This window comes from Shewanella schlegeliana (assembly GCF_016765635.1).
GTDB classification, from domain to species: domain Bacteria; phylum Pseudomonadota; class Gammaproteobacteria; order Enterobacterales; family Shewanellaceae; genus Shewanella; species Shewanella schlegeliana.
In genome coordinates this window covers 115,343-173,013 of record NZ_JAESVD010000011.1, presented here as the reverse complement: position 1 = coordinate 173,013, position 57,671 = coordinate 115,343, and the positions used below count along the sequence as shown (strand labels likewise).

Annotated in this window: 54 protein-coding genes and 2 tRNA genes (2 of these 56 running past the window's edge); 17 read left to right on the top strand and 39 right to left on the bottom strand. The window is 47.0% G+C overall.

What is annotated here, in order from left to right:
* Together JMA39_RS17660 and JMA39_RS17655 are read left to right on the top strand one after the other, a co-directional pair.
* Positions 1-3,537, top strand: part of the annotated coding region (locus JMA39_RS17660) for a VCBS domain-containing protein (RefSeq protein ID WP_202723199.1) (this coding region is incomplete at its 5' end). Its footprint begins 8,352 nt before the window's first position; 3,537 of its 11,889 annotated nt are in view.
* A 265-nt stretch (positions 3,538-3,802) separates the two neighbouring features.
* Positions 3,803-4,951, top strand: coding sequence for a putative sulfate/molybdate transporter (locus JMA39_RS17655; protein WP_202723198.1), 1,149 nt, complete (start codon positions 3,803-3,805; stop codon positions 4,949-4,951).
* Positions 4,952-5,196: 245 nt separating this feature from the next.
* Here JMA39_RS17655 and JMA39_RS17650 read toward each other — a convergent pair whose 3' ends face one another.
* The 5 genes from JMA39_RS17650 to JMA39_RS17635 form a co-directional block, all read right to left on the bottom strand.
* Positions 5,197-5,952: a sensor domain-containing diguanylate cyclase gene (locus JMA39_RS17650; protein ID WP_244999886.1), complete on the bottom strand. Its 756-nt coding sequence runs from the start codon at positions 5,950-5,952 to the stop codon at positions 5,197-5,199.
* 7 nt (positions 5,953-5,959) lie between these two features.
* Positions 5,960-6,178 carry a hypothetical protein gene (locus tag JMA39_RS21240; RefSeq protein WP_237732890.1) on the bottom strand — a complete coding sequence of 73 codons (219 nt, stop codon included), beginning with the start codon at positions 6,176-6,178 and terminating at the stop codon, positions 5,960-5,962.
* Positions 6,179-6,314: 136 nt separating this feature from the next.
* A complete protein-coding gene (locus tag JMA39_RS17645) occupies positions 6,315-6,860 on the bottom strand; it encodes a response regulator transcription factor (RefSeq protein ID WP_202723197.1) in 546 nt (181 codons plus the stop codon).
* Complete coding sequence (locus JMA39_RS17640; protein WP_202723196.1) at positions 6,853-8,157, bottom strand: ATP-binding protein; 1,305 nt, start codon at positions 8,155-8,157, stop codon at positions 6,853-6,855. Before JMA39_RS17640 ends, JMA39_RS17645 begins: the two co-directional genes overlap by 8 nt.
* Positions 8,158-8,209: 52 nt before the next feature.
* Positions 8,210-9,136 (bottom strand): dTDP-4-dehydrorhamnose reductase family protein, encoded by a 927-nt coding sequence (locus JMA39_RS17635; protein WP_202723195.1) that lies wholly within the window; start codon positions 9,134-9,136, stop codon positions 8,210-8,212.
* A gap of 111 nt (positions 9,137-9,247) precedes the next feature.
* On the opposite strand from JMA39_RS17635, the gene JMA39_RS17630 reads away from it, so the two are divergent.
* Positions 9,248-11,134, top strand: coding sequence for a metallophosphoesterase family protein (locus JMA39_RS17630; RefSeq protein ID WP_202723194.1), 1,887 nt, complete (start codon positions 9,248-9,250; stop codon positions 11,132-11,134).
* 298 nt (positions 11,135-11,432) lie between these two features.
* Here JMA39_RS17630 and JMA39_RS17625 read toward each other — a convergent pair whose 3' ends face one another.
* From JMA39_RS17625 to JMA39_RS17615, 3 genes are all read right to left on the bottom strand, one after another.
* Positions 11,433-12,371: a pseudouridine synthase gene (locus JMA39_RS17625; protein WP_202723193.1), complete on the bottom strand. Its 939-nt coding sequence runs from the start codon at positions 12,369-12,371 to the stop codon at positions 11,433-11,435.
* Positions 12,372-12,429: 58 nt separating this feature from the next.
* On the bottom strand, positions 12,430-13,023 hold the full coding sequence (locus JMA39_RS17620) for an LON peptidase substrate-binding domain-containing protein (RefSeq protein WP_202723192.1): 594 nt from the start codon (positions 13,021-13,023) through the stop codon (positions 12,430-12,432).
* A 162-nt stretch (positions 13,024-13,185) separates the two neighbouring features.
* Complete coding sequence (locus JMA39_RS17615) at positions 13,186-14,241, bottom strand: patatin-like phospholipase family protein (protein WP_202723191.1); 1,056 nt, start codon at positions 14,239-14,241, stop codon at positions 13,186-13,188.
* A gap of 272 nt (positions 14,242-14,513) precedes the next feature.
* On the opposite strand from JMA39_RS17615, the gene JMA39_RS17610 reads away from it, so the two are divergent.
* The gene (locus tag JMA39_RS17610; RefSeq protein WP_202723190.1) at positions 14,514-14,975 is read left to right on the top strand and encodes a YhcH/YjgK/YiaL family protein; all 462 of its coding nucleotides are present in this window, start codon (positions 14,514-14,516) and stop codon (positions 14,973-14,975) included.
* A gap of 190 nt (positions 14,976-15,165) precedes the next feature.
* On the opposite strand, the gene mepA is transcribed toward JMA39_RS17610, so the two are convergent.
* From mepA to JMA39_RS17575, 7 genes are all read right to left on the bottom strand, one after another.
* Entirely contained in the window at positions 15,166-16,062 is an 897-nt protein-coding gene (mepA, locus tag JMA39_RS17605) for a penicillin-insensitive murein endopeptidase (RefSeq protein ID WP_202723189.1), read from the bottom strand.
* Between the two features lie 388 nt (positions 16,063-16,450).
* The gene (locus JMA39_RS17600; RefSeq protein ID WP_202723188.1) at positions 16,451-19,675 is read right to left on the bottom strand and encodes an efflux RND transporter permease subunit; all 3,225 of its coding nucleotides are present in this window, start codon (positions 19,673-19,675) and stop codon (positions 16,451-16,453) included.
* 12 nt (positions 19,676-19,687) lie between these two features.
* Positions 19,688-21,100: an efflux RND transporter periplasmic adaptor subunit gene (locus JMA39_RS17595; protein ID WP_202723187.1), complete on the bottom strand. Its 1,413-nt coding sequence runs from the start codon at positions 21,098-21,100 to the stop codon at positions 19,688-19,690.
* A gap of 10 nt (positions 21,101-21,110) precedes the next feature.
* Entirely contained in the window at positions 21,111-22,478 is a 1,368-nt protein-coding gene (locus tag JMA39_RS17590) for a TolC family protein (protein ID WP_202723186.1), read from the bottom strand.
* A 286-nt stretch (positions 22,479-22,764) separates the two neighbouring features.
* Positions 22,765-23,169: a hypothetical protein gene (locus tag JMA39_RS17585; protein WP_202723204.1), complete on the bottom strand. Its 405-nt coding sequence runs from the start codon at positions 23,167-23,169 to the stop codon at positions 22,765-22,767.
* Positions 23,170-23,357: 188 nt separating this feature from the next.
* Positions 23,358-23,534: a DUF3012 domain-containing protein gene (locus JMA39_RS17580; protein WP_202723185.1), complete on the bottom strand. Its 177-nt coding sequence runs from the start codon at positions 23,532-23,534 to the stop codon at positions 23,358-23,360.
* Between the two features lie 73 nt (positions 23,535-23,607).
* The gene (locus tag JMA39_RS17575; RefSeq protein ID WP_202723184.1) at positions 23,608-23,979 is read right to left on the bottom strand and encodes a SpoIIAA family protein; all 372 of its coding nucleotides are present in this window, start codon (positions 23,977-23,979) and stop codon (positions 23,608-23,610) included.
* Between the two features lie 194 nt (positions 23,980-24,173).
* Here JMA39_RS17575 and arfB point away from each other — a divergent pair, with 194 nt between their 5' ends.
* From arfB to JMA39_RS17550, 5 genes are all read left to right on the top strand, one after another.
* Positions 24,174-24,596 (top strand): alternative ribosome rescue aminoacyl-tRNA hydrolase ArfB, encoded by a 423-nt coding sequence (arfB, locus tag JMA39_RS17570; RefSeq protein WP_202723183.1) that lies wholly within the window; start codon positions 24,174-24,176, stop codon positions 24,594-24,596.
* 150 nt (positions 24,597-24,746) lie between these two features.
* Positions 24,747-25,202, top strand: a complete 456-nt coding sequence (gene aroQ / locus JMA39_RS17565; RefSeq protein ID WP_202723182.1) for a type II 3-dehydroquinate dehydratase — start codon at positions 24,747-24,749, stop codon at positions 25,200-25,202.
* A gap of 9 nt (positions 25,203-25,211) precedes the next feature.
* Positions 25,212-25,673: an acetyl-CoA carboxylase biotin carboxyl carrier protein gene (gene accB, locus JMA39_RS17560; protein ID WP_202723181.1), complete on the top strand. Its 462-nt coding sequence runs from the start codon at positions 25,212-25,214 to the stop codon at positions 25,671-25,673.
* Between the two features lie 55 nt (positions 25,674-25,728).
* Positions 25,729-26,391: an SDR family NAD(P)-dependent oxidoreductase gene (locus tag JMA39_RS17555; protein WP_202723180.1), complete on the top strand. Its 663-nt coding sequence runs from the start codon at positions 25,729-25,731 to the stop codon at positions 26,389-26,391.
* A 142-nt stretch (positions 26,392-26,533) separates the two neighbouring features.
* On the top strand, positions 26,534-26,887 hold the full coding sequence (locus JMA39_RS17550) for a hypothetical protein (protein WP_202723179.1): 354 nt from the start codon (positions 26,534-26,536) through the stop codon (positions 26,885-26,887).
* A 7-nt stretch (positions 26,888-26,894) separates the two neighbouring features.
* On the opposite strand, the gene JMA39_RS17545 is transcribed toward JMA39_RS17550, so the two are convergent.
* On the bottom strand, positions 26,895-27,521 hold the full coding sequence (locus JMA39_RS17545; RefSeq protein WP_202723178.1) for a DsbA family protein: 627 nt from the start codon (positions 27,519-27,521) through the stop codon (positions 26,895-26,897).
* Positions 27,522-27,793: 272 nt separating this feature from the next.
* On the opposite strand from JMA39_RS17545, the gene JMA39_RS17540 reads away from it, so the two are divergent.
* Entirely contained in the window at positions 27,794-28,228 is a 435-nt protein-coding gene (locus JMA39_RS17540; RefSeq protein WP_202723177.1) for a DUF3859 domain-containing protein, read from the top strand.
* 124 nt (positions 28,229-28,352) lie between these two features.
* On the opposite strand, the gene JMA39_RS17535 is transcribed toward JMA39_RS17540, so the two are convergent.
* The 3 genes from JMA39_RS17535 to JMA39_RS17525 all read right to left on the bottom strand — a co-directional run bounded on the left by JMA39_RS17535 (position 28,353) and on the right by JMA39_RS17525 (position 31,627).
* Positions 28,353-29,444 carry a linear amide C-N hydrolase gene (locus tag JMA39_RS17535; RefSeq protein WP_202723176.1) on the bottom strand — a complete coding sequence of 364 codons (1,092 nt, stop codon included), beginning with the start codon at positions 29,442-29,444 and terminating at the stop codon, positions 28,353-28,355.
* A gap of 276 nt (positions 29,445-29,720) precedes the next feature.
* Positions 29,721-31,064 carry an NADP-specific glutamate dehydrogenase gene (gene gdhA / locus JMA39_RS17530; RefSeq protein ID WP_202723175.1) on the bottom strand — a complete coding sequence of 448 codons (1,344 nt, stop codon included), beginning with the start codon at positions 31,062-31,064 and terminating at the stop codon, positions 29,721-29,723.
* A gap of 472 nt (positions 31,065-31,536) precedes the next feature.
* Positions 31,537-31,627: transfer RNA gene (locus JMA39_RS17525), tRNA-Ser, on the bottom strand.
* Between the two features lie 511 nt (positions 31,628-32,138).
* Between JMA39_RS17525 and JMA39_RS17520 the strand changes: the two genes are divergently transcribed.
* The 3 genes from JMA39_RS17520 to JMA39_RS17510 are packed head-to-tail and all read left to right on the top strand — an operon-like array spanning position 32,139 to position 34,741.
* Positions 32,139-32,633: a permease gene (locus tag JMA39_RS17520; protein WP_202723174.1), complete on the top strand. Its 495-nt coding sequence runs from the start codon at positions 32,139-32,141 to the stop codon at positions 32,631-32,633.
* 19 nt (positions 32,634-32,652) lie between these two features.
* On the top strand, positions 32,653-33,759 hold the full coding sequence (locus tag JMA39_RS17515; protein ID WP_202723173.1) for an HlyD family secretion protein: 1,107 nt from the start codon (positions 32,653-32,655) through the stop codon (positions 33,757-33,759).
* Complete coding sequence (locus tag JMA39_RS17510) at positions 33,749-34,741, top strand: DUF2955 domain-containing protein (protein ID WP_202723172.1); 993 nt, start codon at positions 33,749-33,751, stop codon at positions 34,739-34,741. The genes JMA39_RS17515 and JMA39_RS17510 overlap by 11 nt, the downstream gene beginning before the upstream one ends.
* 484 nt (positions 34,742-35,225) lie before the next feature.
* On the opposite strand, the gene JMA39_RS17505 is transcribed toward JMA39_RS17510, so the two are convergent.
* Together JMA39_RS17505 and tyrP are read right to left on the bottom strand one after the other, a co-directional pair.
* A tRNA-Ser gene (locus tag JMA39_RS17505) sits at positions 35,226-35,316 on the bottom strand.
* A 147-nt stretch (positions 35,317-35,463) separates the two neighbouring features.
* On the bottom strand, positions 35,464-36,666 hold the full coding sequence (gene tyrP / locus JMA39_RS17500; RefSeq protein WP_202723171.1) for a tyrosine transporter TyrP: 1,203 nt from the start codon (positions 36,664-36,666) through the stop codon (positions 35,464-35,466).
* A 437-nt stretch (positions 36,667-37,103) separates the two neighbouring features.
* Between tyrP and JMA39_RS17495 the strand changes: the two genes are divergently transcribed.
* A complete protein-coding gene (locus JMA39_RS17495; protein WP_202723170.1) occupies positions 37,104-37,649 on the top strand; it encodes a TlpA family protein disulfide reductase in 546 nt (181 codons plus the stop codon).
* Positions 37,650-37,659: 10 nt separating this feature from the next.
* Complete coding sequence (locus JMA39_RS17490; protein ID WP_202723169.1) at positions 37,660-38,184, top strand: GNAT family N-acetyltransferase; 525 nt, start codon at positions 37,660-37,662, stop codon at positions 38,182-38,184.
* Between the two features lie 41 nt (positions 38,185-38,225).
* Here JMA39_RS17490 and JMA39_RS17485 read toward each other — a convergent pair whose 3' ends face one another.
* Both JMA39_RS17485 and JMA39_RS17480 read right to left on the bottom strand, forming a co-directional pair.
* The gene (locus JMA39_RS17485) at positions 38,226-38,816 is read right to left on the bottom strand and encodes a hypothetical protein (RefSeq protein WP_202723168.1); all 591 of its coding nucleotides are present in this window, start codon (positions 38,814-38,816) and stop codon (positions 38,226-38,228) included.
* A gap of 129 nt (positions 38,817-38,945) precedes the next feature.
* A complete protein-coding gene (locus JMA39_RS17480; protein ID WP_202723167.1) occupies positions 38,946-39,461 on the bottom strand; it encodes a hypothetical protein in 516 nt (171 codons plus the stop codon).
* A 217-nt stretch (positions 39,462-39,678) separates the two neighbouring features.
* Between JMA39_RS17480 and ubiD the strand changes: the two genes are divergently transcribed.
* Complete coding sequence (gene ubiD / locus JMA39_RS17475) at positions 39,679-41,160, top strand: 4-hydroxy-3-polyprenylbenzoate decarboxylase (protein ID WP_202723166.1); 1,482 nt, start codon at positions 39,679-39,681, stop codon at positions 41,158-41,160.
* A gap of 104 nt (positions 41,161-41,264) precedes the next feature.
* Positions 41,265-41,975 carry an NAD(P)H-flavin reductase gene (gene fre, locus JMA39_RS17470; RefSeq protein WP_202723165.1) on the top strand — a complete coding sequence of 237 codons (711 nt, stop codon included), beginning with the start codon at positions 41,265-41,267 and terminating at the stop codon, positions 41,973-41,975.
* A gap of 69 nt (positions 41,976-42,044) precedes the next feature.
* Here the strand turns inward: fre and JMA39_RS17465 are convergent, their stop codons facing one another.
* The 16 genes from JMA39_RS17465 to JMA39_RS17390 all read right to left on the bottom strand — a co-directional run.
* Complete coding sequence (locus JMA39_RS17465; protein ID WP_202723164.1) at positions 42,045-43,049, bottom strand: substrate-binding domain-containing protein; 1,005 nt, start codon at positions 43,047-43,049, stop codon at positions 42,045-42,047.
* A 58-nt stretch (positions 43,050-43,107) separates the two neighbouring features.
* Positions 43,108-44,025: a ribokinase gene (rbsK, locus tag JMA39_RS17460; protein ID WP_202723163.1), complete on the bottom strand. Its 918-nt coding sequence runs from the start codon at positions 44,023-44,025 to the stop codon at positions 43,108-43,110.
* Positions 44,026-44,153: 128 nt separating this feature from the next.
* The gene (gene rbsB, locus JMA39_RS17455) at positions 44,154-45,053 is read right to left on the bottom strand and encodes a ribose ABC transporter substrate-binding protein RbsB (RefSeq protein ID WP_202723162.1); all 900 of its coding nucleotides are present in this window, start codon (positions 45,051-45,053) and stop codon (positions 44,154-44,156) included.
* Between the two features lie 99 nt (positions 45,054-45,152).
* Positions 45,153-46,127 (bottom strand): ribose ABC transporter permease, encoded by a 975-nt coding sequence (gene rbsC, locus JMA39_RS17450; RefSeq protein WP_202723161.1) that lies wholly within the window; start codon positions 46,125-46,127, stop codon positions 45,153-45,155.
* Entirely contained in the window at positions 46,124-47,629 is a 1,506-nt protein-coding gene (rbsA, locus tag JMA39_RS17445; protein ID WP_202723160.1) for a ribose ABC transporter ATP-binding protein RbsA, read from the bottom strand. The genes rbsC and rbsA overlap by 4 nt, the downstream gene beginning before the upstream one ends.
* Positions 47,630-47,646: 17 nt before the next feature.
* Entirely contained in the window at positions 47,647-48,066 is a 420-nt protein-coding gene (gene rbsD / locus JMA39_RS17440) for a D-ribose pyranase (RefSeq protein WP_202723159.1), read from the bottom strand.
* Positions 48,067-48,491: 425 nt separating this feature from the next.
* A complete protein-coding gene (locus JMA39_RS17435) occupies positions 48,492-49,775 on the bottom strand; it encodes a winged helix-turn-helix domain-containing protein (protein ID WP_202723158.1) in 1,284 nt (427 codons plus the stop codon).
* Between the two features lie 273 nt (positions 49,776-50,048).
* Positions 50,049-50,879, bottom strand: a complete 831-nt coding sequence (locus JMA39_RS17430; RefSeq protein WP_202723157.1) for an ABC transporter permease — start codon at positions 50,877-50,879, stop codon at positions 50,049-50,051.
* 16 nt (positions 50,880-50,895) lie between these two features.
* Positions 50,896-51,804, bottom strand: coding sequence for an ABC transporter ATP-binding protein (locus tag JMA39_RS17425; protein ID WP_202723156.1), 909 nt, complete (start codon positions 51,802-51,804; stop codon positions 50,896-50,898).
* Positions 51,805-51,888: 84 nt separating this feature from the next.
* On the bottom strand, positions 51,889-53,208 hold the full coding sequence (gene nosD, locus JMA39_RS17420) for a nitrous oxide reductase family maturation protein NosD (protein ID WP_202723155.1): 1,320 nt from the start codon (positions 53,206-53,208) through the stop codon (positions 51,889-51,891).
* A gap of 61 nt (positions 53,209-53,269) precedes the next feature.
* Positions 53,270-53,758 carry a nitrous oxide reductase accessory protein NosL gene (locus JMA39_RS17415; RefSeq protein ID WP_202723154.1) on the bottom strand — a complete coding sequence of 163 codons (489 nt, stop codon included), beginning with the start codon at positions 53,756-53,758 and terminating at the stop codon, positions 53,270-53,272.
* Positions 53,759-53,928: 170 nt separating this feature from the next.
* Positions 53,929-54,876: an NrfD/PsrC family molybdoenzyme membrane anchor subunit gene (gene nrfD, locus JMA39_RS17410; RefSeq protein WP_202723153.1), complete on the bottom strand. Its 948-nt coding sequence runs from the start codon at positions 54,874-54,876 to the stop codon at positions 53,929-53,931.
* Between the two features lie 2 nt (positions 54,877-54,878).
* A complete protein-coding gene (locus JMA39_RS17405) occupies positions 54,879-55,589 on the bottom strand; it encodes a 4Fe-4S dicluster domain-containing protein (RefSeq protein ID WP_202723152.1) in 711 nt (236 codons plus the stop codon).
* A gap of 63 nt (positions 55,590-55,652) precedes the next feature.
* Positions 55,653-56,366: a tetratricopeptide repeat protein gene (locus JMA39_RS17400; protein ID WP_202723151.1), complete on the bottom strand. Its 714-nt coding sequence runs from the start codon at positions 56,364-56,366 to the stop codon at positions 55,653-55,655.
* A gap of 45 nt (positions 56,367-56,411) precedes the next feature.
* Positions 56,412-57,197 (bottom strand): FKBP-type peptidyl-prolyl cis-trans isomerase, encoded by a 786-nt coding sequence (locus tag JMA39_RS17395; RefSeq protein ID WP_202723203.1) that lies wholly within the window; start codon positions 57,195-57,197, stop codon positions 56,412-56,414.
* 60 nt (positions 57,198-57,257) lie between these two features.
* On the bottom strand, positions 57,258-57,671 hold the 3' portion of the coding sequence (locus tag JMA39_RS17390) for a rhodanese-like domain-containing protein (RefSeq protein WP_202723150.1). 15 nt of this gene lie beyond the right edge of the window; the window shows 414 of its 429 coding nt (coding positions 16-429); its start codon lies beyond the right edge, outside the window — the gene reads right to left on this strand; it ends in the stop codon at positions 57,258-57,260.

Below are 57,671 nucleotides of genomic sequence, written 5' to 3'. Positions count from 1 at the left end.
CTCACTAACATACATAGTCCCATTGTTACAGGCGTTGCCGAAGCCAATAGCACAATTAGCATTACCGACGAGCACGGTAACATCCTTGCTTCCGGCAGCAGCAATGCCAATGGTCAGTATCAATTTACCGCCAATCAACTTAGCGAAGGCATGCATACTCTGACAGTTGAGGCAACAGATAACGCAGGTAATCAAAGCCGAGAACAGCTCGCTATTGAGGTCGACTATACTGCTCCCACTATTGCTAAAGTGAACTTAAAAACAGAATCCACCCATCAGCCCACGTTCAGTGGCACGGTTAGCTTAGATACTGCCAAGGTCGATATCATCATCAAGCAAGGCAGCCATATTTTAGAGACATTACATGCAAACTTAGACGGCAAAGGTGGCTACAGTGTTGATGCAACTAACCTACCCGATGGCGCTTATACCGCCTTTATTCAAGCCACCGATAACGCTGGCAACCAAACGCCTGCAGGATACTCAGGCAATTATGATCACTTCTCTGTTGATACTCACGCCAACCCACCTAGCATCAGCTTCGAAAGCACGGGTAGCGATAACGTTTACAATGCCGCAGAAGTTGCAGCAGGCGCAGCCAATACCATTACAGCAACAATTCACCTTCCAAATGATTCTTATTCTTCAGATACCTTAGTGATTAATGGTGTGCCGCACACGCTCACTCACGCTGAGTTCTTAGCAGGTCAGGTAAATGTTGAAATAGCTCCTAGTTCAACCTTGACGGCCAGCATTATTGACTCTGTTGGTAATCACTCAAGTCTAACTAGCTCTGTAGCTCCAAGTGCCGATATCACTGTAGCAACACTGGGTTTAAGTTTGACTAACGATAGTGGCCTATCCACTGATTTAATCACCAATGACGGCGCATTAACAATTAGCGGACAAGAGGTTGGCGCTACAGTGGAATATTCAACCGACAATGGCGTGCATTGGAGTCAAAGCTTTACTCCCGTTGCAGGCACCAACACAGTCACAGTGCGGCAGACCGATAACGCTGGCAACGTGTCTGCAAGTACATCGATGAGCTTTACCTTAGATAACCAAGTTAGTGCCCCAACGGTTAGTTTACGCCACGATACCAGTGGTGAAATCCACCCGACTGCCGATCTGATCACCAAAGACTCTAGGTTATCAATTCACTCTGAGGCGGGGGCTAAAGTTGAATACTCTAGTGACAGTGGCCACAGCTGGAGCACAGTGTTTAACCCAACTGAAGGGGTAAACAATTTACTCGTTAGACAAACAGACATTGCAGGCAATCAGTCTGCTGCGACGCACTTTAGTTTTACCTTAGACACCACTCCGGGGACAGTATCGGTCAACCCTATCTCAACTGACAACGCCCTGAGTGCAGTAGAAAATAACCAGCCCTTAGTGATCACAGGCACCACTTCTAATATCACTGCTGGAGACAGAGTCTATATTAATTTTGGCAACAATCACTTCCGCGAAGCGAGTATACACAGTGACGGCACTTGGAGCTTAACGGTCAGCGCAGGCGATCATCAAAGATACTTTAGTGCTGATGGCAACTATCCGATCAAAATCGGTTCAGTGGATCTTGCCGGCAATGCAACCCCTGAGATCTCAACCAACTTAATTGTTGATACCCAAAGGCCCATTCCACATATCAGCGTAGATAGTGTCACTGCCGACAATGTTATTAACTTGGCAGAGTCGGCACAAAATATTGATATAACGGGTACGGTAAGTGGCGATTTCAATGCTGGGGATATAGTGAGCTTAAGTATCAATGGCGCAACAATAAGTAGTTTAACTGCTGCTGTTGATGCCAGTGGTCATTACAGCATTTCTGTTCCGGCTCAAACCTTGATTAAAGCCAATATCCACAGTATCTATGCTAGTGGACAGCAACCAATTCATTCCATTGAAGCCACCGTTATCACTACAGACAATGCTGGCAATCTAGGTTCAGCCACCACAGGCACCCAAGCGTTTTCTATCGACACCCAAGCAAGTGCTGCAATCACCATTGACCCAATTACGGCCGATAATGTGATTAACGCTCACGAAAGCCAAACCAAAATTGATATCACTGGTAGCGTCACAGGCGATTACCATACTGGTGATACTGTGACACTCACTCTTAATGGCAATCAATACAGTGGCCAAGTAAATCAACAAGGACACTACAGTATCGCCGTTGCCGGCAGCGAATTAGCCTCAAACTCATCTATTTCAGCCTCTGTCACCACCACAGATAACGTAAGAAATACAGCTCATGCAACTCAAACCTTGCACTATGATACCGACACTCAAGTAGGAAGACCGAGTATCAGCTTCGAATCTCCTGGTAGCGACAATCTTTATAGCAAAACTGAAATCGCTCAAGGACATGCGGGAACCATTACCGCAACGGTGCATGCTGCTGCAGATGCCAAGGTGGGAGAACACTTAAACATTAACGGTGTTGATCACCTGCTTGATGCGAACACTCTAGCCCATGGAATTGAGATCGAAGTAGCACCAAGTAGCATAGTCAAAGCCATAATGACTGATGAACACGGCAATGTGAACTCTGCCTTAAGCATGGCTGCAAGTGCGAAACCTGAACCCATAGTTGTTACAGCCCTGCCAGGCAGTCATCACATTGGTACCTCATTAGGCGTACCAACACTCATTCCGGGGCAAACTCCGGTACCTGTCGCAGAGCAAGGCTGGAAAATTTTAGTCAATGGTCATTACCAAACATCCTATACCAGTCAATGGGGCACCCTAACGATTGACCCTAAAACCGGTCAGTTAAGTTATCAAGAACATGGAAATACCCATACTGGTCCCCATGGGAGTGCTCAGAATGTTGGCGTACACGAAGATAGATTTGAAGTCGCCCTTCAAGGCTCACATCACGACGATGTGGTCATGCATGTTCAAGTTAGCATTTTAAGCCATGGTCCCGGCAATAGCGGCAAGCTCACTTTAGGTTCTGAAGTGCTAGATATGACTGTCACTCCAGTCATAGGGCATCCAGCACCTCCCCCGCCTCCACCAGCTCCCGTAATGCATGATGAACCGCTAGGCACAGAAGTCACTGCCAATGTCGATGAGCAGGTTATTGCTGATGACAGTGTTTTAGATAAAGCCCCTGAAGAAGACAATATCGCAACTACTGCGGACTCGACTGCAAATAGCGACGTAGATAGACTGAGTCACGGTGACTTACAAGATACACCAGAGAATCAAGTGGCAGCTCCAATTGATCACTATCTCAATATGGTGGGAATGACACATCAAGATATCGCCCCGCCGAGTGACAGTACAGTAGCAGAGCTTCCCCAAATACAGGTGCTAAGCAATGATGATATTAACACCGATATGTTAGATGTAGAACAAAGCGATAGCTTTGAAAATCCCCTGCTCGATGATGAAAAACATCAGCAGCAATTAGATTTAGCTTCACTTGATGACTCAACAGAGCCAGCAGCCCATGATCCAGTCAACGATGATGATTTATTACATCAAGCGTTAAACGATATGCACAATCAAGTGTAGAAATGCATTAAACATTAGCTAGCTCATTGTAAAGTATAAAGTTTGCTCACTTTATGCTTTACAGTGAGTACACTCAAAACACTCCCTCAAGTTAAGCTATTGCGAATGTTAGACAAATTGACCACTTTCAATTTTTAATCAGGCCAACTTGTCTCAAACTAAATGGATTATCGCCTCCTTAGGGGCGTTTTGATCCCAATTTCCCCCGATAATTTTGGCACCATTCTTGCGATAGCTTTAAGGTTCTTTTCCTACGGCAAGTTATATGAGATGTAAGACCAACCGATTCGATAGTGTTAACCAATATTCAGGAGAGTTTAGCGGCGCCTTCGCCGATTTAGGTACCTTTCTGCCCTTAGTGCTCGGCCTTATTGCCCTGAACCACTTTTCCCCTCAGGGGATCTTCATGGGATTTGGCCTCTTTGCCCTGTTCACCGCTTTTTATTATCGTCGCCCTATTCCGGTACAGCCGATGAAAGTGATTGCCGCGCTGGTGATCGCCCAAGGACTCACACCCGGCATGTTGCAAGCCAGCGGCATATTGATGGGGGTAATTCTATTAGTGCTCGCCTATAGCGGTGCAATCAAGTGGATGGCCAAGCAGCTCTCCCCCGCCATTAGCATAGGTATTCAATTGGCCATTGGTATACAGCTTATTTGGATGGGCGGCCAGATGATGAGCCAGACTTGGCTTATCGGCCTCGTTGCTTTTATCGCTCTGTTCGCCAGCAAGTTCTTCCCCCTGCGCTACCTGGCGATGCCGCTAGTCTTAGCCCTAGGTATTTTATGGCAACTCAATAGCGGAACAGCCCCAAGTTTTGATCTTTCAGTCTATACGCCATGGCAGTTAAGTTGGCCAAGCTTAGATGAATGGAGTTCGGCCGTTGGTTTATTAGTATTACCTCAACTGGCGTTGACTCTGACCAATGCGGTTATCGCCACCTCTGCGATGGCTAAAGAGAAGTTTCCTGAAGACAACAAAGAGAACTTTGCCCCTCAGCGATTTGCCACCAGCTCAGGCTGGGCGAACTTACTCTTGGCTCCGTTTGGCGCTACGGCTATGTGTCACGGTGCTGGCGGCCTTGCGGTGCAGCATCATTTTGGTGCGAGAACCTGGTTAGCCCCAACGATTTTTGGTAGCAGTTGTCTGTTAATCGCAGCCTTCTGGGGTCAAGGTATTGCCACTATTTTATCGCTTATTCCATTGGCAGTATTAGGCAGTCTACTGGCGATAGCAGGGACCCAGTTAGCTTGGTCACAACGATTCATCGACGGTAAACCCTTCTGTATTTTTGTAATCCTGTCCACCGCAGCGATCTGTCTGCTAATTAACACGGCGGCGGGATTAGCCACAGGATTTATACTCGAGTTGGGGCGACGTCAGTGGCATATCTATTCAGATCTTAAGCACTGATAATTGAACGCTAGAGCGATTAAAAAGACCGTCAAGCTAAGTCCGCTTTACAGAAACTGCGACATGCTGTCGCAGTTTTGCCATCAAGCTTTGCCTACTTCAGCTAATACTGACACCATAGCTTGGCACTGAACTTACTGCTTATCCCGTATACGCTTAGGTATCGGTGACTTTTTTGGGAACTTAAAATGCAAATGCCACTGCACTCCCCGCCCCTGAGTTAACTCCTACGCTCAGGGTTTATTTTATCCAGCAATGCGCTGTTTATTTTGAAGCATATCTTGATCTGCCGAATCTAAAAGCTGACAAATATCTATTGTCTCACTTACCAAGCTATAGCCAATAGAAACGGTGAATCTCGGTAACTCTTCAGAGCAATGACAAAGCTCAATAGCATGCATAATCCGTTGTTTAAGCCCGTCTATCTCGACCATTTCTTTTACCGCAACTAGGGCTATAAATTCATCACCTCCTAGGCGGCCAACCACATCGGATTCAGCCACACTTTGACTTAAAATTCGGGCTACAGCTTTTAGAACTAAATCCCCGACTCCGTGGCCGTGCAGATCATTAATCTCCTTAAATCGATCGATGTCGAGATATAACAAGCCCTGCAAACCGTCATTACGCTTAGCAAGCTTAATACGTTGCTCCGCCAATACGTTAAAACCACGTCGATTATTAACATCGCATAAGGGATCGGTAATGGCCAACTGCTGCATTTGCGCATAGCAGCCAATTAAAGCAAGATCGGACTCTAGTAGCTCTTTAAGCTGAGTGATCAACTCGATATAGGTTCTTTGATAGTCAGTGGCTTTATAATCCATCACACAGAAAGTCCCAAATGCTGTACCACAAGGCCAAAAAACCGGCACTCCGAGGTAAGAGCGAAACCCATCATTATGGACTTCTGGGTTAGTATCCCAACAAGGATCTAACAGAGCATTGTTAACGTATAGCGACTGACCTGTCTCGACAATTTTACGACAAAAAATATTCACTTCCGGTTCAATACCCCCCCCCCCCCGAAGCGTAGGGGTTAGCTCCCTGCTCACTCGCAATCGTGACTTGAAAACCCTCTTTAGTGTATTGCACTAAAAATCCAGCAGGAGCATCGAATAGCTTTGCAAGCAAGTTAACTGTTTTCTGCCACTTGTCTAAAGAGATCAAATCATTTGGATTATCGAGTAGAAATATATCGGTCGTATAAACGGGGGAATTTTTCATAGACAGATGTGGCTCCCTGTAGTGGTACTATTCTCAGTACAATACAACTCTACAGTAATATATTACATCTCAAAAGCATAAAGCGACCGACTATCACACTAAAAACTGTTAATTCACCATATAAAATACTAACCCGTTATACCTCTCGATGATCCGCCGTTGGCTTCTTTAACAACTTACGCTGTAGAGTACGCCGATGCATCCCTAGCTGACGGGCGGTCGCAGATACATTGCCGCTGTTGGCATTAAGCACCTGCTGGATATGTTCCCACTCCAAACGTTTCGGTGACAATGGCTCCTCTGTCAATGGCTCCATCTCATTATCGACCGCAGTTGTTGATAACGCATTGAGCAAAGTTTGCGTATCGACAGGCTTGGCCAAATAGTTATCGGCACCGAGGCGAATGGCCTCTACGGCGGTGGCAATGCTGGCATAGCCCGTAAGTAATACCATCACGACATCTGGAAGTAACTGCCTGAGCGGCGAGATGAGTTTTAGGCCATTTTCTTGGGCTAACTTCATATCTAATAGCACGTGAGTTGGGCGAAACTGCCGTGCTAACAACAGTCCCTGAGTCGCATCGTGACACTGCTGACACTCAAATCCTTGTTTAGTCATGCGCCTGACAAGTACACTCGCTAAAGCGGTATCATCCTCAATAATGAGTAGTTTTTTAGTCATGACACTCTCCATTGGCGTCGTTATGCCAAACAGGGAAACACACTTCGGCAACCGTGCCGCCCTCTTTCGCAGCCCCCAGAAGTAAGCGTCCACCTAGACGTTCGACGCTAGCATTACTGAGCAGCAGCGCCATCCCCATACCACGCTCACTCTCGACAAGTTTATGTCCTAGCTGTAGTAACATCTTTTTAGGGATCCCAACGCCAAAGTCTCTCACAGAGATACACAGACGATCCTTCTCTGTTGCAGCCATAACCGATACCACCACCTTAGCCTCGCCGATATGAGCTAGGCTCGCGCTCCCCGCATTTTCAACTAAAGCCAACAGAGCCGGAAGCAGGCTGGCATCAGTCTTGATAGCACGCGGCTGTGCAGCTTCTTGCTGATTATTTTCAACATGAATGAGTTCTAAGTTAATCTCAGGCATCAAGAGTAAGACCTGTTGCTTAAGGGTTTCCAGCAGTTCATCGGCGGTTAGTAGGCTTTGCTTCTGCTCGCGAATCGACTCGGTGGCCATGCGCAAAGCGTTTAGCGTCTGTTCGCAACGCACCAGCGCCGTATTCATCTCCAACAAGATCTCACTATCACTGACGCTATCTTCGACCGCCTCATCCACCAGCAAGCGCAAGCTAGCTAAAGGCGTGGCCATCTGATGCGCCATCTGCGCCGACGCCGTACCCAGCGCCAGTAACCTTTCTTGGCGCAACTGCGCCTCACGCATATAACTGAGTTCAACCTCTTGTTTACGCATTCGCTGGGCAATATAGGCCACACTGGTAGTCAGCACTAACGCCGAGATCAAAAAGTTAAACCACATCCCCAAATAGTGGGAGCTCATATCCATACCATGGTGCTTCACCTGACTCTCAGGAACCGAAAAGATCATCAAGCTATAGGCAAGGGTCGACAGTAGCGCTAGAGCCCAAGGCGCCCACTGAGGCAGAACAACTGCGGCAATAGCAATCGGTAATAACAGCAGTGAGATAAAGGCATTGGTCGCCCCACCAGTAAAGTAGAGCCAGGAGATCCAAAATAGGGTATCGATAAGTAAGACAATGAAAAAGCCGTTCTCCAAGCGAGCAATCGAACTACGGTGCCAGAAAGTAAAGCCTAAATAGAGTGCCTCTAAGCTCATGCCCCAATAGAGCACAGGACTGGTAAGCGATAAGCCAAAGGTATCGGCGGCGAAAAAGGTGAGCCCGATCTTGAGTAACAGGGCGCCAAACCTGAGTAAGGCCAGCTGATCGGTCGCCCCTAGATTGCGTATGGGTAAATTTTTAAAACCAAGGTTTATCATCGTTTATTATTCTTATGGTATTCGTTACTTGCGATATTTGCCGCTTGTGGAATTAGCTTCTTACGGTAGCAACTTTTAAGTAAGCAGCCGCACAGGGAGAGTCCTGCAGCGCTCTTTTAAATCCAATCCTAAAAGGTACCTTGCTTTCAATCCCTAAACTGACAAGCCGCTCACAGCTTAAACTACTGTCTTTTGGGCGTTTTGCGCTATCTGTGGGAGAGGTCACAGGAATGAGGTGCCCAGTAGCGAGTCCGAGCAGCTCCCCCATCGCCAGCAACATCTGATATTTGGTCATCGTCTCTTTGGCACTGAAGTGATAATGGCCAGCTAAAGACTCGCCAGCCTGTTTAACAACAATCATTTTCACGATAGCCGCTGCCACATCTGCAGTCGAAGTAGGACTTCTAATGGCCCAATTATCGATGGACTGCTCAGTCGTATCGATCAAGTGATTAAGAAGCACCATGACAGCGGACTCTTTTAACGACTCCACTTCACCGTAAAGTATCGGCAAGCGCAAAATAGCAAAACCTTGCTGCGCATCGCAAACGACCAGCTCGCCCTGCAGCTTAGATTGACCATAAAAATTAGCTGGATTGGGCGCGGCATCTTCTCGATAAGGAGACAGGCTGCCATCGAAAACATAATCGGTTGAGATATATAACAGCCAAGCGCCCTGTTGACTGGCAACCTGAGCTAAAAACTGTGTGGCATCGGTGTTAAGCGCCAATGCAGCTTGGGGATCTTGCTCGGATATATCCGGCCTGCGCTCGGCCGCACAGTGCACGATGATATCGGGCTTATGCTTGGCGACAAAAGCGCTCACCTGCGGTGCTTGAGTTAAGTCGAGCCTCTCGATATTGGGACCACAGCGACTATATCCACAGGCGATTATCTGATGTTCGGCATTTTGTTCTAGCAGCTTTATCAACGCACGCCCTAACAGGCCTGTTGCACCTGTGACCATAATCTTCGCCATCTTTTTCATCCACTGAATTGCTCGAACAGGTCATCCATCTTAAGGGGTTTTCATCCTGTTAGCACTGGTTTACTCTTGCTACAGATAACTTTTCATTGAAAGAACATATCGATGTCATCAGCAAGCTCTATTCCGCTTATTATTGCTGGCCCCAGCCTACGTCACTGTGATCAGCAGCACTTCACCCTATGGTTTGTCTGTAAGCAACCTCTGTCGACTTTACGCTTAGCATTAGTTGGCACCGAGTTTGACCGAGAGTTAAGCTGTGATGAGGTTCACTGTATCCCCCTCGGTGAGCATGCATTTCAGTACCTGATCCGTGTCAACCAAGATCAGTTATTACCCAAAGATGTCGCATTATCGTATCGGTTATTTGATAAAGAGAAGGGTGAACTCTTTCATCAAATCGATGAGTTACATTACCCAAATGAACAGGCCTGCAGATTTATCATCAAGCCCAAAATCGATAAGCTGATGCACGGCTCTTGTCGCAATGCCCATCATCACAGCAGTGATGCCTTAGTTGCCGCCGATACTCAGTTGATGCAGAGCAGCGATATTACAGAGCGCCCCGCACTCTTGATGATGAGTGGAGATCAGGTCTATGTCGATGATATTGCAGGGCCTATGCTGTACGCGATTGGCCAAGTTATTCAGCTGCTAGGGTTACATCAAGAGCAATTCGTCGACGCCCCACTCGCCGATAGCAGTCAGATAAGCTATCAGCCTGCGGCCATGTATCGACGTCACCTACACCTGCTGCCTAAGACCCAATATAAGGCGAAAACGGCCATCAAGGCCTGGTATATCAACCACCCTATTTTTACTTCATCGCTCGCTGAAAATCATCTGGTCAGTCTCAATGAGGTAATGGCACTTTATCTACTCTACTGGTCACCCGAGCTATGGGATTTGATTGAGATCCCCAAAGAGGTCGCGGGACTTAACAAGGCGCTCAGTCAGAGATGGCAAAAGGAGTGGACAGAGCTACTGGCGTTTAAGAGCGGTCTAAAACAGGTGCGTCGATTGATGGCACATGTTCCCACCTACATGATCTTCGATGATCACGACATTACCGACGACTGGAATCTCACGGCAAGATGGGAACAAGCCGCCTACGGTCACGCCTTTTCCAAGCGCATCATAGGTAATGCCCTCATTGTCTACACCATCTTTCAAGGATTAGGTAACGCGCCAAGCCGTTTCGACGCCGAAATCACTCCGGATCTCGATGCTTTTCTTAAAAGCCCGACTTCCGTCGCCCAAGATGCACTCATCGACAAACTGCTTAGCTTCGAGCATTGGCATTACAGCCTGCAAACCTCACCTAAACTCTTGGTGCTCGATACCCGTACACGGCGCTGGCGCAGTGAGTCAAATCTCGCTAAACCTTCGGGATTGATGGACTGGGAGGCCCTGATGGAATTTCAGGCCGAACTGGTTAACCAACCCAATGTGATCATCGTGTCTCCCGCGCCTATCTATGGGGTGAAGCTGATAGAAACGGTGCAGCGTATGGCGACACTGTGTGGTGGCTCTTTGTTGGTCGATGCCGAAAACTGGATGGCACACCCCGGTACGGCTAACACCCTATTGAGTATCTTCCAACACAGAAAGACGCCGGAGCAGTTCATCATCCTATCTGGGGATGTGCACTATTCCTTTAGCTATGATGTGGGTATTCGTTTTCGTCATGGTGGACCACAGATCTATCAGATCACCTGTAGTGGTTTTAAGAACCAATTCCCAGAGAAACTGCTGCCGATTTTCGATAAGTTTAATGGCTGGCTCTATGGTCACTTCTCACCACTTAACTTTTTCACTAAGCGTAAGCATATGTCTATCCGTGGCCGCCGCCCCAATGGTGAGCGTAGCAAACGTCTAGTCAATCAAAGTGGTATCGGCATAGTGGAGATAGCTGCCGATGGTGCGCCCACCAAGATAGGCGTACTTCATGCCGATATGAGTGAAACCGAGTTTTTACCACCGAGACATTAGGTCATAGAACATAGATCCTAGGAAAAACAGGTTCGAGGTGCTAGGTAAAAGCTAAGATGTAACAGCCGATAAAGGCTAAGACGGAAAAGCCAAGGCTAAAAGATAAAAGCTAAATGCCGTCTTTGGGTTTTATAGCAGGACGCAGTCCGCTCTCACCGCGAAGCGTCCTAGAAACGAGCATGCGAGTGCTCTAGGCTGTTCTAGGTTCTAGGTTCTAGGTTCTAGGTTCTAGGTTCTAGGTTCTAGGTTCTAGGTTCTAGGTTCTAGGTTCTAGGTTCTAGGTTCTAGGTTCTAGGTCCTAGGTCCTAAGCACTTCATCCTGTAAGTTAAATCCGTCGCAACTCACATCTATGCGCTCTTGAGTCATAGGATCGGTGAAGCATAAACGCTGCGCCATTAGCTTTAACGGTGCAGCAAAATTATCGGCAGCTTTATCGAGCAACTCAGGATAGAGTCTGTCATTTAAAAGTGGCATGCCTAGGCTCATCATATGCACCCTTAATTGATGAGTTCTTCCGGTCACGGGCGTTAACTCAAACAGACCATAACCATTATGCACCTCTATTAAGCGGATTTCAGAGTGGCTATTAGCCTCACCATCGCCAATACACATCAAGAAACTGGGAACCGTTTTCTGCAGACGATTCTTAACCGTCCACGCCATAGGCAGCGTCAATGCTCCTTGGGCGATCATCGCCTTAACTTCGCTATTTAATGGCGCTATCGCTTGGTAGGTCTTGCAGATCTGGCCACTCTTAAACAGCTCATGATAATCATGGCGAGTAGCGCTATTTAGGCTAAGCAACATCACACCTGCGGTGGCTCTGTCTAACCTGTGTGCGGCAACAATCTCTTGATTGTCCGTCTTAATTCGCAACCTGTTGACCAAGCACTCATTGACGAAGTTACCGCTTGGATTCACCGCAAGAAAGTGAGGCTTAAATACCAGCATAAACTCACTAGTCTGCAGCAAGATCTGCTCCTCAAAGGGGATCATCGACTCCTGCTCAACTTCACGGTAATAGTAAACCCGCTCGCGAGGGATAAAGAGACTATCAAGGGTTATAGGCGTGCCATCGCGCCAATGCACTTTGCCATCAAGAATACGTGTTTGCCACACGCTTTTCGCTATCGCAGGAAACTTACTCACAAGAAAGCTAAACACGGTAGGTTTATCGGTTACCGTATCCGGTAATACCACATAGGAGGCTTGGCTAGCGCGAACAGAGGAACTCATAAGACTCAAACTGTCAAAGTGTACAAAACAAAGTGGCGCTACTTTAACAAAACTCAGCCTAAGAGTGTTGATTATCTCTAGCGTGGGACTTAATCAACTCTAGTACGAAGTTCATGGTTTTGTGGCAATTAGGCTGGTTGAGCAAACGTAACTTATCTTGATTATACAGGGGCAACACCTCTAACCAGCGCTGGCTCACCCATGAGGCATCCTCCAGATGTACATCGTTCTCGTAGAGGCCTAACAGCTCCGGGTTAACCTCATAAAACTGTTGTAGTGCGGCACTGATAAGCTCAAATTCACCGTAAATAGGCTCCTGCTGCCAGTTGTTGCTAGGCAGCACTCGGCAGATCCAGCTGCCATCTTTACGCTCCGCCGCAGAAAGGATCTTAACCCTCTGCTTACCTTCGAGTATGATCCCTAAGCAATTATCATCGAGCTGGTTAAAATCAATCACCTCACATTGGGTAGCCGTTTCATAGCAGGGCGGGTTACTATTGGGCTTGCTCATACCAAATACCAAGGGATAGTGCCCCTTGAGGGCTTCGGCAATCATATTCATACAGCGAGGAGCTATCACGCGGATCTCTACCCGCCCTCCAGGCAACAATAAAGCGTCGTGCGCCAGTAATGCCATCTCTTTAGTTTGCATAATAACCTCCCCCTTGAATAGGTAGGTCACATCATTTTTAAAGTCGCGAATAATGCTTAAAGTGTAGCAGCTGAGCAAATTTCAGCCAGCAAGCCTCATCCAGCGACACCTACTAAATAGACAGGAAAATAATCGATTTTATTACGCCTTCATACCAAGGAGCTATAGCCTCTCCAGTCGTTCATGGAACAAGTTTTTAGCCATAATGTCATTTAAATCATCGGCTAACACTTGGCTCATCAAAGCCGCTTTACGCCAATACTTGATTCTCGAGTCGCTATCTAAGCGCTTAAAGTCATCTCGATCTGGAAGCTTGCCATAGGGCAGATTCTGTAAGTAGTCATCGGTTGGTGCTAAAATTAGCGCATTGTCATAATTAGCCTTAGCTAGACGCCAAGACAAAGATTTATCAAACCAGCCCGGTGACATCTTAGGGTAAAAATGCGGATACAAGGTCAAGCCTTGGCTATGGCTGAGTGGCAGATCGAAGTGGTAATCGGTGATCCCACCATCGTAATAATGCCCCTTAGGTGCACCATCAATCCTCTTAACAGGTGCCAACACCCAAGGAATGGAACCCGTCGCCAATAACACTTGATGAATATTACTCTGAGAGAGGGAGTAAAACTGACTCGGTAAGTCTTTAAGTCCTGCAAAAGGAGAAGACTGCTGCTTAACACCAAAGATGCAGCGCTTAAAATGCCAAGCTAGGCTCTTACGACTGACTAAGTTTGTCATTGCCGCCGTTGCTAAACCAAGCGCCAGCGGCGCCTGTCCTCCGATGCGATTAATATGCCGAGCTTGACAGGCAATGTAGTGACTATTGATCTGGGAATGACTGACTATCTCGGCTGCCCCCCGACTGCCCAGCAAACCTTCTATAATCCCGCTCACCTGCTGTGAGACTTCTATCGCGGTAGGCTTAGTATCGTATCGCTGACCGATATAAAGCTCCTCTAAACGATCGTAAGCGGCTCCCGGTTTAGCCTGAGCTAGGCACGCTAATCGCCATGCCCCAGATGATGCGCCAAGGGTATGCAGCGGCTGATTTAGCCCTTTAAAAAACTCGGTAAACAGGTAACGGTCAAGCCCTGCTATGCCAATCCACTTAGGGCCTCCAGAAGCGGCAAGCAGCTGTGAAAACAGCTCAGGCTTGAAGCCATTTTCACTCAGTGTTTGATAGGCCTTGGGCCCTGCAATCAATCGTAACGAAGCCACATTCATCCTTAAAGTTAAATTACTTTCGCTCTCAATCTGTCTAGGCCATACCCTAAACGCGATACTCGATGGACGCAACTCGGAAATATGCTCGACAGTAACCGAAAACCATAAAGGTACGTTCGACGCAAAAGAGAGCGAATTTGAAGTGAACTCTTGTATCGCCTAAGGCGAGTTAAGGCTACACTTCGCTTTTTAAATGACAGGCGTTTCAGCCTGGCTTTGTTTAACTAATTTTAATGGTCAACTTAGACCTACTGTGAGCAAACATCATGATTGTTGATACTTTAGCGAACCGCCAACTCTACACTGCGATCAATCCACGAATTGCTAAAGCCCTCGAACATCTAGCAACGACCGACTTTAGCCAGCTGGAAGTCGGAAAATATGAGTTAGAAGGCAAAGATCTGTTTGTCATCGTTAACGATTATCAGACTAAGCCTAAGGAGTTAGAGCCGTTTGAAGTTCACCAGCAATATATTGATGTGCAATATGTAGTGAGTGGTGAAGAGGAGTTCGGCTACCTACCTTTGGCTAACCAGACACCATCGAAGGCTTACAACAGTGAGCATGACTACGCTAACTTTGATTATGAATCGAATAAAGATGATGCCGCATTTATCCCACTAAAGGCAGGCATGTTTGCACTGTTCTTCCCAGGTGATATACATATGCCAGGCACAGGGGCTAACGCAAGCCAAGTCAGAAAGATAGTGATTAAAGTTCGCGCATAGAGCTACTAGCATTAAAGCCAGTCTAAGTAGCACTTAAGTCAGCCTAGCGTTTAAGCCCGGATTCACTCCAGAGCAATAGGCGTTAAGGCAAACAATAAAGCGCCCCTACACGGGGCGCTTTGTACTCTTAATAGAGCTAACTCAAAACCCTCACGTCCGCACCTTCACTAACACTAACAACTTCTTAGCACTACTTAGCTGTGACAACGGCTTCGCACAGCTTAGGCTTTCGCTTGGCTTTTACCTGCTTCGGCTTCACTTTTGGTTTTTCGACTTTTGCCACCTTGGCCTGCGTCAGCTGCTGCCTCCACCAGCCAAGTTCACTACAACCACTACCCTTGGGAATTTTCACCTGTTCACGGCAAAACTCATCCCCCTTTGGGCAACGTAGCCTCACATGCATATGGTAAGTGTGCCCCCACCATGGACGCACCTTCTCAAGCCAAGCGTCATCATCTAAGCCTAAATCACACAAGTGCTGCTTTATCACTGGGCTAACAAAAATTCGTGCAACGCGCGCATCTATTGCTGCTAGCTTTAGCATCTGAGTCTGGGCATTCGACCACAACTGAGTATCGAGTTTAAACTGCTTTTGATTAACCAGCTTAAGCGGTGTCGGCTGCTCTCGCTCACCGTCTAATAATGGCTCTGCCGCAAGTTTCAGCCAGATATCCACATCAAGTCCTATCTGATGACTCGTGTGGCCTTGGGTAAAATTGCCTCCTCTTGGCATCGACATATCAGCAATCAAAATGTCGTCACTGCCTAGGCGATTTAGACTCGCGGAATACTGCTCGATGAACTCGATAAGCTCTGGGTGGCCATAGTATCGCTGCCGTTGAGGACGGATAACCTGATAGCCGTTACCGTTTAACGGTAAGGCCTCAGCCCCTTTTAGGCAGCCATTGGCATAACTGCCGATAGCGCTAGCTTGGCTAGCATAGGGAGTATCAGCAGCCTCCCATAGATTAGCTATCGCAGCCGAGGAAACGAATAGGTTTAAACCGACAAATGCCAGCGTCCGCCGTAAAATCCCCCTCAACTTACTCGCCAACATAATCACCTCAGAATCATCGTTTAAGATCATCTATAAAAGATAGCTGAGATTTACGCTGATGAATTTCCCCAAGACAAGGCACAGGGTTTAGCCGAGAAGTTGGGAAGAGAGATGTGTAGAAGTTGAAGTAAAATCAGTGCACGAAAAATGCGGAGCACTCCTGCTCCGCGTACTAAATAAGCCAGCCATGCTAGGCACATTATCCATTAAGGTGGTTAGGCATAACCGCAAGCTAAACTTCAGCTCGCGCCTTAATAAACACAGTACAGCTTAACGACTCGCGAACCGTATCTAAAAAACAAGATGCAGCGGTGATGGCAGACTAATGCGTCACCGCCATTATCAAGCTCTCTTTACCCTCCTTGGTAAAGAAATAATGAATAAGTCACGGCCCAATGGAGCCGTGAACAGACAAGCATTACTTACGACCTTGGTAGATCCAACGGTAAAGTGTTGGCAACACAAGCAAGGTAAGCGCTGTTGAACTAAATAGACCGCCGATGATCACCACGGCTAGTGGCTGCTGGATCTCACTACCCACTCCCGAAGAGAGTAGAATTGGGATCAAGCCAAGGGCCGATGTCAGCGCCGTCATCAGTACCGGACGCAGACGCCCAACGGTACCTTCGTAAACCGCATCATAGAGTGACTCATCGGTCTCCTCTTTAACGCTAGCCCGGCGCTGGTTAATCGAGTCCACCAACACCACGCCGTTAAGTACCGCCACACCAAATAGAGTAATAAAGCCGATAGAGCTTGGTACCGACAGATAGGTGCCACTGGCAAACAGAGCCACAACACCACCAATCAGTGCCAGAGGTACGTTAGCCATAATCAAGCCAACCTGTTTTACCGAACCAAATGAGAAGAACAATAGCAAGGCTATCAAGGCGATAGAGACAGGTACCACTAGCATTAGCTTTTGCTGGGCGCGCTGCTGGTTCTCATACTGACCACCCACCACAACGGTATAACCTGGCGGTAACTCAGCCTGCGGCACAATCGCGTAGATATCATTAACTACCGAGCCCATATCACGATCTGACACGTTAGCCTGCACCACCACACGGCGCTGAACGTCGTCGCGGCGAATGTTTGGCGGTGCCATCTCAATCACCACGTCAGCCACTTCACCAAGGCGCACAGTTGCACCGCTCACACCGGTAAGTAGTAGATCCTCTAAGATATCTGGCGAACTACGATATTGCTCACCTAGGCGAACATAGATGTCATAACGAGCGTTACCGTCGATCACCTGCCCAGCACTCGCTCCGCCAACACCTTGGCTAACCAGCGCCATGATCTCATCGACACTAATGCCATAACGCGCTAGCTGATCACGCTTAGGACGAACCACTAACTGGGCTTCACCACTCACCTGCTCAAGCGATACGTCCACCGCACCCGGGATCTGTGACACTAACTCGGTGAGCACTTGGCCGCGCTCAGACAATACATCTAAGTCCGGGCCAAAGATCTTTATCGCTAACTGCGCCTTAACCCCAGACAGCAACTCATCGACTCGAGTCGCAATTGGCTGAGAAAAGGTAAACAGTAGGCCTGGATAGACGTTGAGCTTCTCTTCCATCTTACGCTGCAGTTCAAAACGATTGGTCGCACTGACCCACTCATCAACAGGCTTAAGACCGATATAGATCTCGATGTTGTTCACTGGCTCAGGATCGCCACCTAATTCGGCGGCGCCGATCCGGCTAAGGGCATAATCCACTTCAGGGAATTCAAGCAGTAGTGCCTCAAGCTTAGGTGCAACATCCAAAGAGGTTGCAAGGCTCGCCGTAGGCGCCAGGGTCACACGTAGGTTGATGGTGCCCTCTTCTAGCTCAGGCACAAACTCAGTACCGAGTCTTGGTAGTAGCATCATGCTCATGGCAAACATCACAACCGCCGTGATTATCACCACTTTGGGGTGCGCCATCGTTGAGCTTAGCAGCTTACGGTAAACCGACTCAATCGGCTTAAGTACCGCACTTTCGCGCAGCACCACACCACGCTTAAACAGGTAGACCGCAAGCGCTGGCACCGCAATCAAGGCCACTAACAGAGCGGAGATCATCGCCAGAATAATACTCACAGCCATCGGCTGGAATAACTTACCTTCAACGCCCTCTAGAGCGAACAGTGGCGCAAATACCACAATGATGATCGCCGTAGCGAAGAAGATTGGACTACACACCTCTTTCGCCGCCAGCATGACGCGCATGGCAATGCCATTGCTAGACTCATCGTGAGCCACCGTCTGAGTACCATCTTCATCGGCGTGGTAAGGGTCACCTTCACCCGATGCACGCTTTCGAGCATTAGCCAAATGACGTCTATCAGGTTGAGTTAGGTGTTTGAAAATGTTTTCCACCATCACCACCGAGCCATCAACTAGCATACCGATAGCCACGGCTAAGCCACCTAATGACATCAAGTTAGCCGACATGCCAAAGTAAGACATCACTAATAGCGCCAAGCCGATAGAGACCGGAATGGATAGCAACACCAACATTGTCGCGCGGATGTTGACGAGGAACAGTGCTAAGATCACCACGATAAACACGAATGCCATCAACAGGGCATCACGCACCGTAGTAACAGCCTGATTAACGAGGTCTGATTGGTCGTAGAAGACTTCGAACGACACGCCATCAGGCAACGCCTGTTCAATCATCGTCGTACGAGCACTGATATCGTCGATGGTTTCTTTAGTGTTAGCCCCCATACGCTTAAGCACCACACCGGCGACGACTTCACCTAAGTCTTGCGCGTTCCCCGCTTCATCACGGCGAGTCATGGTCACCGCACCGACGCGAATTTCACTGCCGTAGTCTACTTTGGCAATATCACCCACACGTACAGGCGTACCAGCAACTTCGGTCAGTGGAATTTGCGCAATCGCTTTAAGTCCCGCATCTCCTGCTGGTAATAAGCCATAACCACGTACCACTAATTGCTCTTGGCCTTGGTCCATAAACCAGCCACCCGCGTTGCGGTTATTGCTCTCTAAGGCGGCGGTCACCTGCGCCATAGATAGACCGTAACTCAGTAGCTTATTAGGCTCAATTTGCACCTGATACTGACGCACTTCACCACCGAAAGATAACACCTCAGTCACGCCGCCCACAGGCATCATGATAAGTTTGACCATGTAGTCGTTGATGCTACGCAGCTCGGCCGCATTGACACCAGACTCAGGTGTAGCACGCAAGATATATTGATAGATCTGCCCCAAACCCGAGGTATTAGGACCAATTTCAGGCACACCGACCCCATCAGGGATCATCTCACGTGCAGCCTGTAACTGCTCAAACACCTGCTGACGCGCGAAATAAATATCCGTGCCTTCCGCAAATACCACGGTCACAATTGACAAACCGGTACGGGAAAGTGAACGCACCTCAGTCACCGCAGGTAGAGCGTACATCGCCGACTCGACTGGGTAACTGATCAATTTCTCAACTTCTTCTGCCGCTAAGCCTTCGGCGGCGGTGTTTACCGTGACCTGAACGTTAGTCACATCAGGAAAGGCATCTAAATTTAGTTTTGGTAGCATGGCTACGCTGGCAACAATCAAGCCGACCAGCGCAAGCACCACCAGAAGACGGTTGCGAACGGCAACGTCTATGAGTTTCTGTAACATTGCAGCAGCCTCTTAGTGATTGTGGATATCGAAACCAGATTTAGCCTGTTCAGAGGCGAGGAAGAATGCCCCTGAAATAACGACCTTGGTATCTTTCGCCAAGCCACGAACTAGGTTCATGCCGCGCTGACGCTCAACCACTTCAACCTCTAATGCTTCGAAACCCTCAGCACCCTCAATAAAGACCTGCCAATGACCATCGCTGCTACGAGTCAGTGCCGAATCCGGTAAGATCACGCCGCCTTTCGATGCATCCGGTAGGTACAGTTCAGCAAATTGGCCCGCGTGTAATACATGGCCTGCGTTTTCAAACGCCACCAAGATCTGTTCGGTACGGGTCACGCTATCAAGCTCATGTGATCGACCGATAATGGTGCCTTCCATGCTCTTGTCGCCAACCTTAACCACGGTTTTGCTACCAATGCTCACCTTCTCGGCTTGCGTTGGGGTTAACTCGGCTTCAACCCATAGGTGTGACTCATCGGTTAGCTGCATCAACGCCGTACCAGCAGGTACGATTTGGCCTAATAGTGCGATATCTTGCTGAACACGACCGCTAATAGGGGCAATCAACTGATAGCTACCGATAGTTTCTGGGGCATTAGCCAGCGCCTTGATCTGTGTAGGCGTCATCTTCATCGCCTCAAGGGTTGCACGCTTAAGCTCTGCATCCACTTGCGCCATTAAACGACGGCTAGCGCTAACGGCGCTGCTGCTCATGCGCTTCACACGACTCCACTCAGCCGCAGCATTAATATAATCGGCTTGTGCCTGAGCAACCGCTACGCCACCTAAGGTGAGTAGTACATCGCCCTTATTCACCTCTTGACCCGGTACCACGTTTCTTTTCAATACACGCACATCGACCTGAGGGGCAATGGTGACGGTTCTATCTCTATCTACCACTATGGTTGCTGTCGCTACATCTTCTAGGCTGAATGTCTGCTCACTAAGCTGAGCCACTTCAATCTTTGCCAGTGCTAATTGCGCCGCTGTTAGCTCAATACCATGAACATCTTCCTCCGCCTCTTCTGCGCCGTGTCCATGACCATCATCTTTCTTCTCTGCTTCATCATGACCGTGCCCATCATCTTTAGCTTTTACCTCTTCGGCATCATGATCATGGCTAACTTCATGGGCACTCGCTTCTTCAGCATTATGGTCGTGGCTATCATCATGGGCCGTCTCTTCTGCAGCATGGTCATGACCATCGTCTTGCGTTTGAACCAATACCACCTCTTCAGCGCCATGATCATGGCCATCCCCCGCAGTGGCAAGCGTTGGTAGCACAAATGCCGTTGTTAGGCTCATTAAGAAGCCAAAGCTCATGGCGCGTGTGACCGCATTAAGATCGAATGAGCGAGATTTAGCAGTGCCGTTAGTTAGCATCATTGTTTGTACCACTTCTTTATTGTTCGTTTTCATAATCAAAGCCTTAATTCACTTGAACAGAGGCTGATGCAGCGCCCTGAGTCGATAGTTGGCTATTGAGATAGCCTTCCAATTGCCCACTTGCTCCCATCCAGTTCAACCAATTTTCATAAAGGGCTGACTCGAGCGTTAAACCTGCCAAATAGCTGCTGCTCATCTGTCTTTGGCTCTGTAGGTAGTCGCTAGTATTGATGTCACCGGCCTGCCACTGTTGAGACAGTGAGCTTGCGGCCTTTGAACCGGAACTCAGCACTAACTCACTCCAGTCTTGGTAGCGCTGGGTTAATCTTGGAATGCTCAACGAGAATTGTTTCTGCTGCTGCAGCAAGGTACGCTCTGCCGCTAGGTAAGTCTGCTCTGCGATCACCACGCCTTGATTGGCGACGGCAATCGCCTCGCTATAGTTGTTTCTGATCTGCAGCGGAATAGACACACCGACGCCAAACTTATTCTCTTCACCTTCACGCTCGGCGCTAAGGCTGATACTGGGGTCGGCGCTGCTGTCAGCTTTGGCTTGCTCAGTGCTCACCTTGGCCACCAACACTTGCTGATAAGCACTCTTTAGTGCCGGTAGCTCTGGTGAAACTTGAATATGACTCGCCTGCACAGACAGTGCGTTTACGAAATCTTCAAACGGTAGGTCATACTCCCCAAATAGGGCTAACACCGCACCATCAGCGGCAATAGAGACTTGCTCTGCTAGCGCGTAATCGGCAGCATTGCTCGCGACATCGAGCTGCATCAGCTGTAGCTCAACCTGAGACATATCCCCCACCTCGGTACGCTGGCGAGCGATATCTAACTGAGCCTTAGCAATTTCAAACTGTTGACGTTGAAACTCAAGCGCCTTACGCGCCTGACTCTGGCTGGTTAATGCTAGCAGTCTATCGGCCAACATCTGGTTACGCTCAAGCACGATATTAGATAGTAGGATTTCGCTCTCTAACTGAGCGATACGCGTTGCCACGCCACGCTTATCACCCCAGTCGATTGTCTGGCTGATATCTAAGCTATAGGTGTCTTCACTGGCATTTTGGTAACCCAGTCCTAACTCTGGGTTATAGACAGCTTTGTCTGCCGCCTCAATGCTCATTAATGCCTGCTGACGGCGCGCCTCTTGAGCTTGCACCTCTGGCAAACTGTTAAAACGTTGCATCACTTGAGGAAGCCAGTCACTAAACTGAGCGGTTTGACTTGCGCTAGCGCCAATCTGAGCCTGAGCCCCAATCTGAGCCTGAGCCATAGCTTGGCTAACATTAGTCTGGCTAACATTAGTCTGACTAAGATTAGCTTCACCAACAATGGCTTGAGCAGCTGTTGCTGAGCCAGCAAAAAGCCCTAACAACAAACTAGCGATTATTGTTTTTTTCATCGCGGATCCTATCAACCCGGCAATATTAATTGATACAGCGATCCCTGAATCCAGATATGACTATCGACTCTATGGGGGGCTGAATGACTATTGCTCGGGTGTAAATCGATATTAGGTCGGTATGAAGTTCACTGCTTCGCAAGCAAACATGAATAATATTCAGTCAGCCAGGAACAGCAAAAATCACACAGTATTTTGATAAAGATTTAGCGAAGAGGAAATCAGGCGTTGGCCCATAAAGGCCATAGGTGGTCAACCACCAAACCGAACTTCAACCCCGATAGGATTAAACGATTGGAGGGCGATAATCAGGAAGTTGTTCTGGTGGTAGATACAGGGCATCTATGCTGTTGAGTGCGTCACTCACGGGCACTGATGGCACCATGGCAACAAATGACATAGTCGTCGCATGACCGCCATGACAAGGACAGTCTAAGCAGAGATCGAAATTTTTAGACTCGGTTTTACTCACGGTATGACCATGAGCTTGCTCATCGACACTCACACTCGTTTGTGGATCCAGTGAGCAGGTACAGTCGACACACTCACTCAAGGTGATAACCTCGGCGGTAAACTGCACATGAGGATGCGGCGCACTTTCCTCCTCATGATCTCCTAGATGCAACTGATGCGCGCCGATGCTGCCACCTGCAAATTGCAGGATAACAACGGCAATCAGCAGAGCTGCCATTCGATAGAGAGATTGAGGGGTAAATAAACGCAAGTCGCACCTATAAATTTAGTTTTAAAATCTTGCTGTTAACAGATTCTAACCAATATGACCCGCATCATAACGTAAAGTTCACTAAGAACAAGCTATTATCTAGCTCTTAGTGAACTCGCTCTCATTTTAATGCAAGTTGACTAAGCTATTGATATTTACTTAAATACACAATGCTTTGCATAATCAGCGGCTTCATTAGCCGACCAATCGCCTGATGGTTTTTCTTTCATCTGCTTACACCAAGCTTCGCTACCAACCTCAGGTGCGCACGCACTAAGGCCGAAAACAAGTGCGCAAACCAACGACAGTCCTGACAGTTTAGATAAAGACATTTGTAAATCCTTCTATATTTATACGCGACATTAAAAAGCAATCTTGACTAATGATACCAAAATTTAATCAAAATTAATCACACAGCTCGGTACGCGCTGCAATCCATTCTACGGCTAGCGCTTTTTGCTCTAGGGGATACCAAGCTACCTCACCTTGCATGAACGGCCCCATCAATCTGACTGCATTACCAAACCAATCAGGCCCCCCAACAAGCACTAGGGCGTCAAAGTTAGGTAGCTGCACTTCGCCGCTGCCCGCTAACGATTCATGCTGCCAGCCCTCGAGCAACACATCGGCTTCGACATAGATACAGGTCTTGCCTGTGGTATCGCGATAACTCTCGATTAGCGGCTGCATGATCTGACCATAATCTTTGGTCGACAAGCGCCCACTGGCAAACAAACTGATCACGCCCTTGGCAATATCAGGGATCTTACACAGCATAGATTGGCTCCATAACACAAAATCGCTGAAGCAATAGCTACTTCAATATTGCTTGATAATAGCAAACCCAGAGTGAAGGAAAAGTGGACTCGGCCCTTATTTACGCTAAAAGTCTGTTAATATTGACCTAAGGCAATCTAAGACCGAGTGTGAACAGAATTCCAAAGCACACTCGCAATAGTGGATGTGAATTTTTGGCAACAATCAAAATATCTAACTCAGTATCGATTCAAGACAGTGAACTAGAGTGGCAATTTATCCGCTCCAGCGGCGCGGGTGGGCAACACCTCAATAAGGTGTCGACGGCGGCGCAGCTGATTTTTGATATCAAGAACTCCTCTCTGCCTGAGTACTACCAGCAGCGCTTACTCGCCAAAGCCGATCACCGTATTACAAAAAGTGGCAAAATCATCATCAAGTGCCAACAGAGCCGCAGCCAAGATTTTAACCGCCAGACCGCACTGGAGCAGTTTATCGCCCTGATAGCGAGTGTAAACGCGGTGCAGAAAAAGCGCATCGCCACTAAGCCGACTAAGGGCAGTCAACGCCGCCGCGTCGATGCCAAGAAGCAAAAGGGAGCCACTAAGGCCCTAAGGCAAAATAAGCCCAGCTTTTAGTGCTTATATTCACGCAGCAGCTGAGAAATACTCACTTATTGTGTCATTCACTCTACAATGTTCGACAAGCAGCAGATTTTTTGTTGAAATCAACACTATAAGCGCATAATCACTCAGCGCACATTCAACGTGTATAGCAAGGGAATACTCATGAGCAGCCAAGCCAAGATCTTATTAGTCAATGGGCCCAATTTAAACCTACTCGGACGCCGTGAGCCTGGCCATTATGGCCACCATACCCTGGAGCAGATCGTCGACGATCTTAAGCAAAGCGCTGCAGCAGCTGGAGTCGAGTTAGAACACATTCAATCTAACGCCGAGCATCTGCTTATTGAGGCCATTCACAACTGTGACGCCGATATGGTGATTATCAACCCTGCCGCCTTTACCCATACCAGTGTCGCACTCAGAGATGCCCTGCTTGGTGTCGCTATTCCATTCATTGAGGTGCACCTTTCTAACGTGCACAGCCGCGAGCCGTTTCGTCATCACTCCTACTTTTCAGACAAAGCAATTGGCGTGATCTGCGGCTTAGGTGCCCAAGGTTATCAGTTCGCACTACAAGCAGCGATTGCCCGCATTCATGCGGCAGACAAACAAGGTTAACTACAATCCATGGATATTCGTAAGATCAAGAAGCTTATTGAGCTAGTGCAAGAATCTGATATCGCCGAGCTAGAGATAAAAGAGGGTGAAGAGTCGGTACGGATCTGTCGCCATAGCCCGGTACCTATGCAGACCAACTCGCAAACTTTCTTAGCACCTGCCAGCTCTGTGGCCCCAGCAACGCCTCGCCCACACACGGGGAGCAGTGATGACTATGATGAAACTGCCGATGATGAGACGCACCAGCTCATTTCGCCTATGGTGGGCTGCATTTACCTGACCGAAAAAGAGAGTCAGCGGCCACTGTGTACCTTGGGACAGAGAGTCACTGCCGGTGATGTAGTCTGTATTATCGAAGCCATGACCATGAGTAATCGTATTACAGCCGATAAAACTGGCGTGATCAGCGCGATTTTAATCGAAGATGGTCAGCAGATAGACTTTGGGCAGGCGATTCTCGAGATTGAATAATCTCACTTAATAAAGACAGCATCAGCAAACCGTTTAGCAAAGGATAAGGACCACCATGATACTCATTACCGGTGCCAGCAGCGGATTAGGTGCTGCGCTCGCCAAGCTGTATGGCAAAGAAAGTCCAATTTGCATCAGTGGTCGCAATAGCGATCGTTTACAATTAGTCGCTACAGACGTTGGCCAACCTTGCCAGACTCAAGTTACTGATCTTAGCGATGCCGATGCGGTAGCAGCCCTATTCAATAGCCTAACCACGACGCCATCGCTGATAATCCATTGCGCCGGCAGTGGTTATTTTGGTCCTATCGAAACTCAGTCTCCTGAGGCGATAAAAGATCTCCTCAATAACAATGTCACCTCGGCAATTTTTTTGCTGCGCGAGGCCGTCAGACGTTATAAAGATCAAAGCGTAACAATGGTGATGGTGATGTCGACCGCAGCACTGGTACCTAAAGCCGAGGAGTCCACATACTGCGCCGCTAAATGGGCGGTAAAGGCCCTAATTGAATCGGTACGCTTAGAGCTAAAAAGTAGTCCGATGAAGCTGATTGCCGTCTACCCTGGCGGCATGGTCACCGACTTTTGGCCCACCAGCGGCAAAGAGGCAAATACGAATAGCTTTATGAGCGCCGATGAAGCCGCTGGTATGCTCAAACAAGCACTACAGAGTACCGAGCACGGCTACATTAGCGACCTCACTATCGCCCGCGGCTAAGAGGCAATATTACGAGAGTCATATCGAGCAGGATAAAGACGCTAAATAAAGTGAAATAGCTGTCGTGTTTTCTATACTTATACCAGCTTAGCGTTTCTGATGCCGTATAGAGATCGGCTGTGTTCCTAATCAAGGAGAATGAATGCGAACTTGCCTACTCATGCTGGCTTTTTCAGTTTTATGCCTATTTATTGGCTATCACGCCTATCTGTTTATTATGCCCAGCGTAAAAGTCATTAATCAGTCTGGGCAGCTACTCACTCGAGTCGAAGTCAGCCTACCTAGCAATAATCTGGTATTTGATAATATCGGTCCGAAGCAGACCATGCGTATTCACCATAGCACCGAGCAAGCCGATGGCGATTATGCTTATCGCATCCGCTTATCGTCGGGGGCTTACATTAATGGCCGTTGTGGCTATGTCACCCACGACCAATATATGAAAGTGCTGAAACTCACCATCAATAACGATGATCAAGTGAGTTGTATTGAATAGTTAGAAGCTATTCGCTTAGCAAAGAGGCGATCTGCTGGAAGCTGGTTTGCCAGTTTTGATAATCAAGCTCAATAAGATAAAACTCGCCATTCACCAACAGGACTAACGAGGGGAACCCTTGGATAGGCAGATGCCGCGTGCGGCAGACCTCCTCCTCAAGTTTCGCCTTAGTCGATTCACTCAATAGCGCCTTGGAAAATAGCGCCTCATCAAGACCCAGGCCAACTGCAAGCTCGATTAGGGTGACGTTATCGGAAGGGTTTTTGGCCTCTAAATAGTAAGCTTGTTGGATCGCGAGAGTCATCTCTTGCTCAAGGCCCACATCTCTTGCTAACAGTGCTGCGCGGCAGGCTGGATAGGTAGAACGACGGGGCTGGCAATGATGCCAAAAGTCAAAGTTGAACTGAGTACCTAATTGCTCGGAGATCTTATTCCATGTTTGCTGCAAAAGTTGCTGCATCTCATCAGGCATGGGCTCGTCACTATCGGGGGCCAAGCCACCTAACTTATATTCGATACTGAGTTCAGGATAGCTCCTTTGCAACTCAGATTGCAGTGCAGACCAAGTTGGTCTATAGCCCCAGCACCAGCTACACATAGGATCATAAACGTAATACAGAATCGCTAAATTCATTAAATGAGAGTTTCCCAGTCCATTTGAGGACTCCTAGACTACCTAGCTAGATAAAAATGTCTAGTAATTCAAACCTCTGCACTCACATATATTGATATATTATGGGGAAAAACTGTGTTTTCACGGTGATTTGGCCTAGCCATGATTATTGAGAAAAAAACTATCTTACAAAAGCATCTTAGAGAACCAGCTTAGAAAAGCATCGCAAAACGTGAAAACTCCCTACCTTTTCAGTATCATATACACACCACTCATCAGTTACAGCCCAATAAGTGTCTAAACTCAAGCCCGATGTCACTATTGTTCGTAGCGGTATCTTCACCCAGTGGGATGAGGAGAGCAATAACCTACCCCGCCTATTAAAATCAACCATGCATGTACCAGCCGAGATAGATATCGAGTTTGGTTTTATCGCCCAAATCAAGAAAGCTAAGAATCAAAAACTGAAATACTGCATCTATCATCCAGATATCCCCGATGATAGTGGTCAGGTTCGTCTACCATTCGAAGGCGAAGTGTTTGTAAAGTCCAACGACTGGAAATTTTACCTAGGCGACACCATCTGGGCTCCCGAGCATAATAAAGTCGGCAACTGGCGCATGACCCTAGAGATTAAAGGCAAAGTCATTGCTGAGAAGACCTTTAAAGTGCACTTGAATGAGGAAGAAGACAAGATAGCAGCTTTTTGGAAGCACAGAGGATTTTAATGAGTCTTCTGCGGCAAAGCTCATAATGGCAACGAGTTTTAAGCGCTGCACTACAAACCTCGCTCACTTTCTAAGTGCGCATCCTTGATAGCTCAAGTGAGCCTTGAGCTATCATTTATCCGCTTTACTTAGTATTAACCGTCACCTCTTGATAGCTAAACTTACCACTGTCTAACTTCTGTTTATGCTCCTGCTTAGCGTTGAAATCCAACTGCTTCAGATCGACTCGCTTAATCGTGCTGTCATGCATGGTCTTATAAAACAACAACCCATGACTCTGATCGATAACCGAAGTCCACTGTGTAGCACTGGGCAACTCAGGTATATGAGACTTATCATTAAACTCACTGCCGATGGGAATATCAAAGTTATTTAAGATATGAAACGCCTGTGAAACGGCTTGTTCGGCACTATTTAAGGTAGGCGCCGTGTTAACATAAAACGCTGCGCGCACGAATCGCGATGGTGGCGAGATATCTCCGGGTAAACCGACAAAATTAGAGCCGACACCGAAAGATTGCGCTTCAACACCGTTAATCTTCTGTGGTGGGCTTATACCCGGATGCAGATTGATATAGTTATTTAGGTTGGTCACCTGCCAGTTGTAATCCGGCGAGTTAGTTAGCACCTTAGCCGTATTTTTATGGATATGGATTTTGCCGTGATCCATGATTTCAATCACTATGCTATTGCCCTGTTTATCTGACACACGCCAGTGCGCCGTTGGCGAAGGGTTACCATGCTGGTCGAAATAAACGGTGACAATCTTAATTTTATCTAATGCCGCCTCGACCTCGGCAACGGTTTCAAACTGGGTCAACATCCAACGCACAAAGTCCATATCGGTGATGTTATTTGCAGTCTGTTTAGGATCGTACTTGGCCAGCGAGCCATAGTTACGGAAATAGAATAAGCCGGCAGTCAGCCCTTTCTCATTAATCCCCTCAGCAATAAAGCGATCGTCACTCACCGAGATCCCTGCAAAGCCATATTGGCTTGTCCAGGTGAGGCCTTGCTGCTGATCCGGCATAGTCGAAGTGTATTGGTGATTACGAGGCGAGATAACAAGCTTGCTGTTGAGATCACTATGACCCCACTCTATGGTGCGAGCCTGGATCTGATCGTTAGCGCTAGTCGATAGGGTGATGCCAGTACAGGCACTCGCGTTGTAACTGAAAACCGAGGCAAAAACTAAAGCTAGTAGTGATTTTTTCATGATTTCAATCTTATACAGTTAGTATCAATTTAAGCGAAGGAAGATAGCGAGAACCGATGCTATTTCGTACCGTTCGATTGCTATCCGATAAGCTAAAAGTACACCCGATAAGTTGAAATAACAAAAGTTTTCACAGCATATTATGCAGATAACTATAGAAAGTAGAGCATGAATAGCTGCAATAACGCCATTTAAACCTAGACAGACTAAAGATTTAAATAAGCGGCAGCAGAAAACAAAAAAGGGCCAAACGGCCCTTTTCATCAATTAAATTACTTAGTAGACGCCTTGCGCCTTCATCGCATCGGCGACTTTGACAAAGCCAGCAACGTTAGCGCCCAGCTCATAGTTGATATGGTTATCTTCACGTCCATACTGCTCACAGGTCGCGTGAATAGAGTACATGATATCGCGTAAACGCATATCCACTTCGTCACGACTCCAGCTTAAACGCAGCGCATTTTGACTCATCTCTAGACCTGATGTCGCAACACCGCCAGCGTTAGCCGCCTTGCCCGGTGCAAACAGTACTTTAGCTTCATGCATTAACGCGATAGCTTCAGCCGTGCTTGGCATATTCGCGCCCTCGGCAACCATCTGCACGCCATTGGCGATTAGCATTTTGGCATGCTCGCTATCTAGCTCGTTTTGAGTCGCACAAGGTAGCGCCACTTCTGCAGCAAACTGCCATGGCGTTCCGCCGGTCACGTACTCAAGCCCATTCTCATAGGCATAATCAGCAACACGTCCACGACGTTCGTTTTTAACTTCCATCAACTTAGCAAGTTTCTCAGGAGTAAAACCTTCTGGGTCAAATACCACGCCGCTTGAATCAGAGGCTGTAATGACCTTACCGCCCATCTCCATCGCTTTTTCAATCGCATATTGCGCCACGTTACCAGAACCCGACACAGAAACGATTTTACCTTCTAAGGTTTCACCCTTGGCTTTTAGCATGGCTTCAACAAAGTAAAGCAGACCGTAACCTGTCGCCTCCGGGCGGATTAAGCTACCACCAAAAGATAAGCCTTTACCGGTAAACACACACTCAGCGCTGTTAGTCAGCTTCTTCATCATGCCTGTCATGTAGCCCACTTCACGGGCGCCGACACCGATATCGCCAGCTGGCACATCGGTATTTGCACCTAGATGACGGTGTAGTTCGAACATTAATGCCTGACAGAAGCGCATCACTTCACCGTCGCTCTTACCCTTAGGATCGAAGTCGCTACCACCTTTACCACCGCCCATTGGCAATGTGGTTAGGGCATTTTTAAAGGTCTGCTCGAATGCTAAGAACTTAAGCACCGACTGGTTAACTGAAGGATGGAAACGCATACCGCCCTTGAAAGGACCAATAGCAGAGTTGTGCTGGATTCTAAATGCACGGTTTACCTGCACTTTACCTTGGTCATCAACCCAAGAAACACGGAACTGGATCAAGCGCTCAGGCTCAACAAGACGCTCTAAAATACCCGCATCTAAATATTCAGGATGCGCTGCGACAAAAGGCCAGATAGAGGTTAATACTTCTTTTACAGCCTGCAAGAACTCAGGTTGATCAGGGTTACGAACGGCAACAGTGGAAAGAAAACTATCGAGAGTCAGATCGCAGCTCATTTTGGTGCTCCAGGGTATACAAAGAATTGAGATTGCTACTGCTTGGAATGCGAATGCACGCCCGCAGTTTATTGTGTGGGATGGTTTATATCAGGAATTGATGGTTAATGAATACAAGACTTTACTCAACCTGTGTGTTGCCTCAAGAAATTCGAACATTATCCCTTAACGCTAAGAATTTCTTAATAAAGCAGCCATAAAAACAAGAAATCATCAATTATTTAAGGCATATCAGCTCTTAAACAGTAAGCTTGCCGCCTATTAAGATAGAGTTCGCCTATTTAAGCTGCAAAACCTAAGGTAATGAGGATCAAATACACAAAAGTTCGATCTTTATAAAAGCCCTACCCCTAAATAGAACGCAGAGATAACTGACGTTGAACAGACTTAAAAAGAGAGCAACCCTAGGGTTCTTCATTACAAATCGCATATAGCAAAAAGCCCGCTATAAAATAGCGGGCTTTTCTAAATGTGGCGGAGGGATAGGGATTTGAACCCTAGATGGGCTATAAACCCATGCCGGTTTTCAAGACCGGTGCATTCGACCACTCTGCCATCCCTCCGAACGCCGCAGATAATAGGGTTCCTCGGCTTCAATGTAAAGCCCAATTTTAACTGAATGGTCAAAAAATGAAAAAATTAGCTCATTTTTAGGGATTTAATCTGTATTTTTTCTCAAATCTTGCTGCACTCGTACAAATAAACAGCGTCAAGCGCTAGCCACTAACAAAAAGAAAGGCTCTATATATGTTGCAGAGATAATCGACTTTGAACGGACTTTAAAAACAATAACCCTAGGGTCTAACGCTCTAGCTGAAGCGAAAAAGACTTCCGTTCTCTGTTAGTAAGAATGGAAGCCGAGAACAACGAGATGAGCAATGCCTAAGTTTAGTCGATGACGTTGTTCCTTTCGCTAAAATTACCTAGTGGTTCACCAAACAGCAAACCTCCCACTTCCCCTGCAAAACAACAGAACCTCAACACAATATCAAGAATTAACCATATTAAGCATGCATTTATGCTCTAGTTGTAGTTATAATCAACACTTACCGTTGAAACATCTCGGTGTCAAAAGTGAAGATTAAACTGAAAGACTCGTTGATTGGTGGCGTAATTAACGGTGTCATTAACGCCTACATCGCTAGCTTCCATTTTAAAGGCATGGATAGCGTTCCGATGTCAGTCAATATGATCATGAACTCCAAAGTGACAGTGTGGGGGCAAGCTGTGTCTCTGACATTTGGCTTAGGTATCATTTTATCGCTTATTACCTCCAAGCTGTTCGTTCATCAATTAAAGAAAAACCATCCCGACCATGCCGCACAACTACAAAGCGGATTTTGGTCCCATCTTCTCCCTATCGCATTAACTCAGGCAGCGGCACTGTTCGGTTGGTTTGTGACTCTTGCTGTGATCTGGACTAAGTTTGCAGGAGAAGTGACGGTCTCCACTTCTTGCGCAGTCATTCTTGTGGGTCTTTTCGCCTTTGTTATTACCATCGCGGTAGAAGTGAGGACGAAGAAAAGCATCATCTATAAAAAGATAAATCTACTAGAGCAGCAATATTAAGCGAGCATAGGAAAACAATATGTCAGAAAACACTACCGCAACCAATCCTGATCACGACAATAAGAAAATTAACCAAGCTCGCTCATTCACCTACTACATTTTTGCTTTGGTCACTGCCATATGGCTATATACTTTATGGGCAGACAGAATGACCCCAATGACCAACGAAGCTCGAATCAATGGTCAATTGATTCGCATTAGTCCTGAAGTGTCAGGCCCAATTTCACAAGTCGCAGTAGTGAACAACAGTTCAGTGAAAGCGGGAGACGCTCTAGTAGTCATCGACCCTCGCCCTTTTGAACTGGCAGTCAAAGCCGCAAGGTTTGACTTGCAACAAGCTGCGCAGTCTTATGAGGCGGACTCTGCTGCAATCAATGTCGCGAAAGCAAGTGAGGTAGCTGCTCGAGTTAAGGTGGATAACGCAAAGAAAAATGTAGAGCGTAACCGAGTCTTAGCAAAGAGAGGAACAATTAGCCAAGCTAGCATGGACAACATTGTAGCTGAGCTAGAAACTGCACAAGCAGGCCTTGCTCAAGCGACTTCTGAACTGGAAAAAGCCAAACAAGAGTTTGGTCCTCGAGATATCGAGAACCCAGAAATTCAATCGGTACTAAACCAACAAGAGCAAGCGTTACTTAACCTAAACCATACTAAACTCATAGCACCAACTGATGGTGTGATCACTAACATGAATGTTGCTGTGGGCGACTATGCAAGCACGGGACAACCTCTCCTAACACTTATCAATAACAACCATTTGTGGCTTACCGCCATGGTAAGAGAAAACTCTCTTGCTCACTTGAAGCCTGGTGACAAGGTCAAAATCGTTTTCGACGCACATCCAGGTGAAGTATTTAACGGCAAAATTTCCTCTATCGGTTGGGGAAGTAGCGGCAATGGTAGCCTTACAGAAGATGCTAGCAATGGTCTCATGAATTCACCGACGAGCAGTGCGAAAGCCCAGCGCTTTCCCGTTAATATAGAGTTCACACAGTTACCTGATGCTCTTGACCCAAGATATGGTGGTCGTGCCGTTGTCGGTTTCTATCCAAATGAAAGCTATATCGGTGAAAGGCTGCAAGATTTGTGGGTCTGGGCGTGGAGTTATATCAGTTATGTATCATAGTGCCGCCAACCCGTTAATCAGAGTTGCGGTATTCCCTGTCGTATTACTTTTTTGGCAATACGTATTCGGAACTGATTTACCCTTATTAGCGCCAGCTATGTGCGCTGTATTTCTGACCACAACTCATGAGCCTCCTCCGCTGATTATGGTATTTATCATGGGGGGGATTTTGTTCATTACCGCTTGGTTTCAGGCGTTAATGAGTGGGCTATTGAGCGATTACTTACACGTCTACTACCTCTTCTTATTTGGGATTTTTTACTGGTGTATGGAGCGTACCAAGAAAAACTCCCAAGACGTATTTGCGATTTTACTCATAGTTACCACCGCTATGATTGCAGTCTTTACCCAGCAAAAAGGCATTAGTGTTGAGCAAATACCGATAGCTTTACTAAAAAATATCTTTATTGCTGGTTTTACGACGTACTTGGCTTACTTCCTGTTTCCGGGAGGTGAGCCACTTGCCACAAATGTAACTCCACCAATATCGACAACCAAGTATCTACTAGATTGGCAAACAATGCTTAAGGCGATAATTGTCATGATAATGATGGTATGTACAATCCAGCTGGACTTGGAGCAAAGTACGATCATTACCATCGTTGTCGCGCTAATTATTAAGGATCCTGATCCTAGTATTGGTAAAGATTATGGTTTAAGACGGTTACTGACGACATACGCCAGCTTGTTGTACGCGGTTCCGCCTTTAGTCATGAGTCTGTTGCAAGCCAACCTTGTGGGAACATTAGGTGTTGCGGTAGTTAGCTCCTTATTTATGGGGATGAATGCCGTCTCGAAGAAAGCCAGCTATAACACGATTCAGTTAATGTATTCCAGTTATGTCGTCTTGGTGTTTTACGGCATTACATCAACCAGTATAAGCGCAATCTCAGATGATTTAGTCCGTTTTGCTTCTGTGTTTGGTGCAGTATTGGTGGGTATCATGAGTTTAATTATTTTATACCCTAAAGCGAAAAATTAATGTCATTAAGCCAATCAAAGCCGAGTTTAGACTCGGCTTTATATTACCTGCTCGATCCTTAACTCATGAGCAAAGAGTTTATACATAACAGAGAGATTGCTGACTTTAAACAATAGGAAGCTTTGGATTATGGCTTACTTTCTGGCTTTATCTGAATGTGGCGCGGGGATAGTTCGCTCTGGCTCTCTGTAAATAGCAGGAACCCTAGGGTTCTTCTTTACAAATCGCATATAGCAAAAAGCCCGCTATAAAATAGCGGGCTTTTCTAAATGTGGCGGACGGATAGCTGACTTTAATCAATAGGAACCCTTGGGTTCTAATCTGCTTTATATTCGAAACGAAAAAGGGCTTCCATTACTGGAAGCCCTTTCTCTAAATGTGGCGGACGGATAGCTGATTTTAAACAACAGGAACCCTAGGTTCAAAGTGTACTTCCAAAATGCGAAAAGGCCCCAGCATTTCTGCTGGGGCCTCATCTTGAATGTGGCGGAGGGATAGGGATTTGAACCCTAGATGGGCTATAAACCCATGCCGGTTTTCAAGACCGGTGCATTCGACCACTCTGCCATCCCTCCGAACGCCGCTGATAATAGGGATCCTCGGCATCAATGTAAAGCCTAATTTTATTCAAATCGATCGAATGACTAAAAAACAAGCCAATAAGGTAAATAAATACTTAATCAGCTGTTTTCTGTCAATTACCCAGGCAATTACTCAGGCGATCAGCCAACCGACGGCAGTAGATTAAACATCTGCATTAACTGCACGCTGATAATCAACACGCCTGCTAATGTCGCCGCCGCTAAACCTAAGTTACCACCTTTAACCTGATAACCTTCTAGACCAAGTTGCTTACGCTGCACAGCGACCATGGCGACAGGCAAGAATACCGCCAAAATCACTAAAGCAAAGGCTGCATAACCTAGCGCAGTAATAAAACCTTGAGGATAGAACAGGGCAAAGCCCAGTGGTGGCAAGAAAGTCACAAGACCCACTTGTAGTCTGTGGCTAGGTTTAGCACTACGCTTAAGCAGATCGGCGATAAAGTCGAACAGACCTAAACTCACACCAAGAAATGATGTCGCTAGGGCCAAATCAGCAAAGATAGATACCGCGCTGGCAATCATAGGATTTTCCAGCATGCGGCTCAAAGAGCCAATAAAACCATTAAGGCTTTGGCTAGCCATTAACTCTTGCTGTGTCAATACGCCTTGACTCGCAAGCATCCACAACACATAAACCATTAAAGGTAGTGACGAGCCGACAACGATGATCCAGCGCAGCGCCTTGGTATCTTTACCTAAGTAGCGAACCACCGACGGAATAGAGCCATGAAAACCAAAAGAGGTGAAGATAACAGGCAGTGACGCGAGCACTAAACCTTGATGTACAGGCAACTCGACCAAGTTTTCCACCGATACATGGGGCAGTAGCAGGAACAACATTACCACCAGCGCAATCAACTTAAGTGAAAATAGACTACGATTGATCAAATCCACCGAGCGTGTACCTATGGCAACCACGGCCCCAATCAACAGGGTAAAGATAATTGCCCCAGCTTGCATAGGAAGATCAAGCCCAAACCAGCTCGTTAACTTGCTGTGCATCTGCTCTCCCCCACCGGCGATATAAGCCGCGCAGAGAGCGTAAAACAGAAACATCATCGAAAAGCTAGCGATAACCTGCCCTTTACGACCCAGCAGCTTATGAGCCAAGGTGTGCAGCGTAGCATCGATAGGTGCATGTTGATGAACTTCAATCATAAGCAGTGCGGTATAGGTCATCAAAGACCAAATTAACAACATGATTACGCTGGCTATGCCAAAGCCTAGGCCCGATGCAGCGAGAGGTAATGCCAACATACCTGCACCGATTGTCGTACCAGCGATAATTAGCATACTGCCGAAGATTTTACTTTTGTTCATTTATGGTGTTCCAAATTAAAAATAAAGAGTTCGGAACAGGCTTTGATGGTGGCCAACTTCCGAAAGAAAATGGAATTGCCACAATGGAGTGATTTAAAGCATGAGGGGGATGAAGTAACCTCTATCTACGCCATTGTGGCTATAGATAGTAATACGCTTCTATGGGTGTTAATAACACGTAATTATCCTTGGTAAATCCTGTTAATCAACAACTTAACGAACAGAATGATATATGAACCACCACGATATGTTGTCCTCGTTCAACTGTCAACAACCCAGTTCTATTTATTGTTAAAAGCCGATACCACGCGCGCTCCCGATGATCTCCTTTCACTACCAAGCATCACAATTTAAGTTACATTCAGTTGCAAGCTAGGCTTATACATTCCGTTAGAGCTCTGTTATTTTAATGGTAATTTAATGAGAATGGATGCGCGATGAAAGCCCTTAGCTGGAAAAAAGCCCTTAGCACTAACAAAGCCCTTAGCTGGGAAAAAGTACTAAAACTGATGCTAGCAAGCCTATTGCTGTTAACCATCTCGGGCTGTGCCACAGCACCGACTCCAGTTGAATACCTCACCTATATCAAACCCGGCGACAGCGTTCCAGTCACTCAATTCGTTGATACTCAAGGTAATATGCTGGATATCCGTGAGTCAAAAAATAATAAGCTACTGATCTTATTTGCCACTTGGTGCCCCGACTCACAGCGTACTTTGACCCACTTAGTTAACTCAGATCTACACCTAAGTCCTAACGTGGATATCATAGGTATCGGCCGCGAAGAAACAAATGCCGTCTTAGATAAATTTGCCGCCGAATATGAGCTTAACTTTCCTTTAGTCGCCGATGTCGATAGAAAGATCTATGCTCAGTTTGCCAACGCTGGCATTCCAAGGCTGATCTTACTAGATGCCGATAACAAGGTAGTCAAAACCATTATCGGTGAGACTGAAAACGCAATAACAGACGCAGTATGGTAAAGGAAAACCGATGAGCAAACTCATAACCGAGACACAGAGATTAATTATTAGGGAGTTTAATCTCGATGATGTCCAAGCTGTCTATGATTTTAACGCCGACGAGCGAGTTAACCGCTACACAGGTGATGCTGGCGTCGTTCAGTCACTGGCCGACGCCGAGCGTATCATTCGTGATATTTGGCTGACAGAATATTTACAGTTTGGTTATGCACGATGGGCGGTAGTCTTAAAAGAGAGTAATCAGGTAATTGGTTTTTGCGGCTTTAAAAATGATTATCGCATCAATGAAACCGATATTGGTTATCGCTTGTCCCCCGAACATTGGGGCAAAGGCTATGCAACCGAGGCCAACAAAGCCTGTATTGAGTACGCCAAAGCCAAGATGGATCTCGACTATATCGTCGGCGATGTTGTCGAACAAAACCAAGCTTCAGTCAATGTACTTTTAAAGCTCGGTATGAAGTTCAATAAACGATTTGATGACTTAGGTTTTAAAATTATTCGCTACGATATGTACCTAAAAGCCAAAAGCTAATACTTAGCTGTTTATTGAAACCATATTGAAGACGTTGCCGACTAACTGGCAACGTCTTTAATTGCCACTTCACAGAGGCGAGCCCTTGAAGGGTTTATCCCATTTAGGTGCTCTATCAACTTAAAACACAGCTCAATATATTGAATCGCTTCGGCCTTGCCCACCTCATACCCCACCGCATGAGCGACACGATTACGCAATTGGCGCAGTTCACTAAATAGCTTGCCCTGCTTAGTATCGATCAAGGCTTCGTTGATCAAGATATTCTCAATATGCTTATAACGGGTATTTTTATCTAAGACAATGTTATCGCAGTGGGACTGGATCAAACGTTCGGCGGCCAAATCCACCTGCTGCCAAGCCTCAATAATGGCAGAGTTAGGCAGATGACTGGCCGAGGCGATAAGCATGGTCTTTTTGTCGGTTTTTAACTCAGGGAACACCCCTTGAGCCTGCTCTGTTACCGCTTTTAGTCCTTCGCCAAACTCCACTTCCAGTTCTCTAAACTTTAGCTTTTTAGCCAAGGGGATCAACTTAGAAATAGGCCGTTTTAAGGTAATAACGGCAAACACTAGCACCGCAGGCCAGACAAGCTTATCCAGCAGTTCTATGGTGAACTCCATCCAACTCATTATGCTATTTCCCTTAAGCTAGGTTCCATTAAGCAACTTTCCATTAAACACTCTTCCCTGTTTTATCACTTGCTCTCCCCCAGAGTAGCAAGATTATTTGACCGATAACATGGCGCGGTACGCCTAGATTCAGTTTATTTTCCGATAGGTCTTAGCATCCCAGTCATAGACATATTCCACGCCCTGCCACTCATAAACGGTGCGCCCCTCTCTTTGAATCACCCGCGCATTATCGGGTAATCGCGTCAGTCCTGTTGAGTAGCTGACACTGGTGGTCGCCCGTTCAGGTGGCGCAACAACCTTAGGTTTTGACGGTTTATATTCGGTTCTATTATAGCGATAAGGATACACATAACGGCTGTTATAACGGTAAGGATTGCCCCAACGCCAGTTATAGCCCGGTCGATAATAGCGGCTTCCATAAGGGTAACCGTACCAGCCATTAGACACCCCCACATTCCAGCGCCAAGGGTCACGGTAATCATGATTACTCCAGCCAACACCGACACTCACATTACTGATCACCGATAAATTGGCAAAGAGGTATCTGTGTTGTTGCTGGGCAAACTGAGTCGGTTGCTCGACAGCAGCGCTCGATGCAGCAAAAACTAGAAGGAAGCTCAGACTCCATTTAACAGTATCCATGATCATCCTCGATAAATTCGTCATAACCAGTTAGTTAATCTTACGCTTAATAACCCAATTCGCCAATGTCGGCTCCCGCTTCCCTCGGCAACAGACAGCAGTTCAGTATTCACTGAATAATTGCTATGCCACGCTTTGATGAACAAGCGTTTAACGCACGTTGGAATAATGCTATAGTGCGCGCCATATCACAGTTTATAGCGATGAGAATTCCCCTATGAGTTTTAAGGATTTACGCAGCTTTATAGACCACTTAGAAACCAATGGTGAGCTTAAGCGTATTAGTCATCCCGTCGATCCTCATTTGGAAATGACAGAGATTGCCGATCGTGTATTGCGCGCTAAAGGTCCAGCTCTGTTATTCGAAAATCCTGTCGGCAACGACATGCCTGTGCTGGCAAACCTTTTTGGTACCCCAAAGCGGGTGGCAATGGCATTAGGTAAAGAAGATCCTATCGCACTGCGCGATGTGGGTGAACTGCTCGCTTTTCTAAAAGAGCCCGAGCCGCCTAGCGGCTTTAAAGATGCGATCGCTAAGATCCCTATGTTTAAGCAAGCCTTAAACATGCCTCCCAAAACGGTGCGTAATCCACCTTGCCAACAGGTTGTCAAAACTGGCGAAGAGGTCGACTTGACCAAGCTGCCAATTCAGCACTGTTGGCCGGGCGATGTCGCGCCACTAGTAACTTGGGGACTGACCATCACCAAGGGTCCACGCCAGAAACGCCAAAACCTCGGAATTTACCGTCAGCAGCTACTCGGCAGAGATAAGCTGATCATGCGCTGGCTCGACCATCGCGGCGGCGCATTGGACTTTAAAGACTTTAAAGAGAAGCATCCTGGTGAGCGCTACCCTGTAGTGGTTGCACTGGGCGCGGATCCGGTCACCATCTTAGGTGCAGTAACACCGGTTCCCGACGCCATGAGCGAATACGCCTTTGCCGGACTACTCAGAGGCGAGCGCACCGAAGTCTGCAAAGCCATCAGCTGTGACTTAGAAGTCCCTGCCACCAGCGAGATCATCTTAGAAGGTTATATCGATCCCGAAGAGATGGCCGAAGAGGGTCCCTACGGTGACCACACAGGTTACTACAACGAAACCGATTCTTTCCCTGTATTTACGGTGACTCACATCACCCACAGAAAAGATGCCATCTACCACAGCACCTACACCGGCCGTCCACCAGATGAGCCAGCCATGCTAGGTGTGGCACTGAACGAAGTGTTCGTGCCTATTTTACGCAAGCAGTATCCAGAGATCGTCGACTTCTACCTGCCGCCAGAGGGCTGCTCCTACCGTATGGCGGTGATCTCAATTCGTAAGCAATACCCAGGTCATGCCAAACGGGTGATGATGGGCGCGTGGTCGTTCCTGCGTCAGTTTATGTACACTAAGTTCATTGTGATAGTGGATGAAGATGTGAATTGCCGCGACTGGAACGATGTGATCTGGGCGATTACCACCCGCATGGATCCCAAACGCGATACTGTGATGATAGAAAACACCCCTATCGATTATCTCGACTTTGCCTCACCTATCGCCGGTCTTGGCTCTAAGATGGGAATGGACGCCACCAACAAGTGGGAAGGCGAGACCGATCGCGAATGGGGCACCCCTATCGTGATGGATGAAGCCGTTAAGCAAAAAGTCGATGCCATCTGGGATGATCTAGGCATAGATGACGCGCCGACCCTATAGAGAATAAAGGGCTAAAAATTAGCTAAGCTCGGTATAGCCTGCTTAGCAGGCTAAAAGATTAATAGTGAATAAGCTTCCAAAGAGAAGCACATCAAGGACTAAAGATGAACACAATAAGCTGTACTATCGAAAAAGTTGCGCCGTTTAATGACGCTGTATATCAGGTAATTTTAAAGCCTAACACCGCTTTTGATTTTAAGGCGGGCCAGTACCTTTGCATCGTAATGGGAGAGAAAGACAAACGCCCATTCTCTATCGCTTCGGCGCCTGACGCCGAACATATCGAACTGCATATCGGTGCAGCGGTAAGCGAGAGCTATCCGATGCAAGTTGTTGAGCGCTTAAAAGAGTGTCTTGCTGTTGGCAGCACTATCGAGATCGACGTCCCAGGTGGAGATGCTCACCTACGAGCAGACAGCGTGCGCCCTCGCCTATTGATTGCTGGCGGCACAGGTTTCTCCTATATCAAGAGTATTGTCGAGCAGAAAATTGCTTTAGGCCAAGAGATTGAAACTACCCTGTACTGGGGCTGTCGTAACCAAGATGCCATGTACTATGAGACTATCGCCCGCGAGTGGCATGATGCTCACCCGTGGCTGAACTTTGTCCCAGTGATAGAGGAAGCGACCGATGACTGGAAAGGCAAGCAGGCTAACCTACTGGAGCAGATCCAGCATGATTTCGACAGTCTAGTTGGCTATGACATCTATATTGCGGGACGTTTCGATATGGTTGGCGCAGCACGTGAGTTATTCCGAACCATGGGCGTAGAGGAAGATCACCTCTATGGTGATGCATTCGCGTTTATTAAGTAAAAATCAGATTTAATCAGCCCATTGAGAAAAAGCGAATGAAACCTAATTCATTCGCTTTTTTTATTGGCTTTATTTTTTACTGACGCTGGCTCGCTCTGTCACTCTGGGTTCAATATCCATAAATTGTTGTGGCAGGTTTGGATCTTGCAAACGCGCAATCAAGGCATTGACCGCAGCCGCGCCTAAACGCGCCTTTGACTGATGGATACTGGTTAATGCTGGCGTCATATATTTTGCTAGCTGAATATTGTCGTAACCGATAACCGATAACTGCTCGGGGATCTGCACCCCAGTGCGCTGCGCCTCATGTAATACGCCAATGGCCATCATGTCATTACACACAAATAACGCGCTCGGTAACTCGCCAGCCGCTTGCAGCTTAGCAAACGCCGCCTTGCCGCCTTCAGTTTCAAAGTTGCCTTCCACCACCCAATCGGGGTTAATCGGCAAGTTAGCCGCTTGCATCGCATCGACAAAACCTTGATAGCGTAGATCGGCCTGCTGGCGATTACGCGGCCCGGTGATACAACCGATTTTGGTATGACCATTATCGATTAAATATTGAGTCGCGAGCACACCGCCTTGGCGTGAATGGCCTTGAATTTTGTCACAAGGAAATGCCACCGGTCCCCAGTCCATCACCACTACCGGGAGTGAGTCTAAACGGCGATAGATCAACGCATCCTCGCCTTCTAACATGGCGCACATCATGATTAAACCGTCGACTCGACGCTCAATTAAGGTGGTTAACGAACGCTTAAGACGCCGAGCATCACCCTCGGTATTACACAGGATCAGGTTATATCCCTGCTGATAACACGCCTGCTCTACACTGCGAACTACCTCAGCATAGAATGGGTTAGTCGAGGTGGTCACCAACATGCCGATGGTTTTGGTGCGGTTCTGTTTAAGGCTGCGGGCCACCGCAGAAGGACCGTGATAATTGAGTTGCTGCGCAGCCGCTTGCACCCGCTTTGCAATATCCTCACTCACAAAACGGGTACCATTCATCACATGACTCACCGTAGATGTGGATACACTGGCAAGTTTGGCAACATCTTTCATGGTGGCCATGGGGGTTAACTTCCTATCTGAATAACAGTCTTAATTACTATTAAAATTCAATCGCAAATTAGTTAGTTGCGATAAAGTGCTCAACTTCATCCCGTGATGGAATTGAAGTCTGCGCGCCAAAACGGGTCACCGAAATCGCCGCTGCGCCATGGGCAAAGACGATCGCGTCATCCATTGTTTGGCCTTCCAGTAGCGCCGTCACAAATGCGCCGTTAAAGGTATCACCAGCAGCCGTGGTATCGGTCGCTTGCACCTTAAAGCCTGGAATGATTTTGCCAGTCCCTTGCTCACTCAAATAAACGCCTTTCGAGCCTAGGGTGATCATCACAGTTGCGATGCCTTTGTCATGTAGCGCTTGAGCGGCTTTTGCGGCGCTGGCTGCATCAGTCACTGCAACGCCCGATAACACTTCGGCTTCGGTCTCATTAGGGGTAATGATATCAACCATAGCAAGAAGCGTATCCGGTAGGCTACGTGCAGGTGCTGGATTTAATACCACCTGAGTTCCTTGGGCTTTAGCAATGCTGGCAGCAAGCTCAATACCCGCAAGCGGAGTCTCTAACTGCATCAACAAGTATTTGGCTTGCTCGATTTTCTCACCGTGCTGCTCAACAATCTCAGTGGTTAACCCATTATTGGCGGCGGCAGCAATACAGATACTGTTTTCGCCGCTATCGCTCACTTGGATCATCGCAATACCCGTTGGCGTATTTGTCACCATATGCACGGCTGAAATATCCATACCGTCCTGAGCAAAAGTCTGGCGAATATTTTGACCAAAACTGTCATCACCCACACAAGCGATAAAACCAATATCGGCACCAAGACGGGCAGCGGCTACAGCCTGATTAGCCCCTTTACCACCTGGAATGACCTGATAGTTATTCCCATGCAAGGTTTCCCCTGGACGTGGAAAAGATGGCACTTGAAGTACATGGTCGGCATTCACACTGCCTAAAACGATTAACTGAGACATTTACATTTTCCTCGATGACCTCTGTAGCAAATACCCAGCTCGCAATGATGTTGGGCTCAGAGGGAAAATACGCCAATGATGCTAGCTCAATGGGCGTAGCATGCTAGTGTGACAAATTATCAGTAAGATTACTGTGTTTGAGTAATGATTTTTAACGCAACAGGAATTGATTTTTCAACGACTTGGCCTTTTAATATTCTATCCGCTGTAGCAATCGCCGTTGCACCGAGCAGCTCAGGTTGCTGGGCAATTGTCGCCGATAACTGCTGGCGTCTAACGGCGGCAATCCCTTCATCGGTACCATCAAATCCAATCACCATGACGTCTTTGCCCGCCGCTTCAATGGCACGTAGGGCGCCTAGGGCCATCTCATCATTCTGGGCAAATACCGCTTGCACATCGCCGTTGGCGGCCAACATATTTTCCATCACGTTTAGGCCCTTTGAGCGATCAAAATCTGCAGGCTGACTCGATAGCATGTTTAAGCCATGAGCATTAACCGCATTACTAAAGCCTTCACCACGCTCACGGGCGGCAGAGGTACCAGCGATACCCTCAAGCTGGATAACCTTGGCATTCGCGCCCAACTGCTGTGCAATAAACTGCCCAGCTAGCTCACCACCCGCGATATTATCGGAGGCAATATGACTAACGATGTCGCCACGTTCTGCAGTTCTGTCTAGTGTCAGCACTGGGATATTAGCCCGGTTAGCGGTGCGGATAGCATTGGTCACCGCTAATGCATCGGTCGGGTTAATCAAAATCGCCTTAACGCCGCGCATCGTCAAATCTTCAACGTTAGCCAGCTCCTTGCTAGGGTCGTTTTGCGAGTCCAGAGCAATCAGCTTATAGCCAAGCTCTTTGGCCTTGGCTTCTGCGCCATCTTTCATAGTAACGAAGAAGGGGTTATTCATCGTCGACAGCACGATAGCGATGGCGTCTTGGGCACTAGCGCTAAAGGATACCAGACTCGGCAGTAGCGCTGCCGCTAACATCACTGACGCTTTCTTGTTAATAGGTTGCTTCATAATCGCCTTTCAATATCCAGCCTTTATGATAGTAGGCTCTAAATGATAAGAACTTTCAGAACAAAAGCAGAGGCGATAAACGCCCCTGATGATCAGAAATTACGCTTTTTGCTTAGTGTCGATAAGTACCGCTAGCAAGATAACGCTGGCTTTGGCAATCATCTGGTAATAAGACGACACATCCAGCAGGTTTAACGCGTTATTTAAGAAGCCGATAATTAGTGCGCCAATTAAGGTACCCATGATGCGCCCCTTACCGCCCATTAAGCTGGTGCCGCCTAGGACCACGGCAGCAATCGCATCGAGCTCGTAGCCCATACCTGCCGTTGGCTGCGCCGAAGACAGACGTGCGGTGACGATAATCCCCGCCAAAGCTGCCATTGAACCACAGATGGCGTAAGCCGCGATCTTGACTTTATCTACCGCAATTCCCGATAGACGAGCCGCAGACTCATTCCCCCCAACAGCGTAAATGTAACGGCCAAAGCGAGTATGATTCAGCAGATACCAAGCGCCAATAAACACTATCGCCATCAACCACACTGGCACAGGAATACCCAGCAGGTAGCCAGTGCCTAACCAAGTAAAGCTATCGGCAGTTTCGCTAAAGCCTGTAGGCACAGGGCGGCCATCGGTGTACACCATGGTCACACCGCGCAGCAGTGTCATGGTCACAAGCGTGGCGATAAAGGCCTGTACCTTGCCCTTAGCGACAATAATGCCGCTAATCGCACCTAATGCCGCGCCAGCAATCAGCGCTACCGGCAAGGCTACGATAACTGGCACATCCATACCGATTAAGGTCGCCACAATCGCACCGCTTAAGGCCAAAACCGAACCCACGCTTAAGTCGATACCTGCAGTTAGGATAACGATGGTCATACCGACGGCAATAATCGCGTTAATTGAGGTTTGGCGTAAAATATTCAGTAAGTTATCGACGGTTAAGAAGTTAGGGCTCAACAGTGACACGACGAAAATCAGACACATTAGGGCGATGAGCGACTTCTGCTCAATCAACCAAGCTTTGTTAATACGCTTGTAAAATGGCTGCGCTGTAATTGACTGGCTCATGCAATATCCTTGTTTAATGTTTTACCGACTGCACAAGCAAGAATGGTTTCTTGTTCTGCCTGGGCGGCATCGAATTCCCCAGTGATCTGGCCTTGATGCATAACTAAAATACGATCCGACATGCCCATTAACTCCGGCATATCCGATGACACTAAAATGATGCTCATACCCTGAGCTTTAAAACGGTTGATAAGATCGTAGATCTCTTTTTTCGCCCCGACATCCACGCCACGAGTTGGCTCATCTAAGATCAGCACCTGAGGTTGTGTCATTAAGCCTTTGGCAATGGCTACTTTCTGTTGATTACCGCCCGACAAGTTACCGATGCGTGCATCACGACTCGGGGTCTTGATATTAAACGCACCAATAAACTGATCGACTTCAGCAATCTCATCTTGATGACGCAGTTGTAGCCCGCTGCTAAGTTTTGAGAGTGCACAAATAGACATGTTTTCTTTAACCGACAGTTCCAGCAGTAAGCCGTCACCCTTACGGTCTTCAGAAATATAAGCGATGCCTGCATCTAACGCTTGCTGAGGGCTGTTAAGCCTGATGAGATTACCGTTAAGGTTAATCTCTCCATGAGTTTTAGCGCTTGCGCCAAAGATGATTTTCATCAACTCGGTACGGCCTGCGCCCATCAAGCCTGAGAAACCTAAGATCTCGCCCTTGTTAAGATTAAAGCTGACATTATTAACCCCAAGTCCAGATAGCTCGCTAACCGCGAGTCTACAGCCCTGATGTGTATTGACGATACGCGGATATTGATCGGCCAGTTTGCGGCCAACCATGCGCTCAATGAGGCGGTCTTCATCAATATCAGCAATAGCGCATTCGTGGATGAAGCCGCCATCACGCAATACTGTTACCGCGTCACAAATAGTAAAGATCTCTTGCATGCGATGGGAGATATAGACGATGCCACAGCCCTGTGCACGCAGCTCATTAATCACCTTAAATAGCGACTGAGTTTCAACATCGGTTAGCGCGTCGGTCGGTTCATCCATGATGATAACTTTAGAGTCAAAGGAGATAGCCTTGGCTATTTCAACCATCTGCTGCTCGCCTAAACTCAAATCACCCACTCGGGTTTGCGGCGCATGACTTATGGCTAAGCGGGCCAACAGCGCCGCAGCTTGGGCATTCATCTCATCCCAAAGAATGCGGCCAAAGGCGGATGTGATCTCACGACCAAGAAAGATATTTTCAGCGATGGTGAGCTCAGGTAATAGATTGAGCTCCTGATGGATAATGCTAATACCAGCGGCTTGTGAATCACGGGGGCCGTTAAAAGTACGCGTTTCACCTTGATAGATAATCTGGCCTTCATCTAACGAGTAGATCCCGGTGAGCACTTTCATTAAGGTGGACTTACCCGCTCCGTTTTCGCCCATCAATGCCATCACTTGGCCTGGGTAAACGTTTAAGCAGGCTTTGTCTAAGGCTTTAACCCCAGGGAAAGACTTTTCAATGGCTTGTAACTGCAATATGGCTTGGGTCATACGTGACTCCGCTAAGCTTAAAATACAACACCGGTTTTAAAAATCACATTGGCATAAGGCGTACACTCGCCAGTGCGGATCACCGCGCGGCTATGACCACTGCGCTGTTTAAATGCCTCATGGCTAATGTACTCGATAGTCAATGTTCGCCCTGTCGCTTGCTGCTCTTGCTCAATTTCAGCCAGCAATTGTTGATGGCACTCCGGGCTGACATCGGCAAACTCCTCTGCCATCACTACGCCCTCAATTTGCGAACTAGCTAGCCAAACTTTGACGGTTGCAATAAAACTAGGCACCCCATGGGTCAGCGCCAGGTCAATACGTTGCACCTGTGCAGGGATAGGTAGTCCAGCATCACAAATGGTGACTTCATCGGTATGACCCAATGTTGCCGTAAGGTAGTTCATATCGGCATTGAGTAGAGCGTGTTTATTCATCTATCAACCTAAAGTATTTTTGTATGCACCACGGTAGATATTTCCCACCGCCAAGCCATTCGATCGAAACGTTTCGATAAGGCAGAGCGAGAATAATCGAAACGTTTCGATATTGCATGAGGCAACAATGAGATCTGTGAAGGATCTAACAGAAATGTCTGCGATCGATAGGGAGACTTGAGTAAAAATGGGGAGTGATGATGGGCAAGACAGCGTTAAAAGAAGGAGCTAGATCCTAGGACGCTTCGCTGTGAGGACGGGCTACGCCCTACTAGGAACAACAAAAACCAAAAGCACCACCTTTGCCACTTCTTAGCTTTTGCTTTACCCGGCTTTTCCCGTCTCAGTTTTTCCGGCTATTCCGTCTTAGCTTTATCCTGCTTTTCCTAGTACCTAGTACCTGCTTTTAAACCTAGAACCTTCTTTTAAAGCTTCACCTTGTCATACTCATACCAAGCCACGAGATTGCCTAGAATGGGCACAATCCAAACTGCGGTGTCGGCATCTTTATATATGCGATAGAAATACAGGTCGCTATCGATGATTTCATGCTTGCGGATCTCACGATAAAAATGCATCGCTGATGAACTGACCTGATCCGGCTTTATCAGCTCCTTTTGGCTGACTTTGACATGGAAAACATCCACCTCGAGCTCATCTATCTTCTCGCGATACTGAGTAAAGTCGCCCTTAATCTTGTACTTGATTGGGGTTGTCTTACACTCTTCATCGGTGACACAGGCTGCGGAGTAGAACTTGCCGGTATTCTCTCCCTCATAAATCAAGGATAAGCTGATATCAGAGCGTACCAACATATTAGCCTTCACAGGGTAGTAAACATCGGCATGATAATGGTGCTCAATAAAACCACTGGTACCCGGCTCGTCATGGGGAATAATGACTCGGTTATAACGGATCCGCTGCTCCATCTCATGGGTCAGCTCGGTAAAGGTTTTCATATTTAAACCGGCAGGTGTCAAATCAATCGCAGTAATATTGATTAAACCTTTTCCGGAGCAGCCATAGTCGCTTGCCTCGGGACACACAGCCATCGAGTAATAATGGCCATCGGTTACTGCAAAGCCCTTAAATTGACTAATATCGGTTAAATGATTCGACTCAGGCGCAAGATGTTTTTGCCACATAGAGGCATGCAGGTGACTAACATCTTCTTTATGAATAAGCTGGACGTCTTGCTTAGTACCGCCAATATTCAACTCAATATTCTTAGTTGAATCCCAGCTGTTCTTAGCCTTGATAACGCCATGATAATCACTGAAATACCAAACAGATAAGCAGATGAGTATCGCGATAACGATACCGCTGATTTTCACCAGTAGAGAGACATCGACAATAGCCGCACGCATAGACTCAGGATCGTTGACCGCGAGCATCTTAATATGAGAGCGAGTAGAGACATTGAGTTGATAACCACGACCGGCGATGGTTCTAAGCACCACCTCTGGATAGGGTTCTAATTTCTTTCTAAGAGTACTAACACACTGGGTTAATGAGGTAGCAGCAACAACGCGATCGGGCCAGCCCGCAGCTAATAACTCTTCTTTAGTACATACAGAACTCATGGAGAGGATCAATTGATGTAAAACTGCGGACTCCGATACCGTTAAGGTAATGGTTTGATTGTTCGCATGATCAATTAACTGTTTGGCCTCTTCATCCAACTCCAGATAAGGAGTAACTTTATGCACCTTAACCCCCATTAAATCAATTAACTGCAACTAAGTTATTAACGAATCTTAATGTTAGTTTACTAAAATAGATTATTAAAAATGTGACTTCCGCCGAAAATTAAATCAACTAATCCAGATCTGCTTGTTTACGTTCACATATCTCACATTTTAATTGAACTCTGCATCCAACATTGAATATAAATATCCACTTTCCATCTATTTACAGATTAAAAAGTAGACTAACCACTCACTGTAAAGAAGCACTATATCTACTCAGCTAAGTCGTTATGCTCACAGAGTTCGACGCTGAAAGACTCGATTGGCGATAGCCAACAGTGCCAAGATCCACAATAACATGGCGCAATAAAAGCCAAGCTTTCCCATGGTCGATGAGGAGAGCAGCGCCAAACTGCCGCTAGCCACATCTGAACCGATTAAGTTTATCGCTCGATACAGATCCGTTGGGTTCAGTGCAATTAAGCCATTAATCAGGTACTGATTCATAAAGGACAGATCCGCCACCAATATCGCCAGCAAGATCAAATCGTAAATCAACACAAATACAAACCACACGAATAAAACGCTGCCCACCGCCTTGGCCTTCTCTGTCGATTTAAGGCTGACGATATAACCCAGCAAAATAAAGGTAACGGCGAGTAAAATACTGCTAAAGATGAACTGAGAAAACTGACTTAGTATCACTTGAGACTCATAAGCCTCACCGAAGATTAGCAGTAACACTGCGGTTAACCCGAATGCAAAACAGCTAGTGGCACTCATGATCAGGCTATGACCCAATAGCTTGCCCATTAAGATCTGTAGCCGACTGATAGGGTATGACATTAACAGCAGCAGGGTGCCAGATTCATCTTCACCGACAAAGGCATCGTAACTCACGAGCATGGCAGCCAAGGGGATTATAAATACCGAAACCGTCGACAGGCTCGACATCAAGGCATCGATCTCAGGCAGAGACAGATGCCCTGCTACGGCGCTTCCCGCAAAGGTAACGCTAAGAGACAAGATTAGAAATATCATTGAGATAAAAATAACCCAACGATTGCGTAGGCTATCTTTAATCTCTTTTTTGGCGATAACCATCACCGGAGAATAACGCAACATATTAACTCACCACTTCTTAACTCACCGCTTGGGTTTGTTTATTTTGACTCATATAAAAATGATAGATCTCAGCTAAAGCCGGCTGCGTAAGGCTAAAATCAAAAACTTGGCACTCAGACATGACTAACTGTAAAACCTGGGACTTAGACTCTGCATCCAATTGCAACGCATCATCGGCATAATAGGCGGCGAGCCTTGGCTCCTGAGCAACCCAGCTCGCCAAGTTCGGTGCCGTGAGCCGAGTTTTAAGGCCACTGTTTTGCCTAAGCTCAGCCAGACTCCCCTTGGCTAGGCTCTCACCCTTAGCTAAAATCAGCGCAATATCGATATTGTTCTCAATCAGCGACAGCTCATGGGTACAGACGATAACGCCACAGCCTTGCTGCTTAAGCTCATCGATTTTGCCGTAAAGAAACTGGGAAGCCACAGGGTCTAGCCCCACTGTTGGCTCATCAAGTAGTAACAACTCTGGTTCGCACAAAATCGCCTGAGCAAAGCCAAGGCGCTGCTTCATGCCTTTCGAATAGGTCTTTAGCGCCCTGTCTTGGGCGTACTCGAGTCCAAACTCTTCAATAAGCTGGCTAACTCGTGGTTTAGTGACCCTTTTAAGCGCGGCAAAGTAACTTAAAATCTCCTTGCCTGTCAGCTTGTCATAGAAGCTGACATTCTCCGGCAAATAACCAATTCTCAGCTCGTTACGTTGCTTAAGTTCACTATGATTTTTGCCGAGAACTATCACCTCCCCCTCACTGGGTTTAAGTAGGCCCAGCAAAATTTTAATCAGAGTCGATTTACCCGCGCCGTTATGGCCTAACAGCGCCATAGTTTGCCCACGCTTAACCTCAAAGCTGACATCATTGAGTGCACTAAAACCAGCAAACTGGTGCGAGATATGACGCGCCGATACTGCTAAACAAGGATTCATTGATTCTCCGAACACGTCTATTACTCAAACCGCCTAATGGCTGATATTTACTGCCTGTTAGTTCAGCCTGTTAATCATTAACGATTAATAGTTGAAAGCAGGATTAGGCGTTAACAGGGGAAAACTATCGATAATGCCGCTAGGCTCACCGACTTCAAATTGGCGTTGCACCCAGCGAAGCACCACCACAATAGGGCTATCCATCAAGAAGTTAGCCTCGGGATAGAGCCAAAATAACTTATCGATATTATCATTAGGCCGATAAGCCGTATTGCCCACACCATCTAAATTGTGATCCCAACCCAAGTATCCACTCCAGTAGTTACCACGCCCGGCATGGCTCCATTCCAGTAGGCTATCACCGACATATTTCACTTGAGAAAAATTATCGATAAACTGGTTTTCATAAACTTGGTTGCCCTCTCCCCCCATCGCCATATAAAAGCCGATATCGCAGTGGCCGAAGTGGTTGTTGATAATGGTATTGTCACGGGCGCCATAGACAAAAATCCCCTTACCTTCTTGGCCCTGAACTTGATCTTCTTTTCGATTAACAATACCTTCGACCCGATTGTGTTCCACAAGAGCCTGTTCGGTCATATTGAGCAAAATACCAAAATCAATCGCATCCCAAACCTGATTACGGTGCAGGTGAATGTGCTTTGAATTCATCAAGGCATAACCGCCATCGACCTGATAACTTTGGTTATTGAAGGCTTCATCATCGGTGGTATACATATAGTGAATACCGTATTGCTGATCGAATAGCTGGTTATCGTATACCTTGCTTTTACTGCTCGACTCTAAATAGACCCCATCTCGTACCTGAGAAATGGTATTGCCGGCAATGACCGAACCAATGACATGCAACAGATGAATACCGTCACCTCTGTCTAGGATATATAGACTGTTATTACCGACAATCACGTTATCGTTTATCTGAATATTATTAAGCTCATCGGCACGAATGCCAAAGCCATCTCCACGCAAGTTATTGTTATGGATCTTAATGTTATGACTGGCTGGCTCGATTAAGATCCCGGCATCGCGCTCATAATGATCATTCCCCCAATTCTCAATTCTTAGGCCAGAGATCTCCACATTAGCCGCAAACACGCTAATGGCACTGCCGATACCATTGGCATCTATGATGCTGTCACCGAGGCTGGTTAGGGTAATAGATTGATGGATTTGCACAGGGCCTTGATAACGCCCCGAGCCCAAGATAACTCTGTCACCATCTTGGGCATTGGTCAGTGCCAACTTAAGCTCTTGGGTATTCGATACCAAGAGATCCTCGGCGTAGCTATTGAAGCCACAGCCAAGAATGAGCGCGAATATAAGCCGACGCAGGATGGCCAAATGTTGGCCCAGCTTTGGGGAGTTTAGCAGTGATATATTCATAGCTTAATACCACCTCATTTGATCGCTAATGGGATAAAACGCTCCATGTAATCTCTACTATTTACTCACCCGCTAACAGCCCGATGGTGATCTGCTCATAGGTGAGCACTGCGCCACCAAACTCGGTAGCAAACTTTGTAGCCCCCTCTTTGGTAGCAAAAGAGGCAACCGCAGGTCCCATAACGGCTTTTTTGCTGGTGCCATACACGTACCACGCAGACTCGGCATCGATAAAGGCACTATCCTCAGGATGCTCCCAGTCCGTCACCGACATATCATGGACTTTTAGATCGGTGATCTGGCGCTTGTTCTCAGGCTGTAGGGCAAAATTGAACATATCCCTTGTGGAGCAGAACTTTGGCACAATAGTTTCGTTCTTCAAGCTCAACTGCCCTTTAGGCCCTGGGTACTTGGTAATCATCATGCCGCAAAGGTGGCAACGGTCATGATCATGAATCGCCTGCGCATGAGTCGGCTGAGAGGTTGCCTCGCCTTGGCTACAAGCAAACATAAAGGGGACAAACAAAAAAATGAGCATCAGCTTTTTCATACAAATTCCAACTCGAAGTGATTAGAAGAGGTACTCTGCACCTTGCTAATCCATGGAGGTAAATCAACAAGGTGAGAGACAACTAACGCAACAGACTCGACTCCCAATAGCGTCTTGCAGGGACAACGTATTAGGAGCGAACCTATCGAACTTAACTAAACAGCCAAAGGCTAGATAGCGAAGTTTTGGCCTGCATACAGAATAAACATACGCAGACACATCATGCCGGTCACGGCGCAAACGCCTGAGAGGTAAAAGGCTTTAGCGCTGTGGCTAAATGTCTTACCCGTAGCAAAGTTAAGTAGCAGTGGACCACCAAAACCTAGACCCACAACACCAAACCAGAATACTGCAGCCCACTCTCCGGTATGGAAAGCTTCGAACGCACTCTGTGCCCCCGCGTTACCCGTCATTAGAGAGGTCACGATCATGAAGATGAATAGTATTTCAGCAAACATGATTGGCCACTCTGCACCGTGCAGCAGTTTCATATCTTGGCTATGTAGGTCTTCTTTGAACATCGACACAGCAAGCATCTTCGCCGCTGCAGCACCCGCTGAAATACCCGAGGCGATAAATAGCGCCGGCAACACAGAGGTATTGATGATAGGAAAACGAATCAACGCCGAGATAAGGAAGCCCGTATAAGCACATACAGCCAGTGCCAACACTAGAACCGCCATTTCACATGGACGACGCACACCTTGTAGCTTTTCAACCACTGGCACTAACACTTTCAGTGCTGGAACCGAGCGGATCTCTTCTTCGAAGGCAAATAGACAAATTAGTGCCACTAACGGGATATACACAGATAGTGCGATAACACCGATAGACATCACTGAATTTAGGTTGTAGTAAACCAGAATTCGCCAGAAGAACAACGGATTGGTCAAGTCTAAAACCAGACACAACATACCTAAGCTGATTGTCACAAACGAGATCAATGCAGCTGCTTTATAAAATGGCGTATTAGTGGTCTGCTGCTTGTAGAATCGCAGGAACAGTGCCGTGGCTAGCGCACCACCGGAGATCCCCGCAAAGAACAAGTACACAGCAATTGGCCAAGGCCAAGCAAGCCCTTGGGACAAGCCCATTGTAAACTCAATATTGCCGTCCATATCTATACTCCTAGCTTAACAATAGGTATGTAACGTAAGCTTGGCTCGGTACCAAACCCTGGCTTAACGCGCACAGAATCTTTTACCCGTAATAGCTTACTGATATAGGATGTCGGATCGTTAATATCACCAAAGATCAGTGCGTCATAACGGCACTTCTGCACACAGGCTGGTAACTCGCCAATAGCAAGTTTGCTGTTCAAACAGAAATCACAGTTGTCGGCGACATCGGTTTCTTTATTGATAAAACGCGCATCGTATGGGCAAGCCGCAATACAGTACTTACAACCAGCACACTTAGCCGCGTCCATGGTCACAATGCCCGTCTTCTCATCTCGGTGCGCCGCACCCGTTGGGCATACGGTGACACAAGGAGCGTTCTTACATTGCTGACAAGAAACACGCACAAACTTACGCTCACAACCACATTCAGTGGTCTTGCCGCAGTGCGGACAAGGCTGGCCTTCTATGCCACCAGAGTGCTGTTCCATTAGCAGCCTAGACTTACCTTCAGGTAAGTTATTCGCTAGATTACAGGCTTCTTTACACTCGCCGCAGCCAGTACATTTGTTTTGATCAAACACCATCGCATAATGGGGCTTGTTTGGATCTGACTCCCCCTCTTTGACCGAACTACACCCTAAGGGCGCTATTATCAAAGAGCTGGCTCCTAAGCACTTAAGGAACCTCCGTCTCTCTATATTTTCACTCACAGCATCCTCCAGCTACCAGCTATTTGGCTGATATATTTATACTTATTAGGTTTTACGTGACTTTTACTCAGATGCAGCCACTGAACGATTAGCTATTTTTTGCTCGGCTCTATAAATTGCATTATTAATTGAGGCTCGGTTAAAGTTCTGCTTATCGCTTTTGAGTAGGGTTAGCCATTGCTCGATAGCTTTTTCATACTCACTATTTAGATAAGCGTGGGTGGCCAGTAATAGGCGAGATTGAGGCTCATATTCGTCAAGCGCTAAGGCTCTGGCGATAACCAAATCAATGTCTAAGCTCATCTCTCTTTTATCGCGGTAGTACATGGCATTAGCTTTCATGCCGAGCACTGTGGCACTGTCGCCAGAGAGTGTGAGTAGCTCATCGAGGGTTTGTACCGACTCGCTATACAGGCCGCCATCCACATAGGATTGAGCCAAATTTAATAATGCAATTTCATTGCTAGGTTGCTCATTTACTTTCTTTGCGTTTTTATTGATCTCTGCGGTGATCAGATAATCAATATTTTCGTCTACTACTCCTTTGTTCCAGCCATCGAAATGACCGAGTTGTGAGTAAATTAATAGGGTCGATGTAAAGAGCACTACAGATAGCGCCATAGGGACCTTAATGCCTGTGGTATCCATATCGAATACCTCAGCATTAGGCTCAGCTATCAGGGTTACACCATGCTTTTGACTAGAGTGATGATGACGCCAAATTAGGGTGATGACTGCACCTAGGGTGACAGCGATGCCGATAGCTAAACTATTCATAGTGACTCTCTACAATCGAATTAACGCTTTATCATGCTTTACTAACTAGTGACCGCCGCCCATCATGCCGCCCATGCCCATACCACTTAGGCCCATGCCATGAGAGTTTTCGCCTGGCGCTTCAACTTTGACTAACTCGACTTCAAATACTAAAGCCGAACCAGGAGGGATAATGCCAACTTGCTTGTCGCCATAGGCAAGTGCTGCTGGAATAGATAATTTGTAAGTAGACCCCTCATTCATCAATGGGATCCCTTCTTGCCAGCCTTCAATCACACTCATTAAGGCAAAACGGTTTGGTTCATTGCGCTCATAAGTGCTATCAAACTCTGTACCGTCAACTAAGTAACCTTTGTAGTGCACAGTAACCACATCTTGAGGATCGGGTTTACGACCTTCACCTTCACTGATTACTTCATACTGCAAGCCAGAAGCCGTTTCTTTAACTCCTGCTTTTTTCTTGTTTTCAGCAAGGTATTCGTTACCAGCTACTAAGCTTTCTAGCGCGAGTTGAGCTTCTGCAGCTTCTCTTGCAGTATTGAGCTGTTCGGCACGCTGATTGAGGTAGGTTAAGATCTCTTCATCTGAATACTGCGACTGGTTCTTAAGCGCATCGACAACACCTTCAATCACCAGGTCTACATTCACTTCTGCGCCAAGTTCAGTTTGGCTATAAATTTGACCCGAGATGTACTTACCTAGCGAGGCACCGATACTGTAAGACTCTTTTTGTACGTCCGTAGAAAGCTCTGTTTTTGCTATAGAGTTGGCAGACATAAACAGGGTAAAACCAGTCACAACAGCTAGGGTAGTTTTTGTAAATTTTTTCATCATTATCATCTCTTTAAATAAACAATTTGCGTTTAACTTTTGTTACCCAACATCCGGCTGTTACGGTCTTTCTGTTACTCGGTTAGAGAGGCGCCATCCATAAATTCCATCTGGCATCTGTCTAACATTGGTGTAGCCCATCTTCATCGTATGATGTGCTGCAACTTCACTCGCGTTACAAAGACGGTTTGCGCAATAGAAGACCATCAGTGCATCTTTATTAGCAGGCAGTAACTTTTTCCAATCTTTAACGTTGAAATAAATAGCACCTGGAATAAAACCCTCAGCCCAAAGTTCAAGCGTATTCACGTCATAAAAGTACACGCCCTCTTTGCCTATTAGACTTTCAGCTTCCCTCATGCTGATGGTGTGAAGCTGGTGCTCATAGCGAGGTGCAGGTGCCATATCAGAGCCACCACCTGCTAAGCAGTGTGCAGAACTAGCAAGTAAAGTGAAGGTTACAAGAATTTGACC

Bases quoted from the DNA above. Each gene is read 5' to 3' on its own strand.
- JMA39_RS17655 (WP_202723198.1), top strand. From the start codon at position 3,803: ATGAGATGTAAGACCAACCGATTCGATAGTGTTAACCAATATTCAGGA.
- JMA39_RS21240 (WP_237732890.1), bottom strand. From the start codon at position 6,178: ATGAAAAATTCCCCCGTTTATACGACCGATATATTTCTACTCGATAAT.
- JMA39_RS17645 (WP_202723197.1), bottom strand. From the start codon at position 6,860: ATGACTAAAAAACTACTCATTATTGAGGATGATACCGCTTTAGCGAGT.
- JMA39_RS17640 (WP_202723196.1), bottom strand. From the start codon at position 8,157: ATGATAAACCTTGGTTTTAAAAATTTACCCATACGCAATCTAGGGGCG.
- JMA39_RS17635 (WP_202723195.1), bottom strand. From the start codon at position 9,136: ATGGCGAAGATTATGGTCACAGGTGCAACAGGCCTGTTAGGGCGTGCG.
- JMA39_RS17630 (WP_202723194.1), top strand. From the start codon at position 9,248: ATGTCATCAGCAAGCTCTATTCCGCTTATTATTGCTGGCCCCAGCCTA.
- JMA39_RS17625 (WP_202723193.1), bottom strand. From the start codon at position 12,371: ATGAGTTCCTCTGTTCGCGCTAGCCAAGCCTCCTATGTGGTATTACCG.
- JMA39_RS17620 (WP_202723192.1), bottom strand. From the start codon at position 13,023: ATGCAAACTAAAGAGATGGCATTACTGGCGCACGACGCTTTATTGTTG.
- JMA39_RS17610 (WP_202723190.1), top strand. From the start codon at position 14,514: ATGATTGTTGATACTTTAGCGAACCGCCAACTCTACACTGCGATCAAT.
- mepA (WP_202723189.1), bottom strand. From the start codon at position 16,062: ATGATCTTAAACGATGATTCTGAGGTGATTATGTTGGCGAGTAAGTTG.
- JMA39_RS17600 (WP_202723188.1), bottom strand. From the start codon at position 19,675: ATGTTACAGAAACTCATAGACGTTGCCGTTCGCAACCGTCTTCTGGTG.
- JMA39_RS17595 (WP_202723187.1), bottom strand. From the start codon at position 21,100: ATGAAAACGAACAATAAAGAAGTGGTACAAACAATGATGCTAACTAAC.
- JMA39_RS17590 (WP_202723186.1), bottom strand. From the start codon at position 22,478: ATGAAAAAAACAATAATCGCTAGTTTGTTGTTAGGGCTTTTTGCTGGC.
- JMA39_RS17585 (WP_202723204.1), bottom strand. From the start codon at position 23,169: ATGGCAGCTCTGCTGATTGCCGTTGTTATCCTGCAATTTGCAGGTGGC.
- JMA39_RS17580 (WP_202723185.1), bottom strand. From the start codon at position 23,534: ATGTCTTTATCTAAACTGTCAGGACTGTCGTTGGTTTGCGCACTTGTT.
- JMA39_RS17575 (WP_202723184.1), bottom strand. From the start codon at position 23,979: ATGCTGTGTAAGATCCCTGATATTGCCAAGGGCGTGATCAGTTTGTTT.
- aroQ (WP_202723182.1), top strand. From the start codon at position 24,747: ATGAGCAGCCAAGCCAAGATCTTATTAGTCAATGGGCCCAATTTAAAC.
- accB (WP_202723181.1), top strand. From the start codon at position 25,212: ATGGATATTCGTAAGATCAAGAAGCTTATTGAGCTAGTGCAAGAATCT.
- JMA39_RS17555 (WP_202723180.1), top strand. From the start codon at position 25,729: ATGATACTCATTACCGGTGCCAGCAGCGGATTAGGTGCTGCGCTCGCC.
- JMA39_RS17550 (WP_202723179.1), top strand. From the start codon at position 26,534: ATGCGAACTTGCCTACTCATGCTGGCTTTTTCAGTTTTATGCCTATTT.
- JMA39_RS17545 (WP_202723178.1), bottom strand. From the start codon at position 27,521: ATGAATTTAGCGATTCTGTATTACGTTTATGATCCTATGTGTAGCTGG.
- JMA39_RS17535 (WP_202723176.1), bottom strand. From the start codon at position 29,444: ATGAAAAAATCACTACTAGCTTTAGTTTTTGCCTCGGTTTTCAGTTAC.
- gdhA (WP_202723175.1), bottom strand. From the start codon at position 31,064: ATGAGCTGCGATCTGACTCTCGATAGTTTTCTTTCCACTGTTGCCGTT.
- JMA39_RS17515 (WP_202723173.1), top strand. From the start codon at position 32,653: ATGTCAGAAAACACTACCGCAACCAATCCTGATCACGACAATAAGAAA.
- JMA39_RS17510 (WP_202723172.1), top strand. From the start codon at position 33,749: ATGTATCATAGTGCCGCCAACCCGTTAATCAGAGTTGCGGTATTCCCT.
- tyrP (WP_202723171.1), bottom strand. From the start codon at position 36,666: ATGAACAAAAGTAAAATCTTCGGCAGTATGCTAATTATCGCTGGTACG.
- JMA39_RS17495 (WP_202723170.1), top strand. From the start codon at position 37,104: ATGAAAGCCCTTAGCTGGAAAAAAGCCCTTAGCACTAACAAAGCCCTT.
- JMA39_RS17490 (WP_202723169.1), top strand. From the start codon at position 37,660: ATGAGCAAACTCATAACCGAGACACAGAGATTAATTATTAGGGAGTTT.
- JMA39_RS17485 (WP_202723168.1), bottom strand. From the start codon at position 38,816: ATGAGTTGGATGGAGTTCACCATAGAACTGCTGGATAAGCTTGTCTGG.
- JMA39_RS17480 (WP_202723167.1), bottom strand. From the start codon at position 39,461: ATGGATACTGTTAAATGGAGTCTGAGCTTCCTTCTAGTTTTTGCTGCA.
- ubiD (WP_202723166.1), top strand. From the start codon at position 39,679: ATGAGTTTTAAGGATTTACGCAGCTTTATAGACCACTTAGAAACCAAT.
- fre (WP_202723165.1), top strand. From the start codon at position 41,265: ATGAACACAATAAGCTGTACTATCGAAAAAGTTGCGCCGTTTAATGAC.
- JMA39_RS17465 (WP_202723164.1), bottom strand. From the start codon at position 43,049: ATGGCCACCATGAAAGATGTTGCCAAACTTGCCAGTGTATCCACATCT.
- rbsK (WP_202723163.1), bottom strand. From the start codon at position 44,025: ATGTCTCAGTTAATCGTTTTAGGCAGTGTGAATGCCGACCATGTACTT.
- rbsB (WP_202723162.1), bottom strand. From the start codon at position 45,053: ATGAAGCAACCTATTAACAAGAAAGCGTCAGTGATGTTAGCGGCAGCG.
- rbsC (WP_202723161.1), bottom strand. From the start codon at position 46,127: ATGAGCCAGTCAATTACAGCGCAGCCATTTTACAAGCGTATTAACAAA.
- rbsA (WP_202723160.1), bottom strand. From the start codon at position 47,629: ATGACCCAAGCCATATTGCAGTTACAAGCCATTGAAAAGTCTTTCCCT.
- rbsD (WP_202723159.1), bottom strand. From the start codon at position 48,066: ATGAATAAACACGCTCTACTCAATGCCGATATGAACTACCTTACGGCA.
- JMA39_RS17430 (WP_202723157.1), bottom strand. From the start codon at position 50,879: ATGTTGCGTTATTCTCCGGTGATGGTTATCGCCAAAAAAGAGATTAAA.
- JMA39_RS17425 (WP_202723156.1), bottom strand. From the start codon at position 51,804: ATGAATCCTTGTTTAGCAGTATCGGCGCGTCATATCTCGCACCAGTTT.
- nosD (WP_202723155.1), bottom strand. From the start codon at position 53,208: ATGAATATATCACTGCTAAACTCCCCAAAGCTGGGCCAACATTTGGCC.
- JMA39_RS17415 (WP_202723154.1), bottom strand. From the start codon at position 53,758: ATGAAAAAGCTGATGCTCATTTTTTTGTTTGTCCCCTTTATGTTTGCT.
- nrfD (WP_202723153.1), bottom strand. From the start codon at position 54,876: ATGGACGGCAATATTGAGTTTACAATGGGCTTGTCCCAAGGGCTTGCT.
- JMA39_RS17400 (WP_202723151.1), bottom strand. From the start codon at position 56,366: ATGAATAGTTTAGCTATCGGCATCGCTGTCACCCTAGGTGCAGTCATC.
- JMA39_RS17395 (WP_202723203.1), bottom strand. From the start codon at position 57,197: ATGAAAAAATTTACAAAAACTACCCTAGCTGTTGTGACTGGTTTTACC.